The 55,913-nt window shown below is 71.3% G+C and carries 55 protein-coding genes, 1 pseudogene and 2 riboswitches (2 of these 58 running past the window's edge); of the genes and pseudogenes, 31 read left to right on the top strand and 25 right to left on the bottom strand.

Going from position 1 to position 55,913, the window contains the following annotated elements:
* The 4 genes in view from boxC to H5965_RS08555 are tightly spaced (at most 8 nt apart) and all read left to right on the top strand, a layout consistent with a single transcriptional unit that may run on beyond the window.
* Positions 1-546 carry the final stretch of a 2,3-epoxybenzoyl-CoA dihydrolase gene (gene boxC / locus H5965_RS08570; RefSeq protein WP_310968837.1) on the top strand. 1,074 nt of this gene lie to the left of the window's left edge, so only the last 546 of its 1,620 coding nucleotides appear in the window; its start codon lies beyond the left edge, outside the window; the stop codon is at positions 544-546.
* Positions 547-551: 5 nt separating this feature from the next.
* Entirely contained in the window at positions 552-1,973 is a 1,422-nt protein-coding gene (boxB, locus tag H5965_RS08565) for a benzoyl-CoA 2,3-epoxidase subunit BoxB (protein ID WP_310968836.1), read from the top strand.
* 8 nt (positions 1,974-1,981) lie between these two features.
* Positions 1,982-3,526, top strand: coding sequence for a benzoate-CoA ligase family protein (locus tag H5965_RS08560; protein WP_310968834.1), 1,545 nt, complete (start codon positions 1,982-1,984; stop codon positions 3,524-3,526).
* Positions 3,523-4,377 (top strand): amidohydrolase family protein, encoded by an 855-nt coding sequence (locus H5965_RS08555; protein ID WP_310968833.1) that lies wholly within the window; start codon positions 3,523-3,525, stop codon positions 4,375-4,377. Before H5965_RS08560 ends, H5965_RS08555 begins: the two co-directional genes overlap by 4 nt.
* Positions 4,378-4,632: 255 nt before the next feature.
* Here the strand turns inward: H5965_RS08555 and H5965_RS08550 are convergent, their stop codons facing one another.
* Positions 4,633-5,013: a VOC family protein gene (locus H5965_RS08550; protein ID WP_310968831.1), complete on the bottom strand. Its 381-nt coding sequence runs from the start codon at positions 5,011-5,013 to the stop codon at positions 4,633-4,635.
* 48 nt (positions 5,014-5,061) lie between these two features.
* On the bottom strand, positions 5,062-5,508 hold the full coding sequence (locus H5965_RS08545) for a MarR family transcriptional regulator (RefSeq protein WP_310968829.1): 447 nt from the start codon (positions 5,506-5,508) through the stop codon (positions 5,062-5,064).
* Between the two features lie 100 nt (positions 5,509-5,608).
* Between H5965_RS08545 and H5965_RS08540 the strand changes: the two genes are divergently transcribed.
* On the top strand, positions 5,609-6,748 hold the full coding sequence (locus H5965_RS08540) for a dipeptidase (RefSeq protein WP_310968828.1): 1,140 nt from the start codon (positions 5,609-5,611) through the stop codon (positions 6,746-6,748).
* 46 nt (positions 6,749-6,794) lie between these two features.
* A complete protein-coding gene (locus tag H5965_RS08535) occupies positions 6,795-7,220 on the top strand; it encodes a lipopolysaccharide assembly protein LapA domain-containing protein (protein ID WP_310968827.1) in 426 nt (141 codons plus the stop codon).
* Here the strand turns inward: H5965_RS08535 and H5965_RS08530 are convergent.
* Positions 7,217-8,038: a maleylpyruvate isomerase family mycothiol-dependent enzyme gene (locus tag H5965_RS08530; protein ID WP_310968826.1), complete on the bottom strand. Its 822-nt coding sequence runs from the start codon at positions 8,036-8,038 to the stop codon at positions 7,217-7,219. The genes H5965_RS08535 and H5965_RS08530 overlap by 4 nt on opposite strands.
* A gap of 135 nt (positions 8,039-8,173) precedes the next feature.
* On the opposite strand from H5965_RS08530, the gene H5965_RS08525 reads away from it, so the two are divergent.
* Together H5965_RS08525 and H5965_RS08520 are read left to right on the top strand one after the other, a co-directional pair.
* The gene (locus H5965_RS08525; protein ID WP_310968825.1) at positions 8,174-8,959 is read left to right on the top strand and encodes an Abi-alpha family protein; all 786 of its coding nucleotides are present in this window, start codon (positions 8,174-8,176) and stop codon (positions 8,957-8,959) included.
* A 4-nt stretch (positions 8,960-8,963) separates the two neighbouring features.
* On the top strand, positions 8,964-10,199 hold the full coding sequence (locus tag H5965_RS08520) for a DUF445 domain-containing protein (RefSeq protein WP_310968824.1): 1,236 nt from the start codon (positions 8,964-8,966) through the stop codon (positions 10,197-10,199).
* On the opposite strand, the gene H5965_RS08515 is transcribed toward H5965_RS08520, so the two are convergent.
* On the bottom strand, positions 10,196-10,555 hold the full coding sequence (locus H5965_RS08515; protein ID WP_310968823.1) for a helix-turn-helix domain-containing protein: 360 nt from the start codon (positions 10,553-10,555) through the stop codon (positions 10,196-10,198). The two genes, H5965_RS08520 and H5965_RS08515, sit on opposite strands and share 4 nt — an antisense overlap.
* Before the next feature lie 113 nt (positions 10,556-10,668).
* Between H5965_RS08515 and H5965_RS08510 the strand changes: the two genes are divergently transcribed.
* The 7 genes from H5965_RS08510 (at position 10,669) to H5965_RS08480 (ending at position 21,605) form a co-directional block, all read left to right on the top strand.
* On the top strand, positions 10,669-11,655 hold the full coding sequence (locus H5965_RS08510; RefSeq protein WP_310968822.1) for a zinc-dependent alcohol dehydrogenase family protein: 987 nt from the start codon (positions 10,669-10,671) through the stop codon (positions 11,653-11,655).
* Between the two features lie 97 nt (positions 11,656-11,752).
* Positions 11,753-14,800, top strand: a complete 3,048-nt coding sequence (locus tag H5965_RS08505) for a patatin-like protein (protein WP_310968821.1) — start codon at positions 11,753-11,755, stop codon at positions 14,798-14,800.
* A gap of 179 nt (positions 14,801-14,979) precedes the next feature.
* Positions 14,980-15,534 carry a diaminobutyrate acetyltransferase gene (gene ectA / locus H5965_RS08500; protein ID WP_396136887.1) on the top strand — a complete coding sequence of 185 codons (555 nt, stop codon included), beginning with the start codon at positions 14,980-14,982 and terminating at the stop codon, positions 15,532-15,534.
* Positions 15,535-15,549: 15 nt separating this feature from the next.
* Complete coding sequence (ectB, locus tag H5965_RS08495; protein WP_310968819.1) at positions 15,550-16,803, top strand: diaminobutyrate--2-oxoglutarate transaminase; 1,254 nt, start codon at positions 15,550-15,552, stop codon at positions 16,801-16,803.
* A 12-nt stretch (positions 16,804-16,815) separates the two neighbouring features.
* Entirely contained in the window at positions 16,816-17,202 is a 387-nt protein-coding gene (locus H5965_RS08490; protein WP_310968817.1) for an ectoine synthase, read from the top strand.
* Between the two features lie 30 nt (positions 17,203-17,232).
* The gene (thpD, locus tag H5965_RS08485) at positions 17,233-18,135 is read left to right on the top strand and encodes an ectoine hydroxylase (RefSeq protein WP_310968816.1); all 903 of its coding nucleotides are present in this window, start codon (positions 17,233-17,235) and stop codon (positions 18,133-18,135) included.
* A 722-nt stretch (positions 18,136-18,857) separates the two neighbouring features.
* The gene (locus H5965_RS08480) at positions 18,858-21,605 is read left to right on the top strand and encodes a BTAD domain-containing putative transcriptional regulator (RefSeq protein WP_310968814.1); all 2,748 of its coding nucleotides are present in this window, start codon (positions 18,858-18,860) and stop codon (positions 21,603-21,605) included.
* Positions 21,606-21,890: 285 nt separating this feature from the next.
* On the opposite strand, the gene H5965_RS08475 is transcribed toward H5965_RS08480, so the two are convergent.
* The 6 genes from H5965_RS08475 to H5965_RS08450 all read right to left on the bottom strand — a co-directional run bounded on the left by H5965_RS08475 (position 21,891) and on the right by H5965_RS08450 (position 26,912).
* Entirely contained in the window at positions 21,891-22,556 is a 666-nt protein-coding gene (locus H5965_RS08475; RefSeq protein WP_310968813.1) for a DUF4190 domain-containing protein, read from the bottom strand.
* Between the two features lie 250 nt (positions 22,557-22,806).
* On the bottom strand, positions 22,807-23,688 hold the full coding sequence (locus tag H5965_RS08470) for a hypothetical protein (RefSeq protein WP_086852001.1): 882 nt from the start codon (positions 23,686-23,688) through the stop codon (positions 22,807-22,809).
* Entirely contained in the window at positions 23,685-24,161 is a 477-nt protein-coding gene (locus H5965_RS08465) for a DUF6932 family protein (protein ID WP_310968811.1), read from the bottom strand. The genes H5965_RS08470 and H5965_RS08465 overlap by 4 nt, the downstream gene beginning before the upstream one ends.
* A gap of 57 nt (positions 24,162-24,218) precedes the next feature.
* Positions 24,219-24,614, bottom strand: a complete 396-nt coding sequence (locus H5965_RS08460; RefSeq protein WP_310968809.1) for a hypothetical protein — start codon at positions 24,612-24,614, stop codon at positions 24,219-24,221.
* An 11-nt stretch (positions 24,615-24,625) separates the two neighbouring features.
* Positions 24,626-25,354 (bottom strand): OmpA family protein, encoded by a 729-nt coding sequence (locus H5965_RS08455; RefSeq protein WP_310968808.1) that lies wholly within the window; start codon positions 25,352-25,354, stop codon positions 24,626-24,628.
* Positions 25,355-26,096: 742 nt separating this feature from the next.
* On the bottom strand, positions 26,097-26,912 hold the full coding sequence (locus tag H5965_RS08450) for an SGNH/GDSL hydrolase family protein (RefSeq protein ID WP_310968807.1): 816 nt from the start codon (positions 26,910-26,912) through the stop codon (positions 26,097-26,099).
* Positions 26,913-27,180: 268 nt separating this feature from the next.
* Between H5965_RS08450 and H5965_RS08445 the strand changes: the two genes are divergently transcribed.
* Complete coding sequence (locus H5965_RS08445) at positions 27,181-27,840, top strand: DUF3159 domain-containing protein (protein WP_310968806.1); 660 nt, start codon at positions 27,181-27,183, stop codon at positions 27,838-27,840.
* A gap of 109 nt (positions 27,841-27,949) precedes the next feature.
* Here the strand turns inward: H5965_RS08445 and H5965_RS08440 are convergent, their stop codons facing one another.
* Together H5965_RS08440 and H5965_RS08435 are read right to left on the bottom strand one after the other, a co-directional pair.
* Entirely contained in the window at positions 27,950-28,906 is a 957-nt protein-coding gene (locus H5965_RS08440) for a BadF/BadG/BcrA/BcrD ATPase family protein (protein WP_310968804.1), read from the bottom strand.
* On the bottom strand, positions 28,903-29,949 hold the full coding sequence (locus tag H5965_RS08435) for an SIS domain-containing protein (protein ID WP_310968802.1): 1,047 nt from the start codon (positions 29,947-29,949) through the stop codon (positions 28,903-28,905). The genes H5965_RS08440 and H5965_RS08435 overlap by 4 nt, the downstream gene beginning before the upstream one ends.
* Positions 29,950-30,097: 148 nt before the next feature.
* Between H5965_RS08435 and H5965_RS08430 the strand changes: the two genes are divergently transcribed.
* Together H5965_RS08430 and H5965_RS08425 are read left to right on the top strand one after the other, a co-directional pair.
* Complete coding sequence (locus tag H5965_RS08430; protein WP_086846871.1) at positions 30,098-30,853, top strand: GntR family transcriptional regulator; 756 nt, start codon at positions 30,098-30,100, stop codon at positions 30,851-30,853.
* A gap of 43 nt (positions 30,854-30,896) precedes the next feature.
* Positions 30,897-32,432 carry an MFS transporter gene (locus H5965_RS08425; protein ID WP_310968800.1) on the top strand — a complete coding sequence of 512 codons (1,536 nt, stop codon included), beginning with the start codon at positions 30,897-30,899 and terminating at the stop codon, positions 32,430-32,432.
* Here the strand turns inward: H5965_RS08425 and H5965_RS08420 are convergent.
* The gene (locus tag H5965_RS08420) at positions 32,429-33,379 is read right to left on the bottom strand and encodes a threonine/serine dehydratase (RefSeq protein ID WP_310968798.1); all 951 of its coding nucleotides are present in this window, start codon (positions 33,377-33,379) and stop codon (positions 32,429-32,431) included. The two genes, H5965_RS08425 and H5965_RS08420, sit on opposite strands and share 4 nt — an antisense overlap.
* A 147-nt stretch (positions 33,380-33,526) precedes the next feature.
* On the opposite strand from H5965_RS08420, the gene H5965_RS08415 reads away from it, so the two are divergent.
* Positions 33,527-34,261 (top strand): hypothetical protein, encoded by a 735-nt coding sequence (locus H5965_RS08415; RefSeq protein ID WP_310968797.1) that lies wholly within the window; start codon positions 33,527-33,529, stop codon positions 34,259-34,261.
* Positions 34,262-34,334: 73 nt separating this feature from the next.
* On the opposite strand, the gene thiE is transcribed toward H5965_RS08415, so the two are convergent.
* Positions 34,335-34,994, bottom strand: coding sequence for a thiamine phosphate synthase (gene thiE / locus H5965_RS08410; protein WP_310968796.1), 660 nt, complete (start codon positions 34,992-34,994; stop codon positions 34,335-34,337).
* A gap of 31 nt (positions 34,995-35,025) precedes the next feature.
* Positions 35,026-35,131: riboswitch (TPP riboswitch) on the top strand.
* Between thiE and thiO the strand changes: the two genes are divergently transcribed.
* The 4 genes from thiO (at position 35,125) to H5965_RS08390 (ending at position 37,684) form a co-directional block, all read left to right on the top strand.
* Positions 35,125-36,198, top strand: a complete 1,074-nt coding sequence (thiO, locus tag H5965_RS08405; protein WP_310968795.1) for a glycine oxidase ThiO — start codon at positions 35,125-35,127, stop codon at positions 36,196-36,198. Its footprint overlaps the riboswitch before it by 7 nt.
* Positions 36,198-36,398: a sulfur carrier protein ThiS gene (gene thiS, locus H5965_RS08400; RefSeq protein WP_310968794.1), complete on the top strand. Its 201-nt coding sequence runs from the start codon at positions 36,198-36,200 to the stop codon at positions 36,396-36,398. Before thiO ends, thiS begins: the two co-directional genes overlap by 1 nt.
* A 1-nt stretch (position 36,399) precedes the next feature.
* Positions 36,400-37,158, top strand: coding sequence for a thiazole synthase (locus H5965_RS08395; protein WP_310968792.1), 759 nt, complete (start codon positions 36,400-36,402; stop codon positions 37,156-37,158).
* A gap of 97 nt (positions 37,159-37,255) precedes the next feature.
* Positions 37,256-37,684: a MarR family transcriptional regulator gene (locus H5965_RS08390; RefSeq protein WP_310968790.1), complete on the top strand. Its 429-nt coding sequence runs from the start codon at positions 37,256-37,258 to the stop codon at positions 37,682-37,684.
* Positions 37,685-37,690: 6 nt separating this feature from the next.
* Here the strand turns inward: H5965_RS08390 and H5965_RS08385 are convergent, their stop codons facing one another.
* Together H5965_RS08385 and thiD (H5965_RS08380) are read right to left on the bottom strand one after the other, a co-directional pair.
* Entirely contained in the window at positions 37,691-38,497 is an 807-nt protein-coding gene (locus H5965_RS08385; protein WP_176174506.1) for an ion transporter, read from the bottom strand.
* Positions 38,498-38,556: 59 nt separating this feature from the next.
* Positions 38,557-39,375: a bifunctional hydroxymethylpyrimidine kinase/phosphomethylpyrimidine kinase gene (gene thiD / locus H5965_RS08380; protein ID WP_310968788.1), complete on the bottom strand. Its 819-nt coding sequence runs from the start codon at positions 39,373-39,375 to the stop codon at positions 38,557-38,559.
* Between the two features lie 105 nt (positions 39,376-39,480).
* On the opposite strand from thiD (H5965_RS08380), the gene H5965_RS08375 reads away from it, so the two are divergent.
* Positions 39,481-40,491 (top strand): phosphatidylinositol-specific phospholipase C domain-containing protein, encoded by a 1,011-nt coding sequence (locus H5965_RS08375; protein ID WP_310968787.1) that lies wholly within the window; start codon positions 39,481-39,483, stop codon positions 40,489-40,491.
* On the opposite strand, the pseudogene H5965_RS08370 reads toward H5965_RS08375, so the two are convergent.
* A pseudogene (locus H5965_RS08370) lies at positions 40,488-41,401 on the bottom strand (NADP-dependent oxidoreductase). The gene H5965_RS08375 and the pseudogene H5965_RS08370 overlap by 4 nt on opposite strands.
* Positions 41,402-41,491: 90 nt before the next feature.
* On the opposite strand from H5965_RS08370, the gene H5965_RS08365 reads away from it, so the two are divergent.
* A complete protein-coding gene (locus tag H5965_RS08365) occupies positions 41,492-41,887 on the top strand; it encodes a helix-turn-helix domain-containing protein (RefSeq protein WP_310968785.1) in 396 nt (131 codons plus the stop codon).
* Here the strand turns inward: H5965_RS08365 and thiD (H5965_RS08360) are convergent.
* The 3 genes from thiD (H5965_RS08360) to H5965_RS08350 all read right to left on the bottom strand — a co-directional run bounded on the left by thiD (H5965_RS08360) (position 41,884) and on the right by H5965_RS08350 (position 45,386).
* Entirely contained in the window at positions 41,884-42,687 is an 804-nt protein-coding gene (gene thiD, locus H5965_RS08360) for a bifunctional hydroxymethylpyrimidine kinase/phosphomethylpyrimidine kinase (RefSeq protein WP_310968783.1), read from the bottom strand. The two genes, H5965_RS08365 and thiD (H5965_RS08360), sit on opposite strands and share 4 nt — an antisense overlap.
* Positions 42,684-44,321: a phosphomethylpyrimidine synthase ThiC gene (gene thiC, locus H5965_RS08355; RefSeq protein WP_310968781.1), complete on the bottom strand. Its 1,638-nt coding sequence runs from the start codon at positions 44,319-44,321 to the stop codon at positions 42,684-42,686. Before thiC ends, thiD (H5965_RS08360) begins: the two co-directional genes overlap by 4 nt.
* A riboswitch (TPP riboswitch) is annotated at positions 44,315-44,436 on the bottom strand. It overlaps the preceding gene by 7 nt.
* A gap of 38 nt (positions 44,437-44,474) precedes the next feature.
* Positions 44,475-45,386 carry a trypsin-like peptidase domain-containing protein gene (locus H5965_RS08350; RefSeq protein ID WP_310968779.1) on the bottom strand — a complete coding sequence of 304 codons (912 nt, stop codon included), beginning with the start codon at positions 45,384-45,386 and terminating at the stop codon, positions 44,475-44,477.
* 201 nt (positions 45,387-45,587) lie between these two features.
* Here H5965_RS08350 and H5965_RS08345 point away from each other — a divergent pair, with 201 nt between their 5' ends.
* Positions 45,588-47,753 (top strand): glycoside hydrolase family 15 protein, encoded by a 2,166-nt coding sequence (locus tag H5965_RS08345; RefSeq protein WP_310968778.1) that lies wholly within the window; start codon positions 45,588-45,590, stop codon positions 47,751-47,753.
* Positions 47,754-47,796: 43 nt separating this feature from the next.
* Here the strand turns inward: H5965_RS08345 and H5965_RS08340 are convergent, their stop codons facing one another.
* Positions 47,797-48,375, bottom strand: coding sequence for a peptide deformylase (locus H5965_RS08340; protein WP_310968776.1), 579 nt, complete (start codon positions 48,373-48,375; stop codon positions 47,797-47,799).
* A gap of 155 nt (positions 48,376-48,530) precedes the next feature.
* Between H5965_RS08340 and H5965_RS08335 the strand changes: the two genes are divergently transcribed.
* Positions 48,531-48,839, top strand: a complete 309-nt coding sequence (locus H5965_RS08335; RefSeq protein ID WP_003101701.1) for a DUF3263 domain-containing protein — start codon at positions 48,531-48,533, stop codon at positions 48,837-48,839.
* A complete protein-coding gene (locus tag H5965_RS08330; protein WP_310968773.1) occupies positions 48,836-49,471 on the top strand; it encodes a LytR C-terminal domain-containing protein in 636 nt (211 codons plus the stop codon). Before H5965_RS08335 ends, H5965_RS08330 begins: the two co-directional genes overlap by 4 nt.
* Before the next feature lie 170 nt (positions 49,472-49,641).
* On the opposite strand, the gene H5965_RS08325 is transcribed toward H5965_RS08330, so the two are convergent.
* From H5965_RS08325 to H5965_RS08315, 3 genes are all read right to left on the bottom strand, one after another.
* Complete coding sequence (locus tag H5965_RS08325; RefSeq protein ID WP_310968772.1) at positions 49,642-51,903, bottom strand: AAA family ATPase; 2,262 nt, start codon at positions 51,901-51,903, stop codon at positions 49,642-49,644.
* A 185-nt stretch (positions 51,904-52,088) separates the two neighbouring features.
* The gene (pssA, locus tag H5965_RS08320) at positions 52,089-53,033 is read right to left on the bottom strand and encodes a CDP-diacylglycerol--serine O-phosphatidyltransferase (protein ID WP_310968771.1); all 945 of its coding nucleotides are present in this window, start codon (positions 53,031-53,033) and stop codon (positions 52,089-52,091) included.
* A gap of 3 nt (positions 53,034-53,036) precedes the next feature.
* Complete coding sequence (locus tag H5965_RS08315; RefSeq protein ID WP_310968770.1) at positions 53,037-53,762, bottom strand: phosphatidylserine decarboxylase; 726 nt, start codon at positions 53,760-53,762, stop codon at positions 53,037-53,039.
* Between the two features lie 247 nt (positions 53,763-54,009).
* On the opposite strand from H5965_RS08315, the gene H5965_RS08310 reads away from it, so the two are divergent.
* A complete protein-coding gene (locus H5965_RS08310; protein ID WP_310968769.1) occupies positions 54,010-54,231 on the top strand; it encodes a hypothetical protein in 222 nt (73 codons plus the stop codon).
* A gap of 39 nt (positions 54,232-54,270) precedes the next feature.
* On the opposite strand, the gene H5965_RS08305 is transcribed toward H5965_RS08310, so the two are convergent.
* Positions 54,271-54,555, bottom strand: coding sequence for a GlsB/YeaQ/YmgE family stress response membrane protein (locus H5965_RS08305; RefSeq protein ID WP_310968768.1), 285 nt, complete (start codon positions 54,553-54,555; stop codon positions 54,271-54,273).
* A 72-nt stretch (positions 54,556-54,627) separates the two neighbouring features.
* On the opposite strand from H5965_RS08305, the gene H5965_RS08300 reads away from it, so the two are divergent.
* Entirely contained in the window at positions 54,628-55,188 is a 561-nt protein-coding gene (locus H5965_RS08300) for a helix-turn-helix domain-containing protein (protein WP_310968766.1), read from the top strand.
* Positions 55,185-55,913, top strand: partial view of an MFS transporter gene (locus H5965_RS08295; RefSeq protein ID WP_310968765.1) — the 5' portion only. 525 nt of this gene lie beyond the right edge of the window; the window shows 729 of its 1,254 coding nt (coding positions 1-729); the start codon lies at positions 55,185-55,187; its stop codon lies off the right edge, out of view. Before H5965_RS08300 ends, H5965_RS08295 begins: the two co-directional genes overlap by 4 nt.

Genomic DNA, 55,913 nt, shown 5'->3' with positions numbered 1-55,913 from the left:
GCGCTCATCGAACCGGGCAGCTGCTTCACCGGCGCCCTGCTGGAGGTCGCGCTGGCCGCCGACCGCCAGTACATCCTGGACGGCCCGCCGATCGACGACGAAGACAGCGACGAACGCGCGTCCGTCCAGCTGACCGACGCGAACTTCGGCGCGTTCCCGATGGGCAACGGCCTGACCCGCCTCCAAGCGCGCTTCTACGGCGACGACGACCACCTCGCCTGGCTCGCGCGCGAGAAGAACCGCGAGCTCAGCGCCGCGGAAGCACTCGAACTCGGCCTGGTCACCGACGCTCCGGACGACCTCGACTGGGAGGACGAGATCCGGCTCGCCCTCGAAGGCCGCGCGTCGCTCTCGCCGGACGCGCTCACCGGGATGGAGGCCAACCACCGGTTCGTCGGGCCCGAGACCATCGAGACCAAGATCTTCGGCCGGCTGGCGGCTTGGCAGAACTGGATTTTCACCCGGCCGAACGCATCCGGGCCGGACGGCGCGCTGCGCCGCTACGGTACGGGACAGAAGGCCGTCTTCGACAGGAAGCGGGTCTAGCGCAGATGCCCGAGAAGATCGACTACGACGCCAAGATCCCCAACAACGTCAACCTCTCCGAAGACCGCAGGCTGCAGCGGGCGCTGGAGGGCTGGCAGCCGAAGTTCCTGCACTGGTGGGGCGAGATGGGGCCGACCCTGGAGACGCAGGGCGTCTACCTGCGTACCGCGGTCAGCGTGGGCCGCGAAGGCTGGGCGCACTTCGACCACGTCAACGTCCCGGACTACCGCTGGGGCATCTTCCTCGCCGAGCGCGACCCCGACCGCCGGATCGCCTTCGGCGAGCACCAGGGCGAGCCGGTGTGGCAGCAGGTCCCCGGCGAATACCGCGCCGACCTGCAGCGGCTGATCGTCATCCAGGGCGACACCGAACCGGCGTCGGTCGAGCAGCAGAAACTTCTCGGCCTGACCGCGCCGAGCCTCTACGACCTGCGGAACCTGTTCCAGGTCAACGTCGAAGAAGGCCGCCACCTGTGGGCGATGGTGTACCTGCTGCACGCCTACTTCGGCCGCGAAGGCCGTGACGAAGCCGAAGGGCTGCTGCTGCGCAACTCGGGTAGCCCCGACGCGCCCCGCATCCTCGGCGCGTTCAACGAGGAAACCGCCGACTGGCTGGCCTTCTACATGTTCACCTACTTCACCGACCGCGACGGGAAGTACCAGCTCGGCACGCTCAAGGAATCCTCCTTCGACCCGCTCTCGCGCACCTGCGAGTTCATGCTGAAGGAAGAAGCGCACCACATGATGGTCGGCACCACCGGGGTCGACCGCGTGGTGACCCGCAGCGCCGAGCTGATCCGCGAGCACGACACGTACGACATCGGCCCGCACGGCGGCATCCCCCTCGACATCATCCAGAAGTACCTCAACTTCCACTACACGGTCTCGCTCGACCTGTTCGGCAGCGAGACGTCGACGAACGCGGCGAACTACTACACGGCCGGGCTCAAGGGCCGCTGGCAGGAGACCCGCCGGAAGGACGACCACAAGCTCACCGAGGACGCCCGCACGCTGGAGCGGCCGAACGGCGACGGCACCTGGACCACCGAGGAGCAGCAGGCGATCCTGCTGCTCAACCTCGACCTGCGCAGCGAGTACGTGGCCGACTGCCAGACCGGCGTCAACCGCTGGAACAAGATCCTCGCCGAGGCCGGGATCGAGCACACGTTCCGGTTGCCGCACCCTGGCTTCAACCGCGAAGTGGGCATAAACTCCGGCCACCACGTCACTCCCGACGGCACGATCGTCGACGAGGCGACTTGGGAGGCGGGCAAACGCAAGTGGCTGCCCACGACCGAAGACCTCACGTTCGTCCGTTCGCTGATGCGCCCGGTGTACGAGCGGGGGAAGATCGCGAGCTGGGTCGCGCCGCCGCGGCAGGGCATCAACGGCAGGCCCATCGACTACGAGTACGTCTACCTCACGTAGGAGGCCTGGTGGCGACAGGGTTCAATGCCGCGGAGTACCTGCTGCAGGCCGGGCGCCCGGACGCGACCGCGGTCGTGTCGCCCCGCCGCTCGCTCACCTACGCCGAGCTCGCGGCGGAGTCCCGGCGGGTGGCCGGTGGCCTCGCCGGACTCGGGGTACGGCCCGAAGAGCGGGTCATGTTCTGCATGGTCGACGACGTCGAGCTGCTCACCGGCATCCTCGGCGCGATGCTGGCCGGCGCGGTCGCCGTCCCGGTGTCGACCATGGTCACCGGGCCGGAGCTGGGCCAGGTGCTCGCCGACTCGCGGGCGCGCGTGCTGTGCGTGTCCGGGGAGTTCGCCGGCCAGGCGCAGACGGCTCTTTCGCTCGCTCCCGAGGTCACCGACGTCGTGCTAGACCGCTGCGACCCGGCCGGGTTCGGCGTCCGGACGCACGACTGGCCGTCGCTCGCCGGTGCGGTCCCGAGTGGACGGACGTGGGAGGACTCGCCGGCGTTGTGGCTCTACACGTCGGGAACGACCGGGCAGCCGAAGGGCGCGATGCACCGGCACGCGAGCATCCGCGCGGTCTGCGAGACGTACGCGCGCGGGGTGCTCGCGACGACGGCGGCGGACCGGTTCCTGTCCGTGCCGAAGCTGTTCTTCGCCTACGGGCTGGGGAATTCCTGCTTCTTCCCGCTCGGCGCGGGCGGCACGACGCTGCTGGAGCCTTCGCGGCCGACGCCCGCGTTGTTCGCTCGCCGCGCTCGTGAGGAGCGGCCGTCGCTGTTCTTCGCGGTCCCTACGTTCTACGCGGCGTTGCTCGCCAGCGACGTCCCGGACGACTCGTTCTCTTCGGTGCGGTACGCGGTTTCGGCCGGCGAGCCGCTGCCGGCGTCGCTGTTCGAACGGTTCCGCGCCCGCTTCGGGCTGGAGATCCTCGACGGCATCGGGTCGACGGAGGCGCTGCACATCTTCCTGTCGAACCAGCCGGGCCTGGTGCGGCCGGGCAGCACCGGTGTCCCCGTGCCGGGGTATTCGGTACAGCTCCGCGACGAAGCCGGGGCGGTGATCGACGCCGCCGGGAAGCCGGGCGAGCTGTTCGTGGCCGGGCCGTCGACGGCGACCGGCTACTGGGCCCGCTACGACGCGACGAAGCTCGTGTTCCAGGGCGAGTGGCTGCGGACCGGCGACAGCTACGTCCGGAACGAGGACGGGACGTATTCCTGCCTGGGCCGGTTCGGGGACATGCTGAAGGCGGGCGGGATCTGGGTGTCACCGTCCGAAGTGGAGGAACGGCTGCGGCAGCACCCGGCGGTGGCCGAGGTCGCGGTGGTCGCCGCGCCGGACGCCGACGGCCTCGACAAGCCGGTGGCGTGCGTGGTCGCCGCGCCCGGCTTCGCGGTCGACCCGGCCGAGCTGATCGAGTTCTGCCGCGAGGGGCTCGCGGCGTTCAAGCGCCCTCGCGGCGTGGTCGAACTGGCCGAGCTGCCGAAGACGGCGACGGGCAAGATCCGCCGGAACGTGATCCGCGAGCAGGTCCGCGACGTGCTGCGGGTGGTGCCGAGCCCGTGATCGACGGGCACTTCGTGGTCGACGCCCACGTCCACGCACCGAGGCTACCGACGCTGAAACCCGCGTGGCTGCAGTGGGCGCACGACTTCGCCGGGTCGTACCCGTGGCGTTCGGTGTACTCGGCGTCGGGCGAGGTGGTTCCGTCCGCAATGGACGAACTGATGGAGTCCGAAGGCGTCGACCGGGTCCTGTTGTTCTGCGAGTACAGCCCGCGCGCGACCGGGATCCAGCCGATCGAGGACAACCTGCCGCTGGTGGCCTGCAACCCGGAGCGGTTCCGCCTGGTGGCGAACGTCAACCCGTACGTCCACCACCCGGCGACGGCGGAGGTCGAGCGGCAGCTGGACCTGGGCGCGGTGGCGCTGAAGATCCACCCGGTGCACGGCGCGTTCTCACCGGCGGACAAGGAGCTGTACCCGGTCTACTCGTTGTGCGCCGAGCGCGGGGTACCGGTGATCCTCCACTCGGGAACGTCGAGCTTCCCCGGCTCCCGCACCAGTTTCGGCAATCCCGAGCTGCTGTCCGATGTGGTCGAAGACTTTCCGTCGCTGCAGTTCGTCTTCGCCCACGGGGGTCGCGGCTGGTGGTACGACGTGGCGGCGTTCCTGGCGCTGGCGCGGGAGAACGTGTGGCTCGACCTGGCCGGGCTGCCGCCGAAGAAGCTGCCGGAGTACTACCAGCGCTTCGACCTGCCGCGGCTGGCGGGGAAGTTCGTGTTCGGGACGGACTGGCCGGGCGTGCCTTCGGTGGCGGCGAACGTCCGGACGCTGGCTGGGTTGGGGTTGCCTGGGGATGTGTTGAGCGGGGTGCTTTCGGGGAATGCGATCAAGCTGATGCCGTCGCTGGCTTAGGGTGAGTCCCGTGTGCCCACCACCCCGAAGCTCGATTGTCACTACGGCCGGTGGTACCGCGTCAAGGCGGGAAAGCGTGCCTTGACCCGGCACCACCGGCCGTGTTCGGGCTTCGGATCGGGGTGGTGGGGAGGTCTGGGTGGGGTGCCGGGTTCGGGCGTCCGCGTTCCGTTCGGGCTGATGCCTTCGCTGGCGTAGGAGGTCGCACGCGGGGGTGCCGGTAAACCGGGCCGGCACCCCCGCGCCCCCAGGGGGTCAGCCCATGATCTCGTGCAGGCACAGCACGTTGCCTTCGGAGTCGGTGAACCAGGCCGCCCGCTCGTTGCCCAGCTGGGCGATGTGGTCCACCGTCTTAAGGCCCTCCATCTCGAAGTCCTGGAACCGCACGCCGCGGTCCTCCAACGTCTTGACCTCCGCCGGCAGGTTGCCGACCTCGAAGCTCAGGGCCGTGTTCTCGCTCTGCGAGCCCTCCGGCATCGGGCGGAGGCCGATGGCGCCGCCGGCGGCCGCGAAGTAGAGGGTTCCGTCTTCGCCCTTCCCCGTCTGCTTCAGGCCGAGGGCGTCCGCGTAGAAGTGGCCGGCGCGTTCACTGTCGGTCACCGGAAGCATCGTCGTGATGGTCGATTCGGTCAGCATGGCTCTCATGGTGCGCCGTCAGCCGCACCGGGTGTGACCTCGACTTTTTCAACGGTCGGAATTGAACGCGCGCAGTGTCCGCATCGCTTCGGCCAGTGCCGGGGCGTCGTCGCCGAGCGGGGTCAGCACGATCCGGCGCAGGATGTCGGCCGCCGCCGCGCGGGCCCGGTTCGCCACGTCCAGGCCGTGGTCGGTCAGCGACGCGAACGTGACGCGGCGGTCGTCGGGGCTGGGGATGCGGCAGATCAGGTCGGCCGCGACCAGGCGATCCGCCACCTTCGTGAAGCCGCCGCTGGACAGCGCCGCCTCGGTGGCCAAGCGGGTCATCGGCATCCGGTGCTCGGGCGAGCGCACCAGCCGCAGCAGGATGTCGAACGACGCGGGCGCGAGCCCGAAGCGCTCGGCGATCTCGCCCATCAGCGTGTCCTGGGTGGCCAGGTAACCCTCGATGACCAGGCCCCACCAGGTGACGATCTCGTCGTCGTCGGCTTCCACGCACCGCAGTTTACCGCAAAACTTCGCCGGATTATTTCTTCCTGGGAAGATGTCAGCCCGTTTGTACGAACCGTATACCGGACGTCCCTACGATCGGCCGATGACTAACGAGGCACTACAGCGTGCTACCAAACTGCTGGACGCCGTCATCCTCGCCGACGGGCACAACGACCTGCCGTGGGAGCTGCGGCAGCACGGTGGCCCGAACCCGGTCGAGGCGGCCGCGTCCCTCGACCTGACCGTGCGGCAGCCCGCTCTGCACACCGACTTCCCGAAGCTCGCCGACGGCAAGCTCGGCATGCAGTTCTGGTCGGTGTACGTGCCCTGCGAGTTCGAGGGCCACAGTGCCGTGACCGCCGTCCTGGAACAGGTGGAAGTCGTCCACCAGCTGGTCGAGCGCTACCCCGACCGGCTCCGGCTGGTCACCACCGCGGACGAGGCCGAGGCCGCGTTCGCCGACGGCCGGATCGCGTCGCTGCTCGGGGCCGAAGGCGGGCACAGCATCGCCGAGTCGATCGGCGTGCTGCGGAGCCTGCGCCGCCTCGGCGTCCGCTACATGACGCTTACGCACAACTTCAACACCACCTGGGCCGATTCGGGCACCGACGAGCCGGCCCACGGCGGGCTCACCGAGTTCGGCCGCGACGTCGTGCGCGAGATGAACAAGATCGGGATGATGGTCGACCTGTCGCACGTCGCGCCGTCGACCATGCGGGCGGCGATCGAGGTCAGCTCGGTGCCGGTGATCTTCAGCCACTCCTCCTGCATCGCGGTGAACGACCACCCCCGCAACATCCCCGACGACGTCCTGGCCATGCTGCCCGGCAACGGCGGCGTCGCGATGATCACCTTCGTGCCCGCGTTCGTCTCGCCGAAGGTCGCCGCCTGGAACGAACGGCTCGAGGCCGCGATGGCCGAGGCCGGGCTGGAGTACCGGAACCTGGCCTTGCGCGGGAAGTTCATCCGGGAATGGGACGGGCCGACGAAGCCGCTGGCGACCGTGGAGGACGTCGTAGCGCACGTCGAGCACGCTCGCGAGGTCGCCGGCATCGACCACATCGGCCTCGGCGGCGACTACGACGGCGTCGGCTCGCTGCCGGAGGGGCTGGAGGACACGTCCAAGTACCCGGTGTTGTTCGCGGCCCTGCTCGAGCGCGGGTGGAGTGAGGACGACTGCGCGAAACTGGCCGGCCGGAACACGCTCCGCGTCCTGCGGGAGGTCGACGGTTTCGCCCGTTAGGGGGTTTGAGGCAGCGCTCCCCGCACGCCGGACGGACACTGGGCACATGACGCACGCGCGCGGGGGCGCGGCCGACCGCCCCACCGGTCCCACCCACCACGACCTGCCGGGCACCGACGTGCCGGAAGGCGCACTGGAACCCGCCGAGCTGCGGGCCGGCGACGTCCGCCCGGGCGCCGAGGAGGTGACGCCGGTGCGGCCGGCGCCGTCCCGGCCCGCACCCGCGAAGATCAAGCGCACCCGGATCAGCGGCACCTGGGTCGCGGTCATCGCCGGCCTGCTCGTGCTGGTCCTGCTGCTGATCTTCATCCTGCAGAACCTGGACTCGGTGACCGTGCACTTCTTCGGCGGCGAGGGCAGCCTGCCGCTGGCCATCGCCATGCTGTTCTCGGCCATCGGCGGGGCGGCGCTGGTCGCGCTGATCGGCGGCGCCCGGATCCTGCAGCTGCGGAAGCAGGCGCGCCGCCGCTAGACGATGATCGACGTCATCCCGAGCAGGGTGGCGCAAACGTTTTCGTCCCCGGACGTCCGGACGCGGCCGAGGTCCGCCGGGTTGCGGGTGCAGAGCCGCCAGAACGTGTCCAGGTCCGTCGTCACGGTGGCCAGCGGGGTGCGGGACGGCGGGGCGCCGCGGTCCACGACCCAGCCGTCGCGCTCGCGGCGCGCGTGCCACTTGCCCTGGCCGGTCACCGTGTAGCCGACCTGCTTGCCGACTCGAGCGTCGACGTCCCGCAGGGTGTGCGGCAGCGCCCTCATGAACGTGTCCGCGATCGGCTCGGCGTACTCCGCCTCCAGCGGCGTGTGCTCCAGGGCCTCGCGGATCTGCACGTGGTGGACCCAGAACTCCGAATAGTCGCGGGCCGCGTCCAGCCAGCGCGGCGCGGGCTCGTCACCGGCCCAGCTCACCGGGATGCCGAGGACGTCGAGGTCCAGCTGGGCCCAGTACTCGGTCGTCTGGCCCATGAACTCGTACAGCATGGTGAGCAGGACGTCCGTCGACAGCCGGCGGCACGCGACGACCCACTCCTCGTTGATCCGGTCGATGAACCGGGCGAACGGCTCCCCCGGACGGGGGGTGTCCGCCTGGTGGCCGTCCCGGCCGCGGGACAGCCGGCCGACCTTGTCGCCCAGCAGGTGGGCGGCGACGTCCTTGACCGTCCAGCCCGTGCACATCGTCGGCCGCGTCCAGTCTTCGTCGGTGAGGGCGCCGAGCAAGGTCATCAGTGCTTGTTCTTCTTTGGAGAAGTACGGGAGGACGTCGATCGGCGGGCCCCAGCGCGTCGGACTCATGTGGTCATCCAAACACCGTGTTGTTCCGGGGCTTCGCCCCAGGCCGGGGGCTCCGCCACCCGGACCCCCGAGGGATGGGGTCATTCGGCCTACCCGCAGGTAGCATCACTCGCGTAAGCAGAGGGGAGTCCGCCGGTGAACGCAGAGCGACCGAACGGCCGGGGTGCCGCCGACGACGTGGCCGACCTGGCTCGCCGCGCCGGCCAGCTGGCGGGCTGGGCCGCGCGCACCGGCTTCGCGCTCGGCCGCAAGCTGCCCGGGGTCGAGACCGCCGAACGCGGCGTCCGGCAGGTGGAGCGCCAGCTGCTGACCGAGCTGCGCCGCCGGCTCGACGAGGTCGACGACCCGTACCACGCGGCGCTCACCGCGGCGTCGGCGATGAACCGCGCGACGGTACCCCGCGAAGCCGCCGTCACGCTGGTGCCGGTGCGGGACAACCACGCCGAGCCGCTGCGCGCGGCGATGGCCGAGCTGCTGAACCACTCCATCGGCTTCGGCCGCGAGCGCGCCCGCGAGTACTTCTACGCGATCATCCTGCGCCAGCTGACGCCGGACGAGGCGCGGATCCTGTCCGCGCTGTCCGACGGCTCGCCGTTCCCCGCCGTCGACGTCGTCGAGCGGACCGGCCTCGGCGGCAACGGCCGGGTCGTGCTGCGCAACGCCTCGACGGTCGGCAAAGCGGCCGGGGTGTCGCTGCCCGACCAGGTGCCCGGCTACGTCACCCGGCTGATCGGGCTCGGCCTGGTCGACCTGGACGAAGAGGTGCCGTCGCTGGAGACGCAGTACGAGATCCTGCTGACCGACGAGACGGTGCGCGAGGCCGAGAAGCACGTCCGGCGCGCGAAGTTCGTCCGCCGGACGATCCACGTCTCGCGCCTCGGCGCGCAGTTCTGGCAGGCCTGCGACCCGAGCTTGGGTTAGCGGGATGGGGGCCTTCTTCGCCGGCATCGCCGGCGACTTCGCCCAGCACTGGCCCCTCTACGTCTCGATCCCGATCGTCGCGGCGCTGATCGGCTACGGCACCAAGCTGGTGGCGATCCGGATGATGTTCCAGCCGGTGGAGTTCATCGGCGTCAAGCCGTTCCTGGGCTGGCAGGGCATCGTCCCGAAGCGCGCGGCGCGGATGGCGAGCATCGCCTGCGACACGATGACCGAGCAGCTGATCAAGCCGGCCGAGGTGGTCGCGCGGCTGGACGCGTCCCGCATCGCCCAGGAAATCGAGAAACCGCTGCTGGCGGGGGTCGAGGACATCGTCCGCGAGGTGGTGGGCCACTACCAGCCGGGGCTGTGGGAGTCTCTCCCGGTCCGCGTGCAGCGGCTGGTGATCGAGCGCGTCCAGCACGAGTCGCCGCGGATGATCGCGGCCGTGCTCGACCTGATCAAGTCCGATGTGGACAGTGTGTTCGACCTGAAGGGCATGGTGGTCACCAGCCTGGTCAAGGACAAGCGCCTGCTGAACCGGATCTTCCAGGAGGCGGGCGCGCAGGAGTTCAAGTTCATCGCGCGCTCGGGCCTGGTGTTCGGCGGCGCGATCGGGGTCGTCCAGATGGTGGCCTGGGTGCTGTTCAAGTTCCCGCCGATCATGCCGGTGTTCGGCCTGTTCACCGGCTGGTTCACCGACTGGCTGGCACTGCGGATGATCTTCTACCCGATCGAGCCCCGCCGGTACTTCGGCGTGCAGTGGCAAGGCCTGTTCCTCAAGCGGCGCGCGGAAGTCGCCGAGGCGTACGGGTCGTTGATCGCGAAAGAGATCATCACCCCGCACAACGTCATCGAGGCGATCTTGCACGGCCCGCTGTCGGACCGGGTGCTGGCGTTGATCCAGCGCCAGCTCGACCGCGAGCTCGGCAGCGTCGCGAAGCCGCTGCTCGTGTTCGCGGTCGGCAGCCGCAAGTACCAGGACATGAAGCTGGCGATCTCGTCCCAGATCATGTCCCGCCTGCCGGAGACGATGCGCTACATCGAGGACTACGCGACGGACGCGATGGACATCCGCAACGTGCTGGTGTCGAAGATGAAGCAGCTTTCGCCGAAGGAGTTCGAGAGACTGCTCCGGCCGGCTTTCGAGCAGGACGAGTGGATCCTGATCGCGACGGGCGCGGTGCTGGGCTTCGCGGTCGGCGAGGCGCAGGTGCTGCTCCTGGAGCACCTGGCGGCTTAGGCGAAGTCGTAGGCCCGCCGCGCTTCGGCGACCTTCTCCCGGTGCTTCGCCGCCCACGCCGACAGCGCGTGAAGCGGCTCGTCCAGCTCCGCCGCGTGCGCGGTCATCGTGTACTCGACACGCGGTGGGACCTCCGGGTACACCTTCCGCGTCACCAGGCCGTTGCGCTCCAGCCCGCGCAGGGTCAGCGACAGCATCCGCCGCGACACGCCCGTGAGCGCCTTCTCCAGTTCGCTGAACCGGCGGGGGCCCGGGCCCAGCTGGACCAGGACGCGGATCGCCCACTTGTCGCCCACCAGGTCGAGGACTTCGCGCAGGGAGCACATCTCCGCGGAAGGGATTTCGCCGTTGTCCATCGTCGTGACCTCGTTCGTAACAGACGTGTGCCGTCGTACCAGAAAAGTGCCGTCTTCCTGCGGGAACGCCGACGGTCCACGATCGATTCCGCCCACCACGGAAAGGATCCGGGATGACCAAGACAGTGCGGTTCGCGACCGAAGGCGGACCGGAAGTGCTGGAGCTCGTGGACGTCGACCTCGGCGGACCGGGCCCCGGTGAAGTGCGGCTGCGGGTGGAGGCGATCGGGCTCAACCGGGCCGAGGCGATGTTCCGCGCCGGGACCTACTTCGAACGCCCCGGCGTGTTCCCGGCCCAGCTCGGCTACTCGGCGGCGGGGATCGTCGAAGCCCTCGGCGAGGGCGTCACCGGCTTCGAGGCCGGCGATGCGGTCAGCACGGTCGCGGGCTTTTCGATGCGGGACTACGGCGTCTACGGCGAGGCGGCGATCGTCCCGGCGTCCGCCGTTCTCCGCCGCCCGGACGGGCTCGACGCGGTCGAGACCGTCGCGTTGTGGGGGCCGTTCCTCACCGCCTATGGCGCGCTCGTCGACGAAGGGCACGTGCGTCCCGGCGACTTCGTGCTGATCACCGCCGCGTCGAGCAGTGTCGGGCTCGCCGCGATCGACGTCGCCAACCACATCGGCGCCATCCCGATCGCCGCCACGCGCACCGCGGCCAAGAAAGCCCGCCTCGAAAGGGCCGGTGCCGCCCACGTGATCGTCACCGACGACGAGGACATCGCCGAGCGCACGGGGGAGATCACCGGAGGGAGGGGAGCCGAGTTCGTCTTCGACGCGGTCGCCGGCGAAGGCGTCCGCAAGCTGGCCGCGGCCACCGCGAAGGGCGGGGCGCTCGTCGTCTACGGTGCGCTCGACACGAAGGAAACCCCGTTCCCGCTGTGGTTCGTGCCGACCATGCGGCTGTTCAACGCGTTCGACCTCACGCTGGACCCTGATCGCCTGGCCCGCGCGGCGCATTTCGTCCGCGCCGGGGTCCGGGCCGGCACGTTCCGGCCGCGCGTGGACCGCACCTTCGACCTCGGCGGCATCGCCGAAGCGCACCGGTACCTCGAGGCGAACGGCCAGTTCGGCAAGGTGGTGGTCACCGTGGGCCGCTGAGCGGGTGAACAACTCCACCCGAACGGCCGTACCCCCGGACGTATCCCCGGCGTCACTCTTCGCCTCTACTCTGCGTCGGGAAGACGGGAGAACTCCCATGGACGGGACCGCGGAACCGTGGCGGCAGGAAATCCGGCTCGCGCTGACCATGGTCGGCGGGGCCAGCCTGGCCATCTGGATGGGCGGGGTCGCCACCGAGACGTCGCAGCTGCTGCGGGAGTCGCGGAGCGCGGATGGCGGTGGTCTCTACCGGAAACTGCTCGACCTCCTCCGCGCGAGCGTGTCGATCGACGTCCTCACCGGGACCAGTGCCGGCGGGATCAACGCCGCCTGTCTCGGCCTGGCCGAGGCCTTCGGGTCGACGCCGCAGGTACTGCGGGACACCTGGATCACCACCGGTTCGCTGGAAAACCTGATCCGGGACGCCAAAGAAGCGCAGCCGCGGTCGGTGCTCGACGGGGACCGCGTGCTGCTCGGGGACGTCGAACGGGCGCTGCGGCAGATCACCTCCGAAGGCGCGCCGCCGGTCGACGAACCCGACATCACCGTGCTGCTCACCGGCACCATGATCGACGGCGAGACCACCCGGTTCGACGACGCGCTCGGGAACCTGGTGCGGGACACCGAACACCGGATGCTCTTCCGGTTCTGCGGTCCACTGTGGACGATCGGGGTGGAGGGGCCGCTCGCGCTGGCGGCCCGCTCCACCGCGTCCTTCCCCGGCGCGTTCGAGCTGTCGCGGATGCCGATCGGCACCGGCGGCACCGACCGGCTGCACCCCGACATGACGCCCTACACCGAACTGACCCGCTCGCACTGGCTGACCGACGGCGGAGTGCTGCTCAACAAGCCCCTGCGGCCCGCGCTGCGCGAGATCTTCGAGCGCCCGTCGCACGCCGACGTGCGGCGGCTGCTGCTCTACGTCGTGCCGACCGGTGAAGGCGTGACCGACGCCGTCGAGTGCGATCCGGCGCACCCGCCGCTGCTGTCCAACGCCATGGCCAAGGTCGTCAACACCGTGATGAGCCAGTCGATCAGCGCCGAGCTGGACGACCTCACCCGGCACAACGACGCCGTGCTCCGCGCGCGGGACACCCGCGTCTCGCTGGCCGCGCTCGGCCTGCGCGGCGGGCCCGAGTGCCTGGTCGACGCGCGGATCGCGGCCGCCTACCTCGAGCGCCGGACCGCCGAGGACGCCGCCGAGCTGGTGCGGGTCGCCGCCCGGCGGTACGCATTGTCCGAAGCCGGCACCTCCGACCGCGACTGGGCGTCCGGGATGTCGCGGCAGCTGCGCGCGATCGCCGTGACCGGGCTGAGCAGCGGTGTCCCCACCGGGCCGCCCGCCGCCGGACTGCAGGTGCCGGAGCTGGTCGGCTACCGGACGACCGCGCTCGACGACGCCGTCGCCACCGGCCTCCAGCTGGTCAACGCCGGGTTCCGGCTCCGGCCGGACGCCGCCCGCGCGGCCACGCTCAACGACGCGCGCGCCCAGCTGCACGCGGCGCGCCGGACCGCCGGCCGTGGCGTGCGGCTGGCGCAGTGGGTGGCCGCGCACGCCGCGCCCGGCGCGAGCAGCACCCTCGAGGTGTGGATCCGCGAGCTCGCCGAGGAGTGGGCCGGGCTGGGCCGCTCGGCCGCCGTCGCCGAAGCGTGGCCGAAGGTCGTCGCGGGCCTGCGGGCGGCGGCTCCGACGTTGCGGGCGCTGGCCGACGCCGACCCCGAGAAGTCCGGCACCGTCACGACCCTGCTGAACTGGCTGGCGCTCGGCCCGGACGCCGCGGGCACCGACGAGGTCGTCCAGGCGCGGCTGCTCACCCTCCACGTCGCCACGCGCGGGCTGCTCGCCCAGGCACCGTCGGTCGACCAGCGGGTCGACCTCGTGCAAGTAAGCGCCGATTCGCGGACGTTGCTGGACATGACGCGGCGCCGGTCGTGGGACAAGCTGACCGGGATGCAGGCGAGCTACTTCGGCGCGTTCTACAAGGCGTCCTGGCGGGCCAACGACTGGATGTGGGGCCGCATCGACGGCGCCGGCTGGCTGGTCCAGTGCCTGCTCGACCCGGTCCGCCTCGAAACGCTGCGGGACATCGTCGGGCCCGAGCGGTTCCGCGAGGAGTTCGTCGCCGCGCTGAAGCCCCTCTGGCGCAAGCCGGACGAGCTCGACCGGTGCACGCCGGCCGAAACCGGGCAGCTTCGCGACCAGCTGGCGGCCGAGCTGGCGTTCCTCGGCCTCGACGCCGATCTCGAGCCGGTGGCCGCACCGGACGCCGACCGGCCGATCAGCATGCCGGTGACGGCCATGGTGCTGGCCCGGACGCGGCAGGCCGAAGTCGCCGCGGAGGAGCTCCCGGTCGTCACCCTCGCGTCGCGCTACGACGCCGACGACCGCCGGGGCATCGAGAAGGCGCTGGCCGGCGACCTGCCCCGGATCGATGTCGGCGCCGCGCAGGCCCAGTTCCAGGCCTGCCGCGTCTCGGCGGAGAAGCTCGCCGGGGAGCAGGGCACCGCCCGGCTGACCCGGACGCTCGTCGCGCTCGGCGCCGCCACGGTCAACGCCGGGACGGTCGCGTTCCGGCTGCCCGGCGGCTGGCCGCAGACCGTCGCGGGCATGCTGCGGACGGTCGCCAGGAGCACGGCGAGGGTCTCGCAAGGCGCGTCCCGGCTCGGTACGGCCGGCTCGCTGGTGGCCGGCGTGCTGGCGCTGCTGGCCGGGCTGGTGATCGGCAACAACGGCGGCGCTGTCCTGCAGTGGGTCGGCCTCCCGGTCCTCGCGGGCGCGGCCGTCTACCTGGCGACGGCGCTGCTCACGACGGGCCACAAAGTGCGCTGGCTGTTCACCGCGCTGGGAGCGCTGGTCGTGGCGGCTCTGCTGCTGGCCGCGTTCCTGCCGCCGCTCGCGCGGCCGTTCTTCGGCTGGCTCGGTGACGTCGTGGCCGGCTGGCGCCGCGGGGAGGGCGCGGTGTGGTGGCTGCTCGTCTCCGGGCTGCTGATCCTGCCCGCGGTCGTGACGCCGGTGAGCGCTCTCCTGCGCCGCCTCGGCCATCGCCGTGCCCGCAACCGGGAAGCGAAGGCCGTCGTGCTCGAAGTGGCCCGGCGGCCGTCCCCGAAGACGGTGGAACGCGCTCCGGAGCCGAGTTCGCGCTGAGCGTTTCCGGCCCGTCGCCTTGCGATCATCCCGATTTGGGTTCATCGTGCGGATAGGGCACGGGCTGTGCGTCCGCGCCCCGAGCGCGCGTGTGCCCATGAGCCGGCCGGTTCAAACATGTTTGTGTGACTGCTCACCGGGTACATCGCGTCCCCGCAGGTCATCACGGGGGTCGTGAGCTGCGTCGCTGGCAGGCGGAAAATTCTCTGTTACGTTTCCTGAGTATGTCCGTAACGCACTTGATCGAAAGCCCGACCAAGGCGGACGGCGCGGAGCTGTGGCGAATCGCGCGTGATTCCGCCAAGCTCGATCTCAACTCGCCGTACGCATACATGCTGTGGTGCCGCGATTTCGCCGGGTCTTCGGTGGTCGCGCGTGAGGACGGCAGGGCGGTCGGTTTCGTCATCGCCTACCGCAGGCCGGACGCGCCGGACTCGGCGCTCGTCTGGCAGGTCGCGGTGGACAGTTCGCAGCGGGGGAAGGGCCTGGCCGGGGCCCTGCTCGACGCGCTGTACACGCGCCTGGTCGGCGAGGGGGTGCGTTACCTCGAGACCACCATCACCCCGGACAACGAGGCGTCCATCCGGCTGTTCGCGTCGTTCGCGAAGCGGTGGGACGCCGCAACGGAAACCAGTGTGCTGTTCGACGGCGAGGATTTCCCCGAAGCGGGGCACCTGCCGGAAGAGCTTTACCGCATCGGGCCGCTGACCATACCGACGAATCCGGGCGATTAGGAGCGAAAGAAACACATGAGCATCTTCGAAGAGCTCGAATCCGAAGTACGCAGCTACAGCCGTGGCTGGCCGGTCGTGTTCGACCGCGCGCAGGGCAGCCACTTGTACGACGAAAGCGGGAAGCCCTATCTGGACTTCTTCGCGGGAGCCGGCGCGCTGAACTACGGGCACAACAACCCGCAGCTGAAGCAGGCCCTGATCGACTACATCCAGCGCGACGGCGTCACCCACGCCCTGGACATGTTCACCGTGGCCAAGCGCGACTTCCTGCAGACCTTCCGCGACAAGGTCCTCGACCCGCGCGGGTTCGGCTACAAGGTCGTGTTCCCCGGCCCGGGCGGCGCGAACGCCGTCGAGGCCGCGCTGAAGCTGGCGCGCAAGGTGACCGGCAAGGAAGCGGTCATCAACTTCACCAACGCCTTCCACGGCATGACGCTGGGCGCGCTGTCGGTCACCGGCAACTCGATGAAGCGCGGCGGCGCCGGCGTCCCGCTGGTGCACGCCACCCCGATGCCGTACGACAAGTACTTCGACGGCGCGATGCCGGACTTCCTCTACTTCGAGAAGCTCCTGCAGGACTCCGGCAGCGGGCTCAACGAGCCGGCCGCGGTGATCGTCGAAGGCGTCCAGGGCGAGGGCGGGATCAACGCCGCGCGCCTGGAATGGCTCCGGGGCCTCGACGACCTCTGCAAGCGCCACAACATCCTGCTGATCCTCGACGACGTCCAGATGGGCTGCGGCCGCACCGGCCCGTTCTTCTCCTTCGAGGACGCCGGGATCACGCCGGACATCGTCTGCCTGTCGAAGTCCATCAGCGGCTACGGCATCCCGATGGCGCTGACGCTCATCAAGCCGGAACTCGACGTCTGGGAGCCGGGCGAGCACAACGGCACCTTCCGCGGGATCAGCCCGGCGTTCGTCACCGCCAAGGAAGCGATCGACGTCTACTGGAGCGACGACGCGCTCGAGAAGTCGACCAAGGCCAAGGGCGAGCGCATCGCGGCCGCGTTCTCCGGCATCGTCGAGGCCTACCCGGAAGCGAACCTGCTCGCCAAGGGCCGCGGCCTCGCGCGCGGCATCGAGTTCGCCAGCGGCGACCTGGCCGGCCGGGTCTGCGCGGAAGCGTTCGCCCGCGGCCTGCTGATGGAAACCTCCGGCCCCGACGGCGAAGTCATGAAGCTGCTTCCGCCGTTGACGCTGACCGACGACGAGCTGACGCAGGGCCTGTCGATCATCGACGAGTCCGTCAAGGCCGTCCTGACCAAGTAAGGGAGTTCGCCCGTGCTCGTCCGCACACTCGACGAGATCACCGACACCGACGCCGACATCAAGACCGAGAACTGGCGCAGCAAGCGGATCATCCTCGCCAAGGAGGGCGTCGGCTTCTCGGTGCACGAGACCACGCTGTACGCGGGGACGGTCAACGACTTCTGGTACGCCAACCACATCGAAGCGGTGTTCATCACCTCCGGCGAGGGCGAGATCGAGGATCTGGCCACCGGCAAGGTGTACGAGCTCAAGCCCGGCACGCTCTACCTGCTCAACGACCACGACAAGCACCAGGTCCGGCCGAAGACCGAGATCAAGTGCGTGTGCGTGTTCAACCCGCCGGTGACGGGCCGCGAGGTGCACGACGAGAACGGCGTGTACCCGCTGATCACCGAGTAAGTACCGGAGAGGAAACAGGAGGCGAAGCCCGTGACGCTGACGGACACCCGGGTCGACGACGGTTACCCGACCCGGATCACCGGTACGCCGGCGCACCTGCCGCGCGTGCACCCCACGGTGTGGGGTACCGAAGCCGACGGCCCGATCGACGCCGCCACGCTGGCGAACCACGAGACCAAGGGTTACACCGTGGTCGAGGACATGCTCTCCGTCGGAGAGGTCCAGACGTACTGGCAGGAGCTGGTGCGGCTGTCCTCCGACCGGGAGCTGGCCCGTGACGAGCGCGTGATCACCGAGGCGAAGACCGGTGAGGTCCGGTCGATCTTCGACGTCCACGAGATTTCGGGCCTGATCGCCGAGCTGGTGCGCGACCCGCGCGTGCTGGACCGGGCGCGGCAGCTGCTGGGCTCCGAGGTGTACGTCCACCAGAGCCGCGTCAACTACATGCCCGGCTTCAAGGGCACCGGGTTCTACTGGCACTCGGACTTCGAAACCTGGCACGCGGAGGACGGCATGCCGTCGCCGCGCGCGGTCAGCTGCTCCATCGCGCTGACCGACAACTACCCGTTCAACGGCGGCCTGATGATCATGCCGGGCTCGCATCGGACGTTCGTCCAGTGCGCCGGCGAGACGCCGGAGGCGAACTACAAGAGCTCGCTCAAGGACCAGCGGGTCGGCGTGCCGAGCGAGGACGACATCACCAAGATGGCGGCCGAACACGGCATCGACCAGTTCACCGGCCAGGCGGGCTCGGCCCTGTGGTTCGACTCGAACATCATGCACGGCTCGGGCAACAACATCACGCCGTACCCGCGCTCGAACATCTTCCTGGTGTTCAACAGCGTGGAGAACGCGCTGCAGGAGCCGTTCGCGGCGAGCACCCCGCGGCCCGCGTTCATCGCCGGCCGCGACTCGACGCCGATCACGCGCTGAGGCTCCTGGCTTCGGCTCTGACGGGGGCCCGGCCGGCGGATTGCGCCGCGCCGGGCCCTTTGCCGTGGGCAGGTCGCGGCCCGGCCCGCCGAGCTCCCCACGGCAGGCGTGGACCGGCGAAGCGCGGGCTGAGGCTCGGTCGTCCGCCCGTCCGATGCCGCGAATGACTCATTCGCGACCTCCCGCGTCCCCAATGAGTCATTCGCGACCTCCCGCGTCCCCAATGAGTCATTCGCGACACTGCTGCGCCCGGTCTGGGGAGGCGCGCGGGGCCGTCCCGCAGGCCGGAAGCTTCGCGAAGCGCCCGACCCTGACCCGCCCGTGACTGACTCGGTGCGCCCTGTTACCGTGTCGCCACCGCGCGGGTGTGTGGCCCGTGCAACACGTCTTCGTCGACGGCCGGCGGCGGGTGCTTCGCTCGGGGTGAGCTCACCTGCCCGGTCGCCCTCGGTGGCGGACGGGCGGACCGGCCCCCTGGCGGCCCGGCCGGAAGTTTCAACGGCAGCCCCGCACCACCGGATCGGGACCGGTGGTGCGGGGCTCCGTCATGTCCGCGCCAATCGCAGACGGGCCCGGCCCGGGCCGCGGAATCCGCAGCGTGACGAAACCTCCTGGTCCCGGCCCGGTGGGGCGGTATTCGCCGGCCGGTCATCACGGTAGGTTGACTTTTCCGGCGGGGGCGACGCCGGGGACACCGTGGACCCGGGGAGGTGGGCGCGAGCATGGCCCAGACCCGGCTCCAGCTGCTCGGGCCCGTTCAGCTCTTCCACGGCGACGACCCCGTCCCGATCGGCGGCCCCGGCGTCCGCGGCCTGCTCGCGCTGCTGGCGTTGCGGCCCGGCAAGGTCGTCGGGCTCGACGAGATCATCGACGCCCTGTGGGGCCACGACCCGCCGGCGACCGCCCGCACCATCGTCCACGGCAACGTTTCGCACCTGCGGCGGATCCTGCGCGACCTCGACGGCCCGCGCATCCTCACCACCCCGCCGGGCTACCGGCTCGACATCGAACCCGACCGGATCGACGTCCACCGGGCGCGCACGCTGCTGGACCGCGCGTCGGTGGCCACGCCGGAGGTCGCCGCCGCGCTGCTGGCCGAGGCCCTCGCGCTGTGGCAGGGCCCGGCGCTGGGCGGGGTGCCCGACTCCCTCGAGGCGCCCGAGCTGGAGGACCTCCGCCTCGCCGTGCACGGCGCCCGCGTCGACGCCGACCTCGAACTCGGCCGGCACGCGGAGCTGATCGTCGAGCTCAGCCCGATCGTCCGGGCCGATCCCCTGGCCGAGCGGACGGCGGGCCAGCTGATGCGGGCGCTGTACCACGCGGGCCGCCGCGGGGACGCGCTCGAGCTGTACCGGACCGTCTCCCGCGCGACGCTGCGCACCCTCGGCGTCGAGCCCGGTGCCGAACTGCGGTGGCTGCACGAGCGCGTCCTCAACGACGACCTCCCGGCGCGGGACGTCGTCGCCCCGGCCGCCGGTGCGGAGCCGGCGAAAGCGATTTCGCAGCTGCCCGCGGCGGTGCCCAGCCTGGCCGGGCGCACCGAGGAGCTGGCCTGGCTCGACGGCCTGGTCACCCGGGCCGAGGCCGGGCAGACGACGATCGCCGTGGTCAGCGGCACCGCCGGGGTCGGCAAGAGCACGCTCGTCGTGTGGTGGGCGCACCGGGTCGCGCCGCGGTTCCCGGACGGCGTCCTGTTCGCGTCGCTGCGCGGCTTCGACCCGCACCACCCGCCGCTGGAACCGGCCGAGCTGCTCACCCAGTTCCTGCTCGGCCTCGGCGTCGAAACCGCGAAGATCCCGGAGCTGCTGCACGAACGCGTCGCGCTCTACCGGTCGCTGATCGCCGGACGGCGGATGCTGGTGCTGCTCGACGACGCCCGCACGGCCGAGCAGGTGCGGCCGCTGCTGCCGCCGAGCGCGCGGACGATGACGGTGGTGACCAGCCGCTCGCGCCTGGACGGGCTCGCGGTGTCGAACGCGGCCAGGCAGCGCGTGCTCGGCACGCTCGCGCCCGACGACGCCGTGGCGCTCATCGAGGAGCTGGCCGGCCCGGCGAGCCTCAACCACGCGCTCGCGCGGCTCTGCGGCTACCTCCCGCTGGCCCTGCGGATCGCGGGCGCGCGGCTCTCGGCGAGCGCTCAGCGGACCGCGGAGGAACTCGTCGACGAGCTCGGCAACGAACGCACCAGGCTCGCTGGGCTGCAGGTCGACGGCGCCGACGACAGCGTCCGCGCGGCGTTCGACGTCTCCTTCCGCGGGCTGCCCGGCGAAGTCGCCGAGACGTTCCTGCAGCTGGGCGCGATCCCCGGCGTGCTCGTCGGGCCGCACGTGATGGCCGCGGTCGCGCAGATCCCGGTGGCCGAGGCCCGGCGCCGGCTGCGCGCGCTGGCCGCGCACAACCTCATCACCGAGACCGAGCGCGACGTCTTCGTGCCGCACGACCTCGTCTGGCTCTACCTGCGCGAACTCGCGGAGAAGGAACTCGGTGACAAGGAGCGCGACGAGGCGCTCGGCTGGACGGTCCGCTACTACCAGGCGGTGGCCGACCGGGCGCGGCGCCGGCTCGGCCGGGTCGCCGACCCGCTCGACTTCTCCGGGGTGCTCGCCGACGACGCGATGCCGCCGCTGCCCGGCTCCGCCGAGGCCCACGACTGGTTCGCCGCGGAGTGGCCGAACGTCCTGGCCGTCCTCGACGCCGCGGCTGCCGCGGGCCGCCACGACGACGTCTGGCGCCTCGCCCGCCTGACGCACACCTACTGGGTCACCTGCCCGCTGCTGGACGAGTGGACCCGGACGGCCGACCTCGGGGTCGCCGCCGCCGAAGCCGCGGGCGACGTCGAGGGGCAGTGCTGGTTGCGGCTCGCGCGGTGCGAGATCGCGCTGACCTTCGAGCTGCCGGGGTTCGGGCTCGCCGACGCCGAGCGGGCGGCGCAGCTGGCCGCCGACTCGGCCGACCGGCGGCTGCGGACGTCGGTGGACCTGCACCTCGGGCGCGCCCTGAGCCGCCTCGGCGAACACGACAAGGCGATCGAGCGGCTGGCCACGGCCGTCGCGAACGCGCCGGACGTCACCCTGCGCGGGCCGGCGCTCAGCAGCTGCGCGCAGGCCGAGAAGCGGGCGGGCCGGCTGGCCGATGCGATCGCCCACCAGCGCGCCGGCCTGTGGATCGACCGCGAACTGGGGGACGACGACCAGGTCGTCGTCTCCCTCGACAAGCTGGCCGAGCTGAACCTGCGGGCCGGGGACCACGAGGCCGCCGAGCGGTACGCCTGGGAGGCGATCGACCTGGCGATCAGCCGCGAGTTCGTCGCGCGGGAAGGGGCGCTGCGGCTGACGCTGGGCCGGGTGCTGCGGGCCCGCGGCGACATCGACGGCGCGCGGGAACAACTGGCGTTGTCGGTGCGCATTTACGAGCGCGTGCACCCGAAGCTCGTCGGTGAGGTCCGCACCGAACTCGCCGATCTGCAGTGAACCGCATTCCGACAGTTTCGCTCTGCCGGAATTTCGTTGCGAATGGGTCACGACCCCGCCCGCACGCTCAATCCTTAGTGGATTCTTAGTGGGCGCGGGCGGTGTCCGCGTAGGTTCGGCGGTGCCGGCAGAGCCCTAGGGGAGGGGCAGGCGGAGACGCCGGTGCCAGGCCCCGCGCGGGAAACTCCGCGTGGGACCCGGAGCCGCCAGGAGCGGCTCGTGGCGGCCCGGCCGGCCGACTTGGGGGTAGGCCGGCCGGTCGCCAGGCGGGGTTGCCGCGCCCGGTCAGCCGACGTTCGCCGTGCAGAGCGCGATCGTCGCCCCGCTGTTTTCCGCGACCTTCTTGCCGTCGACGAGAATGGCGCACTTGATTTCGTTGCTGACCGTCGCATTGCGGGTGTCCGCGGTGAGCGTCAGCAGGTACGAGCCATTGTTGTAGGACGCCTGCCCCTGCCACGCGTCGGTGCTGGCCGGCGCGTTTTCGGTGCGCTGGTCGTTGAGGCTGCCGTAGCGCACGGTCGCGCCGCCGGCGGAGGTGACCTGGAACGTCACGGCGTGCTTGTCGGTGGCCACCGCGGGCAGGTGCAGCCCGCTCTCGCCGCCGCTGAAGAAGGTCGAGTACAGCAGCATCCCGGCCGCGGTGAGCAGCGCGGCGGCCGTGACGACGGTGGCACCGATCGCCACCCCGCGGTCACCCACGGTGCCCTTCTTGGCCTGGACCAGCCCGGCCACGGCCAGGACTAGCCCGATCCCGCCCAGCGGCCACGCGACGAACTCGAGATCCGGGACGAACGTGACGGCCAGGGCGGCCACGCCGAGCAGCAGGCCGACGATCGCCAGGATGTTCCGTGCGGGCTTCGCATTGGCTTGACGACGCTCCGTGGCCGTCACCGGCGGCGCGGGCCGTCCGTGGCGCGCGGCAGCCTGCGGGTACTGCGGGTCGGTCATCATGCGAACCCCTTCGGGTGGGAGTGCGACGACGTTAACCCATAAGTGTGGCCCAGAACGAAATTGTTACATTCTGGAAAAAGTCATTGTCCCACCATTTGGGGTCGGGTATCGATATTTCCTGACATCGCGGGCATGACGTGGCCCGATGATCAATGGCAAGAATATCGGAGCTCCCACGGTTTTCGTGGCCGTTCGGCCCACGACGACCGTCGTTACCAGCGTTCAAGACGAAGGTTGCACAACGGACATTTCAGTCGAAAAGGCTTACTTCCGGGGTGATTTCGAGGAGTTCGAAAACGGGCCGGCCGCGGCGTCCGTCGATCGTCGTCGTGCGCACGACGCGCAACCGGGCGGTCACCGGCCGGTCGAGGTTCTCCTTGATCTGGTCGAGCAGGTCCGGCGCCACCGCGCCCTGGATCGTGCCGCCCGACTCGCGGTCGAGGTAGAAGATCCGGCGTCGCGTGCGGACCCCGTCGAGCCGGCCGCGGACCGTCTCGTAGCCGACCTCCTCGCGCGACTCGCGGAGGCTGCCCTGCAGGATCCGCGCCTGCTCGGTGGTCATGCTGCGGGTGACCTGCTCGCCCGCGGTCGGGGTCAGCGCCATCCCGATGCCGGCGTTCTTCGCGACGGCGTTGACGATGTCGCTGACGGCGTTGCGGACGGTGTCCCGCTGCAGCAGCACGGCGTCGAGCGCGCCGTCGTCCGAGCCGTTCGCCGGCAGGAAGTCGCAGAGCTCCTTGACCGCGCGCTCGGACAGCGTCTCGATGCCGTCGACGATCAGGGCGTCGTCGGCCAGCGGCTCCGGGAAGCCGAAGAAGATCGCGTTGCCCGCCTGGCCGCGCTGGATCAGCGGCGCCTTGTCCCGGTCGGTCTGCTGGACCTGGGTGACCTCGCCGGACGGGTTGCGGATGATGTGCCCGATCTTCGCCGTCGCGTCCTGCAGGGCGCGGCTGATGTCGGAGAAGGTGTAGGCGTCGATGGTCTGCTCGCCGATCACCGAGACGTGCAGCAGCGGGGAGCGGGACGTCCGCTCGAACTTGGCGTTGGCCGCCATCGCCGAGGCGCGGGCCAGGTCGTCGAGCCACGTGCCGCCGGGGATCTCGTCGGCGATGCGCCGGAACTCGTTCCTCACCAGATCATCTCCGGGTAACCCCTGCCGCCTTCGGCCCAGACCTCGGCCCACACGTCTTCGTCGCCGGGGCGGCACAGGAAGCCGTCCAGCATGCCGCCGACCGGCTGCACCTGGTCGAGGTACATCGCCGGCTGCCCGACGATCACGCCGCGGAGCGTGAGCAGGCCGTAGAGCGCGGACCGGCCGGCGTCGTCGAGCCGCTTGAGCGCGCCCCACTCGTCCGGGATGAGGACGACGTCGAGGCCGCGCGGCGGGTGCGCGGTCCGGGTGATCAGCTCGCCGCCGATCCAGGCGCGGCCGGACGGGATGATCCGCCGGGCGACGCCGAGGTAGCTGTTGAGCGCGCTGAACAGGATCTCGCGCTCGTTCTGGTGCGGGGCGTCGAACACCAGGCGTTCGTAGACGTCGGCGAGGTCACCCGCGTGCCGGCCCGGCGGCAGGACCTGCTGCGCCGTCCAATGGGGGAGCGCCACGCCACCCCCTCCTCAGCCCTCGCTCACAGTGCGTAGCCGAACTTACCAGGATGGGTGTCAGCCACCGCGCCCAGGCTGCTGCGGCCACTGCGGGGCCTCTTCGGACTCCGGCCAGGCGGGCTCTTCTTCGGTGGGCCAGTCCTCGGCCTGCGCGCCGCGCTGAGGGGGCAGGGGAAGGTGGCCCTCGCGGTGGCCGACGGGATCCTGTTCGTCGTCGTCGGGCGCACCGGCCCGGCGATCGGGCGGGTGCTGCGCCCAGGCGGCGGGGATGAACTGGGTCTGCTCGGTCGAGAGCGGGGGCGGGGGTTCGTACGCCGGTTCTGCTTCGGGTACTTCTTCGCGCGCGGGCTGGGGGCTGTGGGTGGTGGTGCGCAGGACGAGCCACGAGGTCAGCGCGCCCAGGGCGAAGGCGACGATCAGCCACAGCCAGATCTGCCCGAACAGCCAGAACATCAGCTCACCCCTCAAACGACCGTGATCTCGACACGCCGGTCTTCTTCGCCGCCGGTGGCCGGCCGGGTGTCGCCCAGCCCCCGGTAGGTCACGCGGTTGGTGGTCAGGCCGTTGGTGGTGAGGATCCGCGCGACGGCCCGGGCGCGGTCCCGCGAGAGCTTGAGGGCGGCGCTTTCCCCGCCGGGGCCGCGGGCGACGTGCCCGGTGACGCGGTACCGGAACCCGGCGGGCGCCTTGGCGAGGGCGATGGCGATGCTTCGCGCGGCCTGCTCGCCCTCCGGGGTGAGTTTCGCGGTGTCGGGCTGGAAGGCGATCGGGGCTTCGGTGAGCATCCGATCGATCTCGGCCTGGACGCCGGCCTTGTCGGTGGGCGGCGGAGCGGTGGTGCTGGTGGTCGGTGGCGGGCTCGTCGTCGTCGTGGTGGCCGGCGTGGTTGCGGTGGTGGTGCTGGGGGCCACGGGGGTGACGTCGCCGTTGACCTTGGCGGCCCGGACGCCGTCGACGCTCTGCACGATTTCGAGGGCCCGCAGCGCTTGGCCGGGCGGGAACCCGCTGAGCGTGGCATCCCGGCCGTCGAACCGGACATCCCCGGTCGGCAGGCCGGCTTGGAAGAGGGCGGCTTGGGCCCGGGCGGTGAGGTCGCGTTCGATGCCGCCGGACCGAGTCCAGGTGGCGACCCCCGCGAGCAGCGCTGTGACCAGCACCGCAACCGGGACCACGAGGATCCAGCGCCGACGCATAAAGGGACTGTAAGCCGGGTGCGGCGGCTTGGCGACCTGAATCCGGGTGGTCATCCACAAGTTGTCCCCAGGCAAGTCGACATGTGGACAACTCGAGGCTTTGTGTTCGGTTGGGCACTTTCTGTCGGAGGGCGGCGGTAGGCTGGAGACGGGTGGTTCCCCCTGGGAGGGCGGGCCAGGTCCGGGGGTGTTTTGGGGCGGTTTCGGGCGGGCTGCGGTGTCGCGAATGACTCATTCGGGGCGTCGGAGGTCTCGAATGAGTCATTCGGGACGTTTGAGGGCGCCCGGTCAGCGGGGCTCTGCCAGCCCCAGCCCAGCCCCTGCCGATGCCGGGTTGGGCTCCGGCGGAGGCGGTCGGTGCTTTGTGGTGGGAGCGGGTCTGCTGGCTGGTCTTCGCCGGGCCCCTGGCTGGGGGCGACAGGCTCGGTGCCCACCACCCCGAAGCCGGATTGTCACTACGGCCGGTGGTACCGCGTCAAGGCGGGAAAGCGTGCCTTGACCCGGCACCACCGGCCGTGTTCGGGCTTCGGATCGGGGTGGTGAGGGGTCTGGGTGGGGTGCCGGTTGGGCGTCCGCGTCTCGTTCGGGGCGGTGGAATGCCTGCTGCTTCGGCTTTGGCGGAGCTCTGTCTGGGAGGGTGGGCCGGGCAAGCGCAGAGCCCGGCGAGCGCAGCCCAGGGGACCTCCAACGCGCGCACCCCCCTCGCCCGCGCCGAAAGCCCTGCCAACAACCCCGGCGAAGCTCAGCTCGCCTGCTGCCGCCGGGTGCTGTCCGTCACCTCGAGTACGTCCAACGGCACCAGCGGTGCCAGCTGCGGCCGCTTCGGGGACAGCCCGTCCCCCATCGACTCGCCCCTCAGCTGCCGCCGGATCCACGGCAGGAGGTGCACCTTCGTCCACGTCAGGTCCGACCGGCGCGAGTCGATCCAGCGGTTCGGCGTCTCCTCCAGGGGCCACGGCTCGCGCCAATCCGACTCCACCGGGATCCCCAGCACCTCCGCCGCCTTCAGGGCGATGCGGCGGTGGGCGTCCGGGGAGAAGTGCAACCGGTCGTCGCTCCAGGCGCGGCGGTCGTGGAGGGGGCCCATGGTCCACAGGTCGACCATGCGGGCTCCGTGACGCTCCGCGATCGCCCAGAGGTTCGTGTTGTAGATCGCCACCTTGCCGCGCAGCACCGACATCACCGACAGGACCTTCGTGTCCGGGCCGTTGAACAGCAGCACCGGGATGCCCGCCTCGCGCAGCTTCGCCACGCCCTCCTCGAGGCGCTCCGCCACCGCGTCCACGTCCGCGCCCGGCACGATGATGTCGTTGCCGCCCGCACACAGCGTGACCAGGTCCGGCTTCAGCTCGAGCGCGATCGGGAGCTGCTCGTCCAGGATCTCGTCGAGCATCTTGCCGCGCAGGGCCAGGTTGGCGTACCGGAAGTCGCTGCGGCCGGCCGCCAGTACCTCGGCCAGGCGGTCGGCCCAGCCGCGGAAGGAGCCGTCCGGCAGGTCGTCGTTCAGCCCCTCGGTGAAGCTGTCACCGAGGGCTACGTAGCTGTCGAATCCGTACACGTGGGTCCCCTTCCCATCCCTGCGACCGACACACCCCGACATGTAGTTGTACACCTCAACTAACCGTCGGCCGCAAACCCGCTCCACCCCCGGGCGTTCAGCCTGCGGTAACAGTGTCTTATCTTGTCGGCCTTCCGCGCCTCTCTATTACGCAGTCTTCACCTTCCGCATGCCGTGAAACCGCACACTCGGAGGCAAACCCGGCACCCGATGTGGCGAAGATCTCCCTCCCCGGGGCGTCCCGCACGCGATCCGGCAGGCTGGACACGTGTCCGGAGAACCCCGTGAGTCGCTCACGCAGATCCTCGGTGGCCGCCGGGGGGCGCTCGACGCCAGCATCCCGCCCGTCGGCTTCGTCGCCGGGTGGCTCGCGGCCGGTCAGTCCGTCGCCTGGGGGGCCGGGGCCGCCGTCGCGGTCGCCATCGCGGTCGGGGTCTACCGGATCGCCCGTGGTGGCAAGGTGCGCGCGCTCGTCGTCAGCCTCGCCGCCGTCGTCGCGGCCGCGCTGATCGCCCTGCACACCGGCCGGGCCCAGGACTTCTTCCTCTTGCAGCTGATGTCCAATGTGGCCAGCGCGCTGCTCTGGGCGGCCAGCATCGTCGTGCGCTGGCCGCTGCTCGGCGTCGTCGTCGGCCTGCTGCTGGGCCAGAAGACGCGCTGGCGCCGCGACGCCGTGCTGCTCAAGGCCTACTCGCGCGCCAGTTGGGTGTGGGTGCTCCAGTACACGCTGCGGGTGGTCGTCTACGGCCTGCTGTGGTGGGCCGGCCAGGTGCTCGCGCTCGGCGTGGCCCGGACGGTGCTCTCCTGGCCGCTCGTCGCGCTCACCGTCGCGGTCAGTGGCTGGGTGCTCTACCGGGCGTTGCCGCCGGAACACCCCGGCCTCCGCCTGGCGCCGGAAACCCGCTCGGACGACGTACCGGGGGCATAAGGCGGCCCCCGGCGAGGGGGGAGGGTCCGGGGGCCACTGCCTACGGTACCCGGACTCCCGGGTTCAGTCGACGTTTTCGCGTCTTTGCGCCGCGTTTTGCTCGAGATCCTTACGCCCGGGGCCGCGGCGTCCCCTCGCCGAAGGCGTCCACGGCGGCCAGCCAGGCCGCCCCGAGCACCCCATCCGAGCTGGTCAGCACCTCGAGCTCACCCAGACGGCGGCGCACCAGCTCCCCGACCGGGCTGGCGCCGGTGAGCACCGAGCCGACGAGCACGACCGGGGTCGACTCGCCGGGCTCGCGCGCCGCGAGGGCGTTCTCGGCCAGGTGCCCGGCCGCGCGGGCGACGATCTCCCGGGCCGCCGGCTCGCCCGCGTCGTGCGCCGCGCTCACCAACGGGGCGAACCGGGCGAGCCGGACCGGTGCCTCCGCGTTGGCCGCGGTGATCAGCGCCCGGGACGCGGCCAGCCGCCCGGCGTCGTCGCGGACGTCCAATGCGGACAGTCCGAGGGCCGCGGCCAGCACCGCCGACGGGAGCCCGTCGAGCGGCCGCCCGCGGCCCAGTGCCTCCAATGTGGAGCGGACGGCTTCGCGGCCGAGCCAGAACGCCGACCCTTCGTCGCCGAGCAGCCAGCCGTAGCCACCGGTCGTGCCCGCGAGCCGCCGCTTGCGGATCCGGCCCACGATCGAGCCGGTGCCGGCGACGACGACCGTCCCGTCCGGCGCCGAGGTCGCCGACGCGTACGCGACTTCGGCGTCGGCGACCGTCCGGACGGCACACGTGAGACCGATTCGCGTCCACGCCGCGTCGAAGACCGCCGCCACGCCGCGATCGCTCAGCTTGCTGACCCCGGCCATGCCGACGACGCACGCCCGCACGGCGCCGGGGTCGTGGCCGCCGAGCGCCGCGGTGATCGCGTCCGCGATCCGGCCGGCGGCGACCTCGGGCGCGTGCGCGTTCGGGTTGGCCCCTTCGCCGCGCCCGGTGCCCAGCACCGCGCCGGTGGCGTCGACCAGTGCGGCCCTGGTCGACGTCCCGCCGGCGTCGACGCCGATCGCGAAGCTCACCTCGTCTTGGTCACCTTCAGCAGGCCGCGCGGGCTGTCCGGGTCGCCGCCGCGGGCCAGCGACAGGCCGAGCGCGATCCGCTGGATCGGCAGGATCTCCAGGATCGGCGCCAGCTCCTCGACGGTCTGCGGCACGTCGATGCGCAGCGCCGCCGGGGCCTGGGCCGACGCCGAGCCGACCGCGACGACGTCCGCGCCGCGCTTGCCGACGGCGTCGATCACCTCGCGCATCGCGTCGGCGCCGTGCCCGGCGCTGGTCACCGCGAGGACCGCGGTCTGGTCGTCGACCGCGGCGACCGGGCCGTGCAGGAGGTCGGCGCCGCTGTACGCGCGGGCCGCGAGGTAGCTCGTCTCGGCGAGCTTGAGGGACGCCTCCAGCGCGGTCGCGTACGAGTAGCCGCGGGCGGCGGTGAGGACCCGGTTCACGAACCGGTAGCGGTCGACCGCGCGCTGCACGCCCTCGGTGGCGCCGTCGAGGGTCTGCTGCGCCAGCTCGCCGATCTTCTCGGCGTCGGCCGCCTTGCCGCCGCGCACCGCGTCGATCAGCAGGTACAGCGCCATCAGCGTCGCGGAGTACGTCTTGGTGGCCGCGACGGCCTTCTCGACACCCGCGCCGATGTCGACGCCGAGTTCGGACGCCGCCCGCAGCGGCGAGTCCGGCGTGTTGGTGACCGACACCGTCAGCGCGCCCTGGCGCCGCGCCGTTTCGGTCACCTCGATCAGGTCAGGCGAGCCGCCGCTCTGGCTGACCGTGACGAAAAGCACGTCCCGCAGATCCGGCCGGGCGCCGTACAGCGTCGCCGTGGACGGGGAAACCAGACCCGCCGGAAGGCCGAGGAGTACCTCGATCAGGTACTTCGCGTACAACGCTGCGTGGTCGCTCGATCCACGCGCCGCGAGCAAAGCGAACCGCGGGGGGCGTTGTGAGATCTTTTCCGCCACTTCGGCGATTTCCGCCTGACGCGCCACCAGTCCGGCCAGGACGTCCGGTTGCTGGGCGATCTCCGCGGCCATGTGCGCGCCGGGCCGTTGTTCGGTCATCATTTTCCTCTCCACCTCCGGCATTATGTACCGGACTCAGGCGGCGTCGGTCAGGTCTAGACCAATGTTATAGGGGCGGCGCGTTTGGGGAAAAGGGTACGTTTCTTACGGGGACGTGGCGTGCGATGAGGGAAGACATAGGGAGCCGGGCATGTTGGAGACCACCACCACGGGCGAGGCGGGCGCCGTCGCCGGGATGCGCGGGCAGCGCGAGCCCAAATACTGGGCGCTGAAACAGCACCTCCTCGACCTGCTGGACGTGCTGCCGCCGGGATCGCCGATCCCGACCGAACGCGCGCTCGCCGGGGAGTTCACGGTCTCCCGCACCACCGTGCGCCAGGCGCTGGCCGACCTGACCGCCGAGGGCCGGCTGCACCGGGTGCAGGGCAAAGGCACCTTCGCGGCCGAGCCGAAGCTCGCGCAGCGGCTCCAGCTGTCCTCCTACACCGAGGACATGCGCAAACAGGGCCTGAAGCCGTCGTCGAAATTGTTGGAAGTCGAGGAAATGCCGGTCGAGGGTGACCTCGCGAAGCTGCTCGGCATCCGGACCGGCGCGAAAATCCTTCGTCTTCGACGACTTCGACTGGCGGACTCGCAGCCGATGGCGCTCGAGACGACGCACCTGCCGCTCGGCCGGTTCCGCGGGCTGCGCAAGCACGTCTCGGCCGGTGGTTCGTTGTACGCCGTTCTACGCGAGCACTACGGCGTCGAACTCGAACGCGCGGAAGAAACGATCGAGACGTCCCTGGCCGGGCCGCAGGAAGCGGAGATGCTCGGCGCGGACGTCGGCATGCCGGTGCTGATGCTGACCCGCCACTCGTTCGCCACGGACGGCAAGCCGGTCGAGTTCGCCCGCTCGGTCTACCGCGGCGACCGCTACAAGTTCGTGACGACGCTGCTGCCGTAAGCGCGCGGTTGACGGGGGTCCCCGGTCGCGTGAAGGTGACCGGGTGACTGCCACCGAAGACACCGGGATCCGCTGGGGCACCGGTGCCGCCCGCGGCCTGCTGGCCACCACCATCCTGGGCTCGGGCATGGCGATGCTCGACGGCACGATCGTCAACGTCGCCCTGCCCCGCATCGGCGCCGAGCTCAACGCCTCCGTGGCGGGGCTCCAGTGGATCCTCGACGGCTACATGCTGGCCCTCGCCGCGCTCATCCTGGTCGCCGGTTCGCTCGGCGACCGGTACGGCCGGCGTCGCACGTACCTCGTCGGCGTGATCTGGTTCGGCGTCGCCTCCGGGCTGTGCGCCGCGGCGCAATCCACCGAGATGCTCGTCGCGACCCGGATCCTGCAGGGCATCGGCGGCGCGCTCCTGACGCCGGGGTCGCTCGCGATCCTCCAGGCGTCCTTCGCGCACGACGCCCGCGCCCGCGCGATCGGCGCCTGGTCCGGCCTCGGCGGCATCGCGGCCGCCGCCGGGCCGCTGCTCGGCGGGTTCCTCGTGCAGGTGTGGTCGTGGCGGCTGGCGTTCCTGATCAACGTTCCGATCGCGGTCGCGGTGGTGCTGATGGCGCGTCGGTTCGTCCCGGAATCCCGTGACCCCGACGCCACCGGGCACCCGGACTTCGGTGCCGCCGCCCTCGGCGCCCTCGGCCTGGCCGGGATCACCGGTGCGCTGGTCGAGGCGCCCGCCCGCGGCATCGGCGACCCGCTCGTGCTCGGCGCGGGCCTGCTGGGGATCGCCGGGCTGGCCGCGTTCGTCGTCGTCCAGCACCGCTCGCACGAGCCGCTGGTGCCGCCGTCGCTGTTCGGCGACCGCACGTTCACCCTCTCGAACGCGCTGACCTTCGTCGTCTACGCGGCCCTCGGCGGCGTGATGATGCTGCTGGTCATGCAGCTGCAGGTCTCGCTCGGCTACTCGCCGACGGCGTCCGGGCTGGCCGGGCTGCCGCTGACGGTGATCATGCTGCTGCTTTCGGGCCGCTCCGGCGCGCTCGCGCAGCGCATCGGCCCGCGCTTGCAGCTGGTCGTCGGGCCGATCGTGGTCGGCATCGGGATGCTGCTGATGCTGCGCATCGCGCCCGGTGCGTCCTACCTCGGCACGGTGCTGCCCGCGGTGGTGGTGTTCGGGCTCGGCCTGGCGACGGTCGTGGCGCCGGTGACCGCGACGGTGCTCGCCGCGGCCCCGGACCGCTACGCCGGTGTCGCGTCCGGCGTCAACAACGCCATCGCCCGCTCGGGCGGCCTGCTGGCGGTCGCGGTGCTGCCGGCGGCGGCCGGGCTGACCGGTGAGGCGTACGCCGACCCGGTCGCGCTCACGGCGGGCTGGCGGACGGCGCTGGTCATCTGCGCGGCCCTGGCGATCGCGGGCGGCCTGATCGCGCTGGGCATCCACAACGGCGTCCTCGCGCCACCGTCCTCGTCTTCGCCCGACGCCAAGCCCGACGACGAGTGCCCCCACCTGGGCGAGTGCTACCACTGCGGCGTCGAGGGCCCGCCGACGCACATCCGCGGCGGCGGGACCCCGGTCGCCGGCTCCTAGCCCGCGAGGATCTCGGCGAACGGCGCCGGGTCGGCGTTGCCGCCCGAGACGAGGACGACCGTCTTGCCGGCCGGCAGCTCCTCGGCGTGGGACAGGTATGCCGCCGTCGTCACCGCGCCGCTGGGCTCGGCGACCAGCCGGGCCTTGCGGGCGAGGACGCGCATCGCCTCGCGTATCTCGTCCTCGGAGACCGTGACCATCTGGTCCACGACTTCCCGGAGGTGGGCGAAGGTCAGCTCCGACGGCTGCGAGCGCAGGCCGTCGGCGATCGTGCGGGCGCGGTCGGCCTGCGGCCATCGAACGAGGTCGTCCTGCCGCAGGCTGTCGGCGACGTCCGCGGCCAGCGCGGGCTCGACGCCGATCACGCGCGCCCGCGGGCACCGGGCCTTGAGCGCGGTGCCGACGCCGGCGGCCAGCCCGCCACCGCTGATCGGGACGAGCACGACCTCGACGTCCGGCAGGTCCTCGGCGATCTCCAGGCCGGCGGTGCCCTGCCCGGCGATGATGGCCGCGTGGTCGAAGGGCGGGACCAGGGTCAGTCCCCGTTCGGCGGCCAGTTCGCGCGCTTTGGCCTCGTGCTCGCCGATCGGGACCTCGATCACCTCGGCACCGTACGAGCGGGTGGCCTCGACCTTGATCCGCGGCGCGACGTCCGGCACGACGATCACTGCGGGCACGCCGTAGCGCTGCGCCGCGTACGCGACTGCCTGCGCGTGGTTGCCGCTCGAGTACGCGATGACGCCCCGGGTGCGGGCCGCGTCGTCGAGGGCGGCGATGGCGTTGAACGCGCCGCGCACCTTGAACGCCCCGACCGGTTGCAGACTTTCGGGTTTGAGCCACAGGGTTCCGCGGGGATCCCAGGTCTGGAGCAGCAGGGGCGTGCGTACGGCGACATCTTCGACGCGCTTCGCGGCGGCCTCGATGTCAGAGATCGTCACCAGTTCCATGTGCCGAGTATGTCAAGAAAACGTTCGGTCTGGAGTGTCTATTATGGACAGACGAAGTGGTCCTCCTCACGCCGTGGCAACGAGGGGAGTTCCTCACACGCCTTAGACGTTGGACAGGGGAGAACACGGACTACCTAGATCGGGATCATGACCAAGGAGAAAGCAGCGGCTTCGGAGGAGAAGGAACAGAAGTCGGGCCTGCGGATCGCGCAGGTCCTGGCGGCGGCGCTGGCCGCGGTGACGGCGGCGTTGCTCGGCTCGACGCTGGGCGTGGCGGGCACGGTGATCGGCGCCGGCGTGGCGAGCGTGGTCTCGACGGTCGGCAGCGAGCTGTACCTGCGCTCGCTGGAGCGCACCCGGGAGGCGGCGCTCAAGGCGCGCCAGCTGGCGACGTCGGGCATCCGGCGGCGCGGGCACGCCGAGCCGCCGCCGGTGCCGGCCGAGGTGTCGATCACGGACCAGCCCACGGTCCAGCTGGCGAAACCCGCGACGGAATCCCGGCTGCGGAAGCTGCGCTGGCCGTTGCTCATCGGCACGAGCGTGGTGGCGTTCGCGGTGGCGATCCTGTCGATGGTGGGGGTGGACGCGGCCACGGGCGGCAAGGTGGCGGGCGGCACCGGCGCGAGCGTCGGCAAGATCTTCGGCGGCGGCTCCGGCCACGAGGACAAGACCCCGTCGACCACCCCGCCGACCTCGACGGACGACACCCAGGTGTCCCCGACGGAGACGACCACGACGCAGACGTCGACTCCGCCGGCGACGTCGTCCGAGTCCCCGTCGACCACGCCGAGCACGACGACCGAGCAGCCGTCGACCTCGGCCCCGGCGACCACGGCGACCCCGCCGACCAGCAAGGGCGCCGCGACCACGCCGACCCCCTAGCAGCGTCGCGAATGACTCATTCGCGACCTCGGACGTCCCGAATGAGTCATTCGCGGCATCGGCGAGTTCGGACTCAGGGCAGCGCGGCTCGTAGCTCGCGGGCCGCGGCCTCGGGGTCCTCGGCCTCGGTGATCGCCCGGACCACGACGATCCGGGACGCACCCGCCTCCAGCACCGAAGGCAGCCGCTCGCCGTCGATGCCGCCGATCGCGAACCACGGCCGCTCCGGCGCCCAGGCCGCGGTGTCGCGCACCAGGTCCAGGCCGGGCGCGGGCCGGCCCGGTTTCGTGGGTGTCGGCCAGCACGGGCCCGTGCAGAAGTAGTCGACGCCGGGTTCCGCGGCCGCCGCGAGGGCCTGGTCGAGCGAGTGCGTCGAGCGGCCGATCACGACGTCCTCGCCCAGGATGCGGCGGGCCAGCGGCACCGGGATGTCGTCCTGGCCCAGGTGCAGCACGTCGGCACCGACCGCCAGCGCGACGTCGGCGCGGTCGTTCACCGACAGCAGCGCGCCGTGGCGGGCGCACGCCTCCGCGAGCACCTCCAGCGCGGCGATCTCGCCGGCCGCCTCCAGGGCGCCGGTCTTGTCGCGCAGCTGGATGATGTCGACGCCGCCCGCGAGGGCCGCGTCGGCGAAGGCCGCGAGGTCCCCACGCGAAGTGCGGGCGTCCGTGCACAGGTACAGGCGCGCCGAGTCGAGGCGGGCGCGGATCTTGTCACCGGAGAGGGCGGGCATAGCGGCGACCGTACCCCGCGCGTTAGGGTGGAGGCGTCCGCACGGGAGCCCGAGGCACGGGCTGAGAGGGAGCTGCCGCTCCGACCGTGGAACCTGATCCGGGTCATGCCGGCGCAGGGAGCGTGATTCCATGACGAACCTGGCAGTGGTGGGCGGCGGCGTGATCGGCCTGTCCACGGCGTGGCGAGCCGCGCGCACCGGCCGGAAGGTCACCCTGTACGACCCCGAACCCGCCCGCGGCGGCGCGTCCTGGCTGGCCGGGGGCATGCTCGCGCCGGTCACCGAGGCCTGGCCGGGCGAGGAGGACGTCCTCCGCCTCGGCGAAGAGTCGCTGAAGCGCTGGCCGGGGTTCGCCGCGGACCTGGCGCGGGACGGCATGGACCCGGGATTGGCCGCGCACGGGACGCTCGTCGTCGCCTTCGACCACGCCGACGCCGGCCACCTCGACATCCTCGCCGGTCACCTGCACGCGCTCGGCCGCGCGGCCGAGCGGCTCACCGGCCGGGAGGTCAAGCGGCTCGAACCCGGCGTCGGATCCGTCCGAAGTGGACTCCACGTGCCCGGTGACCTGGCGGTGGACAACCGGAAGCTGCTCGACGCGCTGTACGCGGCGTGCGTGAAGCGCAACGTCCGGTTCGTCCGCGAGCGCGTCGAGGAACTCCCGGACGCCGAAGCCGTCGTGCTCGCCGCGGGCGCCTGGACCGGGCGGCTGCACCCGCTGCTCGCCGACGCCGTCCGCCCGCTCAAGGGCGAGATCCTCCGGCTCAAGCCCCGCCGCGGCTGCCTGCCGCCGCCGGCGCACACCGTCCGGGCCGTCGTCGAAGGCCGCCCGATCTACCTCGTCCCGCGCGGTGCCGCCGAGCTCGTCCTCGGCGCCACCCAGTACGAGGCGGGCTTCGACCGGGCCGTCACCGCCCGCGGCGTGCGCGAGCTGCTCGAAGGCGCCGAGCGCGTCTTCCCCGCGATCACCGAGTACGAGCTGACCGAGACCGCCGCCGGCCTGCGGGCAGGCAGCCGGGACGCGCTGCCGTACCTCGGTGCCTTGGACGGCCGGGTGTTCGCCGCGACCGGGCACCACCGCAACGGCCTGCTGATGGCCCCGGTGACCGCGGACGCCGTGGTCGCCTGGCTCGACGGGGACGAGCCGCCGGAGGGCACGGCGGCCGCGTCCCCCGCCCGCCTGCATCAGAAGGAGCACGTGTGATGGAGATCAAGCTCAACGGCGAGTGGACGGAGTTCCCGGACGGCGCCACCGTCGCCGACGTCCTCGACCGGACCGGCGGGGCGCGGCCGGGCATCGCCGTCGCGGTCGACGGCGTCGTCGTCCGCCGCGCCGACTGGGCGGCCACCCCGGTGCCCAAGGGGGCGGTCCTCGACGTGCTCACCGCGGTCCAGGGAGGCTGAAATGGACGAAGAACCACTGGTCATCGGCACGACCAAGCTGACGTCCCGGCTGATCATCGGCACCGGCGGCGCGGCCAACCTCGCCGTGCTCGAGCGTGCGCTGGTGGCGTCGGGCACCGAGCTGACCACCGTCGCCATGCGCCGCGCCGACGCCGAAGGCGGCTCCGGCGTCCTCGAACTGCTGAAGAGGCTCGGCATCGAGCTGCTCCCGAACACGGCGGGCTGCCGGACGGCCGCCGAAGCCGTGCTCACCGCGCAGCTCGCGCGCGAGGCGCTGGAGACCGACCTCATCAAGCTCGAGGTGCACGCCGACGACCGGACGCTGCTGCCGGACCCGATCGAGACCCTCGACGCCGCCGAGCGGCTCGCCGCCGACGGGTTCACCGTGTTCGTCTACACGAACGACGACCCGGTCCTCGCGCTGCGCCTGGAGGAGGCCGGCTGCGCCGCGGTGATGCCGCTGGGCGCGCCGATCGGCACCGGGCTCGGCATCCGGAATCCGCACAACATCGAGCTGATCGTCTCGCGGGCGGGCGTCCCGGTCATCCTGGACGCCGGAATCGGCACGGCCTCGGACGCGACCCTCGCCATGGAGCTCGGCTGCGACGCCGTCCTGCTCTCCACGGCCGTCACCAGGGCGGCCGATCCGGAGCGGATGGCCGCGGCGATGCGGTCCGCCGTCGTCGCGGGGCACCTGGCTCGGGAGGCCGGGCGGGTGCCGCAGCGCTTCTGGGCGCAGGCGTCGAGCCCACCGAGGTGAACCAAGGTGGCTTAACGCCGACCGTGACCTCGAACCCGTAAGGTGGACGGCAATTTCCGGCGCACCCGCGGCGGGGCGAGGGCAGAAGGAGCCAGCCGTGACGAGCACATCGGTCCAGGACGTCTCGGGCAGGTTGTACCTCGCCGTGGGCAGGCTCTCCCGGTCACTGCGGCAGGCCGGCGTGCCGGGCCCGGGCCACGGCGCCATCTCGGCGCTGGCGACGCTGGTGCACGCGGGCCAGCTCCGGCTCGGCGACCTCGCGGCCAAGGAGGGCGTGGCCGCGGCCACGATGTCGCGGATCATCGCCTCCCTGGTCGAGGCGGGGTACGTGAGCCGCGAGTCCGACCCGGTCGACCGCCGGGCGTGGCTGGCGAAGGCGACCGAAGAGGGCGAGCGGCTCGTGTCCGGCGTCCGGTCGACGCGCGTGCAGGAGCTGAACCGGCGGCTCGACCGCCTTTCGACCGACCACCGGGAGGCGCTGCTGGCGGCGCTGCCGGCCCTCGAAGCCCTGATCGCGGACGACTAAGCCTGACTAAGCCGCCTTCTCCTGCCGCAGTTCGGCCAGCTCGGCGCGCAGGGCGCGGAGCTCGTCGAGGATCTCCTGGTTCGCGGCGGCCTGCGCTTCGGCCTGCTTGGCCTCTTCCTCGCGGATGTCCTGGCGCAGCTCGTCCTCCATGCCGCTGACGACGACGGCGATGAAGAGGTTCAGCACGGCGAAGCTGGACACCAGGATGTAGACGACGAAGAAGATCCAGGCCAGCGGCGCCTGTTCCATGATCGTCTTCGCGATGTCCGGCCAGGCCTCGCCGGTCATCACCTGGAACAGGGTGAACAGCGACGTGCCGAGGTCGCCGAAGTCGCCGGGGTCGATGGCGCCGAACAGCTTCGTCGCCATCACCCCGGCCACGAAGATGATCAGCGCGAGCAACGCGGCGATCGACGCCATCCCGGGGATCGCGGCGAGCAGCCCGGAGACGACCTTCCGCATCGACGGCACCACGGAGATCAGCCGCAGGACCCGCAGTACCCGCAGCGACCGCAGGACGGCGAACGGCCCGGTCGCCGGGATCACCGCGATGCCGACCACCAGCAGGTCGAAGACGTTCCAGTTGTCGCGGAAGAAGCTGCCGCGGTAGGCGTAGAACTTCGCCAGCAGCTCGGCGACGAAGATGCCCAGCGCGATGTGGTCCAGGGCGTGCAGGAGGCCGCCGTAGCCGTCCATGAGCGACGTCGACGTCTCCATGCCGAGGGTGACGGCGTTGAAGACGATGACGGCGATGATGAAGTTCTGGAAGCGGCGGCCCTCGAGGACCTTCGCCACCCGCTCGCGTCCGGTCAAGGCCGCCCCCTGCGTTGGTCAAGGATGAGTAAACGCAGGGATGGTAGCCGGACGGGTACTCAGCGCTCCTCGGGAGCCAGCCGCCAGAAGGCCGAGACCGGGCCGACCTTCGCCCCCATCGGGTAGGCGTGCTCGACCGCGTGGGACACGAACCACTTGCCGTACCGCGCCGCCTCCACCACCGACATGCCCTTGGCCAGGCCCGCGGTGAGCGCCGACGCCATCGTGTCACCCGCGCCGTGCGTGTGCGGCGTCGAATACCTCTTGCCCGGGAGCTCCACGAACGTCGAGCCGTCGAACAGGAGGTCCACGCACTCCGGGTCGGCCTGCAGGTGGCCGCTCTTGACCAGGACGTAGCGGGGGCCCATCCGGTGCAGCACGACCGCCGCGGTGTGCATGCCCTCGCGGTCCTCGACGGTCATCCCGGTCAGCAGCCGGACCTCGTCGAGGTTCGGGGTCAGCACCGTCGCACGCGGGAGCAGCTCGTCGCGCAACGCGTGCAGCCCCGCCTCGTCGAACAGCGGGTGGCCGTGCATCGACGCCGCGACCGGGTCCACGACGAACGGGATGCGCGCGTCCCGGCCGATTTCCGCCTTGTCGCACGCCGCGGCGACGGCGTGGATGATCTCGGCCGAGGCCAGCATGCCGGTCTTCGCCGCGCCGACGCCCATGTCCGCCGCCACCGCCTCGATCTGCCCGGCCACGATGTGCGGCGGCAGGTCGGCGCGGTCGTGCACGCCCAGGGTGTTCTGCACGGTGACGGCGGTGACCGCGACCAGGCCGTGCACCCCGCAGGTCAGGAACGTGCGCAGGTCCGCCTGGAGCCCGGCGGCGCCGCCGGAGTCCGACCCGGCGATGGTCAATGCCGAAGGGATCATGGTGGTTTCCCGACTTCTGGTCTAGGCCAATCAGCCTCTTTTGCTTCATCAACAGTCAACCACGGTGAGACATTGTGAACGTTACTCACGTTCGAAGGAGCCTGGATGAAGCTCTTCTCGGTGGCCCTCCTCGCGGCCGCGCTCACGCTCTCCGGAGCGACCGCCGCGAGCGCCGACAGCCCCAAGCTGTCCCACGTCACGACCGTCGGCGTGCACAACACCTACGACCCGGCGGCGTACGGCTACCTCGCCCAGGCGCTCGACGCCGGCTCGTCGCTGATCGAGCTCGACGTCTGGCCCGACTTCTTCACCCACGAGTGGAAGGTCAGCCACTCGAACCCGTTGGGCAACAACAACAACTGCGTCGCGGCGACCTCGGCGTCGCAGCTCTACAGCGGCGGGAAGAACAAGAACCTCGAGTACTGCCTCGACGACATCCGGATCTGGCTGGCCGCCCACCCCGGGCACACGCCGATCACGCTCAAGCTGGAGATGAAGACCGGCTTCTCGGACAACACCGGCATGGGTCCCGACGAGCTGGACGCCACGTTCCGCTCGCACCTCGGCAGCGTCGCCTTCCGCCCGGCCGAGCTGCTCGGGAGCTACGCCACGCTGGACGACGCGGCCAAGGCGGACAACTGGCCGTCCGTGGACGCGCTGCGGGGCCGGGTGATCACCGAGATCATCCCGGGCACGGTCGAGGAGCAGAACCCGACCGACACGCTGAAGACCGACGTCGAATACGCGCGGTACCTGGTCGGCCTGAAGAACGCGGGCAAGCTCGGCGACGCGAACATCTTCCCGACCGTGCACGGCGCGGCCGGCGGTGACCCGCGGGACAAGTACACCGCCGACCTCAAGCCGTGGTTCGTGGTGTTCGACGGCGACGCGAACGCGTGGGTCACCCAGACCGGGCCGTGGTGGTACGACGCCAACCACTACTACGTGGTGATGACCGACGGGCAGAACGTCGCGCCGGCCATCGACGCCCACAACCCGACGGTCGACCAGGCCAACCAGCGCGTCGCCGACCTGGCGAAGCAGCACGCGTCGGTGGTCACTTCGGACTGGACCGGGCTCACGACGGTGCTGCCCCAGGTGCTCGCCCGCGGTTAGACGGTCAGCACGAGCTTGCCGGACACCCGGCCCGATTCACCCAGCTCGTGCGCCTTGGCCGCGTCCTCCAGCGGGAAGGTCTGCTCGACGCGGACCTTCAGCTGACCGGCCTCGATCAGCTCGACGAGGCCGGTCAGCCCGCCGCGGTCGGGTTCGACGAGGATCCTCTTCGTCCGCACGTGGTTTTCCGCCGCCTTCTGCGCCACCCGGCCGGCCACGCCGCTGGGCACGCCGATCAGCAGGCCGCCCTCCTTGATGGCGGGCAGCCAGCGCAGGTCGCTCTCCTCGCCGACCAGTCCGAAGTAGACGTCCACATCGGACGCGGGTCGCGGTAGTCGATCGGTTCGTCGACACCGAGCTCGCGCAGGAAGTCGTGCTTCTTCGCGCTGGCCGTGCCGATGACGTGCGCACCGCGGGCCTTGGCGATCTGCACGGCGAGGTGCCCGACCCCGCCCGCGGCGGCGTCGACGAACACCCGCTGTCCCTTGTGGACGCCGGCGACGTCGACCAGGCCCTGCCAGGCGGTCAGCCCGGCGAGCGGGAGGGCGGCGGCCTCGGCGAACGACAGCCCGGCCGGCTTGCGCACGAAGTGCCGCGAGGGCGCGGTGACGTACTCGGCGTAGGCGTTGGCCGGCCGCGGGAACCACGGCATGCCGAGGACTTCGTCGCCCTCTTCGACACCGGTCGCGCCGAAGCCGGCTTGCTCGACGACGCCGGCGACGTCCCAGCCGACGGTGAACGGCGGCTCGCCGAGGAACCCGCCCCCGCGCCGCACCTTCCAGTCGACCGGGTTGATCCCGGCGGCCTTCACCCGCACCAGGACCTCGGTCGGCCCGGGTTCGGGACGCGGTGCCTCGGTGACGCGGAGCACCTCCGGTCCGCCGAGGGCCTGCTGGGTCACGATGCGCATTGCTTCACTCCTTCTGTCTTGGGTCGGCTCCATCCTCGGGTGCTTGGTCACTTTTCGCCAGAAGGCACTAGTTGGTATCGTAGGTACCTGATGGATACCACCTGTGACCAGGGCGGACCCTGGGATGTCTACCTCCGCAACTGCCCGTGCCGCGACGTCCTCGACCTCCTGGCCAACAAGTGGACGGCCCTGGTCCTGGGCGCACTGGCCCGCGGGCCGCACCGCTTCGGCGAGCTGCGCCGCGCGGTCGACGGCATCAGCCAGAAGATGCTGACCCAGAACCTCCGCCAGCTGGAGCGCGACGGCTTCGTGACGCGCACGGTGTACCCGACAACGCCGCCGACGGTCGAGTACGCGCTGACGGAGATGGGCGCCGAGGTGGGCGCGCACCTGATCGCGTTGAGCACGTGGTCGCAGGCGAACTTCGGCCGCATCCGCTCGGCGCGCGAGGAGTACGACGGCCGGGAGCTGCAGCCGGTCCGTTAGCTCTTGTCCAGCACCCAGAACGGCGAAACCGGGCCGACCCCGGCCCCCAGCGGGTAGGCCTCCGCCACGCACCGCTCGATGAACTTCTTCCCGGCCGCCACCGCGTCCGGGACCGAAGCGCCCTTCGCCAGCGACGCCGTGATCGCCGAGGCCAGGGTGTCACCGCCGCCGTGGGTGTTCTCCGTCTCGTACCTCGGCCCGCTGAGGGAGAGGTAATCGCGGCCGTCCGTCAGCAGGTCGACGCACTCGGCCGTGCCCTGCATGTGGCCGCCCTTGACCAGGACCCACTGCGAGCCGAACTCCAGCAGCGCGTCGGCCGCCGCCCGCTGGGAAGCGGAATCGTCCACCGAAATCCCGGTCAGCAGCCGGACTTCGTCGAGGTTCGGGGTGATCAGCGTCGCGCGCGGGAACAGCTCCGTGCGGATCGCCTCCAGGGCGTCCTCGCGCAGCAGCGCGTGGCCCGTCATCGACGCCGCCACCGGGTCGACCACCAACGGGAAGCCGGAACCCACCTCGTCCAGCGTCTTCGCCACCGAACGGATGATCTCCGCCGTGGCCAGCATGCCCGTCTTCGCCGCGTCGACGCCCATGTCCGACGCCACCGCCTTGATCTGCGCCGACACCACGTCGGCCGGGATCTCGGTGAAACCCTGCACGCCCAGCGAGTTCTGCACGGTGACCGCCGTCACCGCGACCAGTCCGTGGACGCCGTGCGCGAAGAACGTGCGCAGGTCCGCCTGGATGCCCGCACCACCGCCGGAGTCCGAGCCGGCGATGGTGAGGGCGGTCCGAGGGGTCATTGCCCCACCACGGGCAGGTACACCTTGCCACCGGACTCGGTGAACTCCGCCGACTTCGAAGCCATGCCGGCCTCGATGGCCTCCACAGTGGACAGACCGTGCTCCTCCGCGTACTTGCGGACGTCCTGCGTGATCCGCATGGAGCAGAACTTCGGGCCGCACATCGAGCAGAAGTGCGCGGTCTTGGCCGGCTCGGCGGGCAGCGTCTCGTCGTGGAACGAGCGTGCGGTGTCCGGGTCCAGCGACAGGTTGAACTGGTCGTTCCACCGGAACTCGAAGCGCGCCTTGGACAGCTCGTCGTCCCATTCCTGGGCGTACTTGTGGCCCTTGGCCAGGTCCGCGGCGTGCGCGGCGATCTTGTACGTGATCACGCCGGTCTTGACGTCGTCGCGGTTGGGCAGGCCCAGGTGCTCCTTCGGCGTCACGTAACACAGCATCGCCGTGCCGTACCAGCCGATCTGCGCCGCGCCGATGGCCGAGGTGATGTGGTCGTACGCCGGCGCGATGTCCGTCGCGAGCGGGCCGAGGGTGTAGAATGGCGCTTCGCCGCAGAGCTTTTCCTCGAGCTCGACGTTCTCCTTGATCTTGTGCATCGGCACGTGGCCGGGACCCTCGATCATCACCTGGACGTCGTGCGAACGCGCGATGTGCGTCAGCTCACCCAGGGTCTCCAGCTCGGCGAACTGGGCGCGGTCGTTGGCGTCCGCGATGGACCCCGGACGCAGGCCGTCACCCAAGGAGAACGTGACGTCGTACTGCCGCAGGATCTCGCAGAGCTCCTCGAAGTGCGTGTACAGGAAGGACTCCTGGTGGTGCGCGAGGCACCACGCGGCCATGATCGACCCGCCGCGGCTGACGATCCCGGTGACGCGCCGCGCGGTCAGCGGGATGTACCGCAGCAGCACGCCGGCGTGCACGGTGACGTAGTCGACACCCTGCTCGCACTGCTCGACGATCGTGTCGCGGTACACCTCCCACGACAGCTTTTCCGGCTCCCCGTTGACCTTTTCCAGCGCCTGGTAGATCGGCACGGTGCCGACCGGCACCGGCGAGTTGCGGATGATCCACTCCCGCGTCTCGTGGATCCGCTTGCCGGTGGAGAGGTCCATGATCGTGTCGGCACCCCAGCGGGTCGCCCACACCATCTTGTCGACCTCTTCCTCGACCGACGACCAGACGGCCGAGTTGCCCATGTTGGCGTTGATCTTCACCAGGAAGTTCTTGCCGATGATCATCGGCTCGGACTCGGGGTGCTTGCGGTTGACCGGGATCACCGCGCGGCCACGGGCCACCTCGTCGCGCACGAACTCCGGGGAAACCCGTTCGCGCGCGGCGATGTACTCCATTTCCCGGGTGATGACGCCCTGTTTGGCCCACCCGAGCTGCGTGTTGTGCTCACGCCCGTCGGCCCAGCCGGCGCGCAGCCGGTGTAGTCCACTGTGGACGTCGATGGCCGCTTCCGGATCCGTGTAGGGGCCCGAAGTGTCGTAGACGTCGAAGTGTTCGCCGTTGGACAGATCGATCCGGCGGGCGGGCACCCGCAGCCCGGATTCGGTCTGGTGGTACACCTTGCGCGAGCCGGTGATCGGCCCGGTCGTGACGTTCAGCGCAGCATTGCTTTCCAAAGCCGTCAACGACTTTCACTCCCTACGCCGGCATTACCCGGTCAGGTTCATGCGGTCGGTGACGCCTGCGAAACGCAAGTCACCCTCTCAGCCCGCCATGGCGCGAGCTCCCGCGTTGGTGTTGTGTCCCCGACCATGCCACGCCGGCGCGCGATACTCAAGTCACCCGACCAACTCTGCCGGTGTGGCGTAGACGTCGACCATGGCGCCGTTGCGCAGCACGGTGATCGGCAGTGCGGTGCCGATCACCTCCGCGAACAGCTGCCGCTGGATGCCCTGGGCGTCCGAGACGCGGGTGCGCCCGACGGTCAGCACGAGGTCGCCGGCGCGCAGGCCCGCCCGGTCGGCCGGGCCGCCGGACACCACTTCGTGCACCCGCAGCCCCGCGCGCTGCCCGGTGCGCTCGGCGACGTCGTCCGGCAGCGGCGCGGGCACACCGACCACGCCGAGGTACGCCCGCCGCACCCGGCCTTCGACGACGAGCGTGTCGATGATCCGCCGCGTGGTCGCGTTGATCGGGACGGCGAGGCCGAGCCCGACCCCGGCGACCGCGGTGTTGACGCCGACGACCCGGCCGGCGGAGTCGGCGAGCGCGCCGCCGGAGTTGCCGGGGTTGAGCGCGGCGTCGGTCTGGATGACGTCCTCGATCACGCGGGTGGTGCGCCCCTGCCGCACCGGCAGCGCCCGCCCGAGCGCGCTGACGACCCCGGCGGTGACGGTCCCGGAGAAGCCGAGCGGGTTCCCGACGGCGACGACGAGCTGGCCGACGACGAGCCGGTCGGCGTCGCCCAGCACGGCGGCGGCCGGCGTCTCGCCCCGGGCGCGCAGCACGGCGAGATCGGACAGCGGATCGGCGCCGACGACGTCGAAGGGCACTTCGCTGCCGTCGGCGAAGGTGGCGACCCCACGCCGGTGGTCGCTGACGACGTGGGCGTTGGTGAGCAGGTGCCCGTCCTCGGCGAAGACGACGGCCGAGCCGCTCCCGCGCGCGAGCTGCACCCCGGCGACGTGCGGGGTGACGGTCTCGGCGACCGTGCTGACCACGCGCGAGTAGGCGTCCATCGCGTCGTCCATGTGCACCTCGATTACACCGTTGCAGGTAATACAAGTTTGCGCCCGCTTGAGCGGGAAGTCCGTTCGCTGTCCGTGAACCGGTTCACCGGACCAGTGACGGTCGGTGGTTCACCGGATCGGACCATGCGCCGGTGAAGGATCGGCGGCAGACTCCCAAGTCGCTTCTGTAACGGTGCAGAAGCGATCTTCTGTGGGGTTGATATGCGCAAACTCATTTCCGGCGCCTTCGCCGGCCTGCTGGTCACCGGCCTGATCCCGGCGACCGCGGTGGCCGCGGAAGAGGCTCCCGGGGCACCCGGGGCCCATCCGAGCTGGCTGCCCGCGAACAAGACCGGGTTCGGCACGGCCCACGACCGGTCGAGCAACGTCTGGTTCACCCTCCAGGGCGGCCAGATGTCCGAGGTCTACTACCCGGACCTGTCCACGCCCAGCGTCCGCTCGCTGAACTTCGTCGTCACCGACGGCCGCAGCTTCGCCGTCACCGACTACTCGGCGAAGTCGCAGCAGGTGCGGCGGACCGACGACGACAGCCTGACCTACGAGCAGACCATCACCGACGACCAGCACCGCTGGCGTCTCCGCAAGACCTACGTCACGGACCCGGCCGCGACGACCGTGCTGGTCGACGTCGACTTCCAGTCGCTCACCGGCCGGCCCTACCAGCTCTACGCGGTCGCCGACCCGGACCTGACCAACGACGGCTCGGACGACTCCGCCGCCCGCCAGGGCGACGCCGTCACCGCGCAGGACGCGTCGAACGCCGCCGCCCTCACCGCGAAGCCCGCGTTCACGAAGACGAGCGTCGGCTACGCGGGCGCGTCCGACGGGAACACCCAGCTCGCCAAGACCTTCAAGCTGGCGCAGTACGACACGGCCGAGAAGGGCAACGTCGTGCTGACCGGCCAGACGAACGCCGACGGTCTCCGCAACCGGCACGTCACCCTCGCCCTCGGCATGGGCGCGAAGGCCGCCGACGCGCTCGGCAGTGCACGGGCGTCGCAGCGACGCGGTGTCCGCGACATCACGCGCGCCTACGACCGCGGCTGGCAGCAGTACCTGCGGGGGGTCAGCAAGCCGCCGTCGTCGCTGAAGACCGACGCCGAGCGTGACCTTTACAAGGCGTCGATGCTCACCCTCGCGGCGAGCGAGGACAAGCACCACCCGGGCGCCTTCATCGCCTCGCCGAGCATGCCGTGGCGGTTCGGGAACAACGACCCGGAGTGGTCGCCGTCCGGCACCTACCACCTGGTCTGGCCGCGTGACCTCTACCAGATCGCGACCGGCCTGGCCGCCGGCGGCGACACGGCGGCGGCGAACCGCGCGGTGTCCTACATGTTCGGCACGCAGCAGCAGGCCGACGGGCACATGCCGCAGAACAGCCGGGTCGACGGCGTCCCGTACTGGACGTCGATCCAGCTCGACGAGACCGCGTTCCCGATCGTGCTCGCCCAGCAGCTCGGCCGGACCGACCTGTGGCCCGGCGTCCGCAAGGCCGCCGACTTCATCCTGGGCTACCGGGGGCCGGACGGGCAGCCGTCGCCGTACACGCAGCAGGAACGCTGGGAGGAGCAGGACGGCTGGTCCCCGTCGACGATCGCCTCGGTGATCGCCGGGCTCGTCTGCGCCGCGGACATCGCGTCGCACAACGGCGCTTCGGCGGACGCGGCCCGGTACCTCGCGGCGGCCGACAAGATGAAGGCCGACCTGCCGAAGCAGACGATCACCACGAACGGGCCGCTGTCGAAGGACCCGTACTTCGTCCGGCTGACGAAGGACGCCAACGCGAACAACGGGACGACGTACAACCTCGGCAACTCGAGCGTGACGATGGACCAGCGCGCGGTCACCGACGCGGGCTTCCTCGACCTCGTCCGGCTCGGCGTCTACCGCGCCGACGACCCGGTGATCCGCAACAGCGTGCGCGTGACCGACAAGGACATCGCGTTCACCACGCCGACCGGCCAGTTCTGGCACCGCTACACGAAGGACGGCTACGGCGAGCAGGCCGACGGCTCGCCGTGGGACTACACCTTCCCGGCGGAGAGCCGCACCACGTTCGGCCGGCTCTGGCCGCTGCTCGCCGGCGAACGCGGCGAGTACGAACTGGCGCTCGGCGATCCGTCGTCGGCCGCGCGGCGGCTGCGTGACCTCGGCCGGGTGAGCAGCTCGGCGGAGACCATGCCGGAGCAGGTGTGGGACGAGAACCCGCCGTCCGGGCAGACCGGCTTCCCGGCCGGCACGCCGAACACCTCGGCGACCCCGCTGGCCTGGACGCACGCCCAGTACGTCCGGCTCGCCTGGGACGTCCGGGCGGGCTCGGTCCTGGAGACGCCGCGCGTCGTCCGGTGCCACTTCCTCGGCTGCTGAAAACGGCGAAGGGTCCCTCGTGCGCGAGGGGCCCTTCGTGGTCTCAGATGACGGCGCCGTCGTCCTCGGGGGTGCGCGGCGGCAGCCACGAGTTGCCCGGCACGCCCCACTTGTTCGACTTCAGCATCTTCTTCGCGGCGCGCGCGTGCCGGCCGACCAGGCGGTCGAGGTAGATGTACCCGTCCAGGTGGTCGGTCTCGTGCTGCAGGCAGCGCGCGAAGTAGCCGGTGCCCTCGACCTCGATCGGGTTGCCGTCGAGGTCGGCGCCGGTCACCTTCGCCCACTTCGCGCGGCCCGTCGGGTACGACTCGCCGGGCGCCGAGAGGCAGCCCTCCCAGTCGTCGTCCGGGTCCGGCATGGTCTCCGGGATCTCCGACGTCTCGAGCTTCGGGTTGACGACGACGCCCTTGTGCCGCACGCCCTCGTCGTCCGGGCAGTCGTAGACGAACACCCGCAGATCGAGGCCGATCTGGTTGGCCGCGAGGCCGACGCCCTCGGCGGCGTACATCGTCTCGAACATGTCGTCCACGAGCGTGCGCAGCTTCTCGTCGAACTCGGTGATCTCCCGAGTCGGCTGGTGCAGCACGGGTTCGCCGGCGATCACGATGGGGTGGATGGTCACGGCGAGCCAGTTTAGTCGGACCCCTCTGGTAGACCTGCATCAGACCGTGACGCGCCGACGTCGATGCCCACGTCGGTGCGTGCTTCCGTGGTTGAATGGCGCCCGCGGAAGAGCTAGGTCTGATTCGCCATGACGCCCGATTGAGAGGGACTCGGATGGACGCCGCGGAGTCGATGGCTGAGCCGCAGCCGTCGCCGCCGAAGCCCGTGCCCGGCCTGACCGAACGCGAGGTCGAGATCCTCGCCTTCGAGCGCCAGTGGTGGCGGCACGCCGGGGCGAAGGAGAACGCCATCCGCGAACGCTTCGACTTGTCTGCGACGCGCTACTACCAGCTGCTCAACAAGCTGCTGGAGAAGCCGGAGGCGATCGAAGCCGACCCGATGCTGGTGAAGCGGCTGCGCAAGACGCGTGCCGCCCGCCAGCGCAAGCGAGGCGCCCGGCGACTGGGGATCGAGCTGAAATGAGTGTGTTTTCCGGAATGTCCCGGCCGATGAAGGCCGCGGGCGTCGCGTTGGTCGGGGTGGCCATCATCGCCGCCGTCATCGGCGGGATCACCGCGCTGGGCGGGGGTGACGGGTCGAACGAAGCCGGGCCGAGCGGCACTTCTCCGACGCCGTCGGGCTCGTCCTCGGCACCGCCGTCGACGTCGTCTTCGGCTTCTTCTTCGACGTCTTCGTCCTCGGCGAGCCCTTCGTCACCCACGCCGCCGTCGCCGAGCTCGCCGGCCCCCGGCCAGCCGACGTCGGCCGGTCCCGGCCAGCCCGGTCAGCCGGGTGGTGACCAGCAGGCGTCCAACAAGTGGGTGACCGTCCGGGTGTTCAACAACTCGACGGTCAAGGGCCTGGCGGACCGCGCGGCCGAGGACTTCCGCGGTTCCGGGTGGAACGTCAACGAGGTCAGCAACTACTCCCAGGGCATCATCCCGACGACGACGGCGTTCTACCGCCCGGGCACCGACGAGGAAGCCGCGGCCAAGCAGCTCGCCCAGGAGTTCGGCATCAAGGCCGAGCCGCGCTTCGAGGGCATCCAGAACGCAAGCCCCGGCGTGATCGTCATCGTGACGAAGGAATACCAGAGCGGCCACAAGGGCAGCTGACCCGCGCCCAGCGTGATCCGAACGCCGACACGCGTGATCGAGCAGCCGACACGCGTGATTGGGCAGTCGACACGCGTGATCAGAAGGTCGACACGCCGTGGCCGGCCGGCTCCGCCCGTGTCGTCCCTTCAATCACGCGTGTCGACCCTTCAGTCACGCGTGTCGACCCTTCAGTCACCGGTCTGGGTCTTCGCGTAGGCCTCCAGGGCCGCCAGCTGGGCCGGGTCGAGGCTCGGCCGGACCGTCTTCCGGGCCGTCTCCAGGTGGGCCGCGGTGACCTCGCGGGCCTCCAGGGACTCGCGCATCGCCGTCAACGCCGCTTCGCGGATGAGGGCCGCGCAGTCGGCCGCCGAGTAACCGTCCAGAGTGGACGCCACCGCGGCGAGGTCGACGTCCTCGGCCAGCGGGGTGTTCTTCGAGCTGGCCGCGAGGATCGCCGCGCGGGCCTCGGCGTCCGGCGGCGGCACGTAGACGCGGCGCTCGAGCCGTCCGGGCCGCAGCAGCGCCGGGTCGACCAGCTCCGGCCGGTTCGTCGCGCCCAGGACGACGACCTCGCGCATCGGCTCGACACCGTCGAGCTCGGTGAGCAGGGCGGCGACCACGCGGTCGGCGACGCCGGAGTCGGACGACTGGCCGCGGCGCGGGGCCAGCGCGTCGATCTCGTCCAGGAAGATCAGCGCGGGCGCGGCTTCGGCGGCCCGGCGGAACAGCTCGCGGACCGCGCGCTCGGACTCGCCGACCCACTTGTCCATCAGCTCGGCGCCCTTGACCGCGAAGACGTTCAGCGCGCCGGTGCCGGCCAGCGCCCGCACGAGGAACGTCTTGCCACCGCCGGGCGGCCCGTACAGCAGCACCCCGCGCGGCGGTTCGACGCCGAGCCGGGCGAACGAGTCCGGGTACCGCAGCGGCCACAGCACGGCCTCGGTGAGGGACTGCTTGACGTCGACCATGTCGCCGACGTCGTCCAAGGTCAGCCCGCCGGTGGCCAGGTTGTCCGAAGTGGACATCGAGACCGGCCGGACGGTGGCCAGCGCGTCCAGCAGGTCCTGCTGCGAGATGCGCGGCTCGTCGGTGTCGCGCTGGCGCAGAGCGGCGCGCAGGGCCGCGTCGCGGCGCAGCGCGATCAGGTCCGCCGCGACGAAGCCCGGGGTCCGCTCGGCGAGGACGCCGCAGTCGATTCCGGCGTCGAGCGGGACGTCGCGGAGCAGGACGTTCAGCAGCTCACGGCGGGTTTTCGCGTCCGGGAGAGCCAGGCCGAGCTCGCGGTCCAGCAGGTCGGCGGCGCGCAGCCGCGGGTCGGCCGACTCCGCACGGGCCGTCGTCGCGACGACGGCGAACCGGTCCCGTTTGAGGGCGGTCCTCAGCTCCTCCAGCACGACCGTGGCCACCGGCGGGGGAGTCGTCGCGGGCAGCAGCGCGTCGACGTCGGTGAGCAGGAGGACCGAGGGGCCTTCGGCGCCGCGGATGGCCTCGCGCAGGCGTGCGACGGCGACGTTCGGGTCCAGCACCGCGAGGTTCGGCGCGGCCAGCGGGATGATCCCGATCCCGGCGTCGTGGGCCACCGACCGCACGAGCGTCGCCTTGCCGACGCCTTCGGGGCCGGACAGCAGGACGCCGAGGTGGGCGGGCGCGCCCAGCCGGGCCAGCAGCTCGGGCCGGTGGAACGCGAGGTCGAACCACTCGGCGAGCTTGCGCGCGGCGGCTTCGGCGCCGACCAGGTCGGCCAGCGGGACGGCCGGCTCTTCTTCGGCGGTGACCTCGTCCTCGACGATCTCGGCGTCGATCCACTCCTCGGCCGCGGTGACGGCTTCGGCGCGGACCAGCGCGGTCGCCGTCCGCGGCGCGGCGGGCTCGGCGGCCGGGCGCGCGCCGTCCCGCCAGGTGACCACTGTGGACGGTCCGACCGCGACGGTGCCGGCCGGTTCGGTGGCGGTGACGGTGAGCAGCTCGTTCGTCCAGGTCGCGCCGATCGCGCGGGACAGCTGGCCGCGGAGCCCGGCCGGGTCCGACCCCGGTGACGGGGCGAGGTCCTGGGGCAGCAGCGAAACGGCGTCGCCGACGGTCAGCACCTTGCCGATCAGGGCGAGCCGCAGCATGTGCGGGCTGACCGAGACGCTGGCCAGCCGCGACCCGGCGACGGTGACGGTCTTGGCGGCCGCGACGTCGGCGGGCGCGACGACGACCTCCGCGCCCTCGGTGACGCCGAGGTTCGACATGGTGACGTCGTCGGTGAGCACCACCCCGGGCACCCCGGTCTCGTCGGCGGGCGCGGCGAGCGCGGCGCTGACCCGCGCCCCGGTGAGGTGGACGGCGTCCCAGGCCCGCAGGCCCAGCGCGTCGAGGACTTCGGGATGCAGCCGGACGACGCCGCGGCGGGTGTCCAGCGCCGACGGCGTGTGCCGGACGGTCAGCGTGATCTGCGGGTGGCTCACGCCGTTCACCCTAGCGAGCCGCCGCCCCCCGAGGAGGCCCGAACCCGTGTCGTCCATCCAGGTACGCGTGTCGTCCGTTCAAGTACGCGTGTCGTCCGTTCGGTCACGAGATCGCCGAACCGGAATGGCGAACTCGCGTACCCAGCCGGACGACACGCGTACTCAGATGGACGACACGGGCGGGTTTACTTGCGGCGGAGGCCGATCTGGCGCCAGGAGCGGCGGCGCTGGCCGTTTTCCGAGGTGACGCGGGGGGTGCGGACCGTCTCGCGGGGGAGGCGGACGGCGCGCATGGCCGCGCCCGCGACGCGGCGGCGCAGCGGCGGGCGCAGGCCGAGGCGGCGGGTGGAGCGGGCGCGGCGGATCGCGCGGCGCTCGCTCGGGGGGACCGTCCAGGCCTCGGGGTGCGCCGCCAGCCAGCGGTGCCGGTGGATCGAGTACGGGATGTGCGCCAGGTACAGCACCATCGCCACGAGCAGCGCGACCAGCGGGAACTGGATGATCGCCGCGGCCAGCAGCGCCACGCCCAGCAGCAGCGGGGCGATCGCCTTCGGCGGGGCCTTGACCGTCTTCAACGACAGCGTCGGGATGCGGCTGATCAGCAGCGCCGCGATGGCGACCGTCCACGCCCACACGACGTACTGCGACGACCACCACCCCTCGCCCCACTGCAGGTACGCCACCAGCGGCAGCATCCCCAGGAGGCCGCCCGCGGGCGCCGGGACGCCGACGAAGAACTCGCTCGCGTACGGCGGCTGCTCGGTGTCGTCCAGCAGCGTGTTGAACCGGGCCAGCCGCAGGATCATGCAGACGGCGAAGATCAGCGACGCCACCCAGCCGATCCGGTCCGCGCCCGTCTGCCACACGTAGATCACCAGCGCCGGCGCGACGCCGAACGAGATGCCGTCGGACAGCGAGTCGAGCTCCGCGCCCATCTTCGACGTCGCGTCCAGCAGCCGCGCGATCCGGCCGTCCAGGCTGTCGAGCACCGCCGCGATGCCGATCGAGGCGATCGCCATCGCGTAGTTCTTGGTCAGCGCGAACTGCACGGCCGACAGGCCCGCGCACAGCGCCAGCACGGTGATGGCGTTCGGCAGCAGCCGGACGCCCGGGGTGGTCACGCGGACCATCGATCAGCCCTTCGAAGGCGTGGCAGGGAGTTCCGCGATGACCGTCTCGCCGCCGATCGTGCGCTGGCCCTTGCTGACCAGCACGGTCGAGCCCGGCGGGAGGTAGAGGTCGACCCGCGAGCCGAACCGGATGATGCCGTACGTCGACGCGGCGGCGACCTTGTCGCCCTCGCGGATCTCGCAGAGGATGCGGCGCGCGACCAGGCCGGCGATCTGCACGACGACCAGCTCGTGGCCGTCTTCGGTGCGCATGAGCACGGAGTTGCGCTCGTTGTCGTCGCTCGCCTTGTCCAGGTCCGCGGACAGGAACTTGCCCGGCCGGTAGGCGACCCGCTCGATCACGCCGTTCGCCGGCACGCGCTGGACGTGCACGTCGAACACCGAGAGGAACACCGAGACGCGCATCCGCGGCTCGGCCGGCAGGCCGAGCTCGGCGGGCGGGACGGCTTCCTCGATCAGCGACACGAGACCGTCGGCCGAGGCGAGCGCGACGCCGTCACGCGGCGGCGGGACCCGCTTCGGCTCGCGGAAGAACGCGGCCATGGCCACCGTCGTCAGCGCGCCCAGGACACCGAGGCGCTTGGAGAACCGGCGCGCGAGCAGGGTCGCGGCGACGCCGCCCGCCACGAACGGGCGACCGGCGGAGTGCATCGGCGGCAGCGTCTCGCGGGCGAGCTGGAGGGCGTGGGCGACGGGGTTGCCGGCGGAATCCGGCCGGGTGCCGCTCATGGTCGGGTCCCCTGGTTTCGTGTCGGAAGAACGGATCGGCGCCGGGTCCGGCGGCCGCGTACGGGCGCCCCCACGCTACCGCTGCCCCAGGTGAACGTGTCCGCGCGCCCCTGCCGGACTCCTCCGGGAGGGGGTCACCGCGGCGGGTGGGAAAGATCGCCGCGTCGTAACACATGGTCGATTTCGCCGATGACACTGAGTAGTTGCCGCCGTTCGGGGCGCTGCCCCGCCTGACCTGTGAGGACCGATGAGCGACCGCCACGATCCCGCCGAAGCCCGGCTTCGCGAGCTTCTGGGCGCGTGGCGTCGGGAGATCGACGAGGTGCCGGTGCCGTCGCTCGTCGACCCGCTGCGGGCGGTCGACGTCGTCATCGAGGCGAAGAAGGCGAGGAACCGGGGCCGGGTGCATCCGCCCCCCGACGGCGCACGCACCCGGCCACCGGGAGATGCGCGTGAGGGAAGAGTTTAGCGGCGAACGGCCCGATGATCACCGTTCGTTCGGCGAAAGTTACCAACGGTCATTCGGACGCCGGGCCAGACCGCTCGCGAGCCGCAGGATCGCCAGCAGCACGACCGCGCCGAGGATGGCCACGCCGAAGCTCGGGAAGTCGAAGTCGAACGTCTTCGCCTGGCCGGTCGCGAGCCGGTAGAGCAGCCCGCCCAGGGCGGCGCCGACGACCCCGACGAGCACGCTGACCAGGCAACCCTGCCGCCGCCGCTCGCGGCCGCCGACGACCAGGTTCGCGGCCCAGCCGACGATCGCGCCGAAGATCACCCATGCGACGAAACCCATGACCGAAGCTTACCCGGGCAGACGTACAAGCGCCATTGCACAAGAACTCTTGCACAACTACTCTTGTGCGTCATGAGCGACGACATCCGGGAGATCCGGGATTCGAAGGTGCTGGCCGCCATGTCCCACCAGCTGCGGCGCCGGCTCCTGGAACTGCTCCACCTCGACGGCCCGGCGACGGCGTCGGTGCTCGCGGCGAAGACCGGCCAGGCGGTCGGCAACGTCAGCCACCACATGAAGGTGCTGGCCGCCGCGAAACTGGTCGAAGAAGCCCCGGAACTGGCCCGTGACCAGCGAGAACGTTGGTGGAAGCGCAGCGCGAGGACACTGCGGTGGGCCGCGGCCGACTTCCCGGGCGACCCGGTCGCCGAAGCCGCCGAGGTCCTCGTGCTCGACCACCAGACGGCGGTCGCCCGCGAATGGATCGCGAACCGCGAGACCTACCCGGAGGAGTGGCGCGGGGCGCCGTTCAGCATCGACACGTGGGTCCGGCTGTCGCGCGACGAACTCGACGAGCTCAACGAGCGGATCTTCCTCCTGATCAGCGAGTTCGAGAACCGCACCGAACCCGGGGACGGCGTCGAGCGCCGCCCGGTCTTCTTCGCCGCGCGAGCGTCGCTGGGCAAGCCGTGAAGGGGCTCTGGGGGAACCGGGACTTCCGGCTGCTCTGGACCGGCGAGACCACGAGCATGCTCGGCAGCATGGTCGCGACGACGGCGTTGCCGCTGGTCGCGGTGGTCACGCTCCAGGCGAGCACGTTCCAGGTCGCGCTGCTGGACGCGGTGGCCTGGCTGCCGTGGCTGCTGGTCGGTCTGCCCGCAGGCGCGTGGGTCGACCGGCTGGCGAAGCGCCCGGTGATGCTCGCCTGCAACACGGTGTCGATGGCGGTGTTCGGCAGTGTCCCGGTCGTGGCCGCGTTCGGGGAGCTCACCATGCCTTACCTGCTGGCCGCCGCTTTGCTCGGCGGGGTGGCGAAGGTGTTCTTCACCCTCGCCTACCGCGCGTACGTGCCCGCGCTCGTCGGCGACCACGAACTGCTCGAAGCCAACGCGAAGCTGCAGGGCAGCGAGTCCGCGACCCAGGTCGCCGGGCCGGGCCTGGCCGGGTTGCTGGCCCAGGTGTTCGGCCCGGTCAGCGGGGTTCTCGCGGACGCGGTCAGCTTCGGCGTCTCCGTGCTGTGCGTGCGGGCGATCCAGGCGCGCGAGACCGTGGTGCCACCCCCGCGCACCCGCTTGCGCCACCAGATCGCCGAAGGGCTGCGGTTCGTGGTGGCCGACCGCTACCTGCGGACGCTGATGGTGTTCGGTGCCGTCTCCAACGTCGCGCTCGCCGGGTACAGCGCGATCCAGATCGTTTTC

Source organism: Amycolatopsis sp. 505 (assembly GCF_031625235.1).
In the GTDB taxonomy this organism is placed as follows: Bacteria; Actinomycetota; Actinomycetes; order Mycobacteriales; family Pseudonocardiaceae; genus Amycolatopsis.
The sequence above is the reverse complement of the archived record's forward strand: the minus strand, read 5'-3'. Positions and strand labels throughout refer to the sequence as shown.

Coding starts and splice junctions, on each gene's coding strand:
- boxB (WP_310968836.1), top strand. CDS start 552: ATGCCCGAGAAGATCGACTACGACGCCAAGATCCCCAACAACGTCAAC.
- H5965_RS08550 (WP_310968831.1), bottom strand. CDS start 5,013: ATGCTGACCGAATCGACCATCACGACGATGCTTCCGGTGACCGACAGT.
- H5965_RS08540 (WP_310968828.1), top strand. CDS start 5,609: ATGACTAACGAGGCACTACAGCGTGCTACCAAACTGCTGGACGCCGTC.
- H5965_RS08535 (WP_310968827.1), top strand. CDS start 6,795: ATGACGCACGCGCGCGGGGGCGCGGCCGACCGCCCCACCGGTCCCACC.
- H5965_RS08530 (WP_310968826.1), bottom strand. CDS start 8,038: ATGAGTCCGACGCGCTGGGGCCCGCCGATCGACGTCCTCCCGTACTTC.
- H5965_RS08520 (WP_310968824.1), top strand. CDS start 8,964: ATGGGGGCCTTCTTCGCCGGCATCGCCGGCGACTTCGCCCAGCACTGG.
- H5965_RS08515 (WP_310968823.1), bottom strand. CDS start 10,555: ATGGACAACGGCGAAATCCCTTCCGCGGAGATGTGCTCCCTGCGCGAA.
- H5965_RS08510 (WP_310968822.1), top strand. CDS start 10,669: ATGACCAAGACAGTGCGGTTCGCGACCGAAGGCGGACCGGAAGTGCTG.
- H5965_RS08505 (WP_310968821.1), top strand. CDS start 11,753: ATGGACGGGACCGCGGAACCGTGGCGGCAGGAAATCCGGCTCGCGCTG.
- ectB (WP_310968819.1), top strand. CDS start 15,550: ATGAGCATCTTCGAAGAGCTCGAATCCGAAGTACGCAGCTACAGCCGT.
- H5965_RS08480 (WP_310968814.1), top strand. CDS start 18,858: ATGGCCCAGACCCGGCTCCAGCTGCTCGGGCCCGTTCAGCTCTTCCAC.
- H5965_RS08475 (WP_310968813.1), bottom strand. CDS start 22,556: ATGATGACCGACCCGCAGTACCCGCAGGCTGCCGCGCGCCACGGACGG.
- H5965_RS08460 (WP_310968809.1), bottom strand. CDS start 24,614: ATGTTCTGGCTGTTCGGGCAGATCTGGCTGTGGCTGATCGTCGCCTTC.
- H5965_RS08455 (WP_310968808.1), bottom strand. CDS start 25,354: ATGCGTCGGCGCTGGATCCTCGTGGTCCCGGTTGCGGTGCTGGTCACA.
- H5965_RS08435 (WP_310968802.1), bottom strand. CDS start 29,949: ATGATGACCGAACAACGGCCCGGCGCGCACATGGCCGCGGAGATCGCC.
- H5965_RS08430 (WP_086846871.1), top strand. CDS start 30,098: ATGTTGGAGACCACCACCACGGGCGAGGCGGGCGCCGTCGCCGGGATG.
- H5965_RS08420 (WP_310968798.1), bottom strand. CDS start 33,379: ATGGAACTGGTGACGATCTCTGACATCGAGGCCGCCGCGAAGCGCGTC.
- H5965_RS08415 (WP_310968797.1), top strand. CDS start 33,527: ATGACCAAGGAGAAAGCAGCGGCTTCGGAGGAGAAGGAACAGAAGTCG.
- thiE (WP_310968796.1), bottom strand. CDS start 34,994: ATGCCCGCCCTCTCCGGTGACAAGATCCGCGCCCGCCTCGACTCGGCG.
- thiO (WP_310968795.1), top strand. CDS start 35,125: ATGACGAACCTGGCAGTGGTGGGCGGCGGCGTGATCGGCCTGTCCACG.
- thiS (WP_310968794.1), top strand. CDS start 36,198: ATGGAGATCAAGCTCAACGGCGAGTGGACGGAGTTCCCGGACGGCGCC.
- H5965_RS08395 (WP_310968792.1), top strand. CDS start 36,400: ATGGACGAAGAACCACTGGTCATCGGCACGACCAAGCTGACGTCCCGG.
- thiD (WP_310968788.1), bottom strand. CDS start 39,375: ATGATCCCTTCGGCATTGACCATCGCCGGGTCGGACTCCGGCGGCGCC.
- H5965_RS08375 (WP_310968787.1), top strand. CDS start 39,481: ATGAAGCTCTTCTCGGTGGCCCTCCTCGCGGCCGCGCTCACGCTCTCC.
- H5965_RS08365 (WP_310968785.1), top strand. CDS start 41,492: ATGGATACCACCTGTGACCAGGGCGGACCCTGGGATGTCTACCTCCGC.
- thiD (WP_310968783.1), bottom strand. CDS start 42,687: ATGACCCCTCGGACCGCCCTCACCATCGCCGGCTCGGACTCCGGCGGT.
- H5965_RS08350 (WP_310968779.1), bottom strand. CDS start 45,386: ATGGACGACGCGATGGACGCCTACTCGCGCGTGGTCAGCACGGTCGCC.
- H5965_RS08345 (WP_310968778.1), top strand. CDS start 45,588: ATGCGCAAACTCATTTCCGGCGCCTTCGCCGGCCTGCTGGTCACCGGC.
- H5965_RS08335 (WP_003101701.1), top strand. CDS start 48,531: ATGGACGCCGCGGAGTCGATGGCTGAGCCGCAGCCGTCGCCGCCGAAG.
- H5965_RS08330 (WP_310968773.1), top strand. CDS start 48,836: ATGAGTGTGTTTTCCGGAATGTCCCGGCCGATGAAGGCCGCGGGCGTC.
- pssA (WP_310968771.1), bottom strand. CDS start 53,033: ATGGTCCGCGTGACCACCCCGGGCGTCCGGCTGCTGCCGAACGCCATC.
- H5965_RS08315 (WP_310968770.1), bottom strand. CDS start 53,762: ATGAGCGGCACCCGGCCGGATTCCGCCGGCAACCCCGTCGCCCACGCC.
- H5965_RS08310 (WP_310968769.1), top strand. CDS start 54,010: ATGAGCGACCGCCACGATCCCGCCGAAGCCCGGCTTCGCGAGCTTCTG.
- H5965_RS08305 (WP_310968768.1), bottom strand. CDS start 54,555: ATGGGTTTCGTCGCATGGGTGATCTTCGGCGCGATCGTCGGCTGGGCC.
- H5965_RS08300 (WP_310968766.1), top strand. CDS start 54,628: ATGAGCGACGACATCCGGGAGATCCGGGATTCGAAGGTGCTGGCCGCC.